This is a genomic window from Brucella oryzae, assembly GCF_041929965.1.
Classification (GTDB): domain Bacteria; phylum Pseudomonadota; class Alphaproteobacteria; order Rhizobiales; family Rhizobiaceae; genus Brucella; species Brucella oryzae.
The window spans coordinates 170,099-227,769 of sequence record NZ_JBHEEO010000001.1 but is presented as its reverse complement, the minus strand read 5'-3'; the positions used below and the strand labels follow the sequence as shown (position 1 = coordinate 227,769).

The window sequence follows — 57,671 nt, the reverse complement described above, 5'->3', positions numbered from 1 at the left end:
GCGTTGATCGTGGCGACGAACTTCTTTGTACGTTCGCGCGAAGGTCGCGTGAAAATCTCGTGTGCAGTACCGGTTTCGACGATATTGCCTGACTCGAGAAAGACGACATTTTTTGCAATCTTGGATGCAAGCCGCAGATCATGCGTAGCGATCACCATGGTCGTGCCTTCCTTGGCAAGCTTGCTCAGAACATCAACGACTTCGGATGCAAGTTCGGGATCAAGTGCCGAGGTGGGCTCGTCGCACAAGAGTACGCGCGGTGACGGGGCCAGTGCACGTGCAATTGCGATACGTTGTTGCTGACCGCCTGACAACGTTGAAGGCCAAGCATCCGCTTTATGCACCATACCCACTTTTGTGAGCAGTTCCATAGCACGTTCTTTCGCCCTGTTCTTCGGCCATTTCAGAACCGTAACAAGACCTTCCATCACATTCTGGATTGCGGTCTGGTGTGGAAAGAGCTGGAAGTTCTGAAACACCATGCCTGTTTGACGGCGGATTGACTGGATCGCTTGCCAGCTGGGCTTACGGTCAGGCTCGAAGCTGAGGCTCTGGCCACCTAGAACAAGAGTGCCCGACGTCGGAATCTCGAGTAAGTTTATACAACGCAGCAACGTACTCTTGCCACCACCGGACGGGCCGACCAGTGCTGTTACCGTACCCTCCGCTATCGCAACGTTGATATCGTTGAGAATAACCGCGTCATCGAAACGTTTTACGATGTGTTGCAGCTCAATCATGCATTTGTCTCCAGCGTGCCGCCATAACGTCCGAAGCGCCTTTCAAGTCGCACTTGCAGCGCCGAGAGCACCGAACTCATCACGAGATAAATCAAGGCTGCTTCGATATAGAGGATGAGAGGCTCATAAGTGGTTGCAACGATACGTTGGGCGGATTGGAAAAGCTCCGGCACCGTGATTGCTGCAGCAAGCGATGTGTCCTTGACCAGAGAAATGAAGGAATTTGAGAGTGGTGGCACCGCGGTTCGGGTTGCCTGAGGCAGGATAGTACGCGCAAGAGCCTGCCGCCAGCTCATACCGATGGAGTAAGCTGCTTCCCATTGACCTTTGGGAACGGCGGATATGACAGCGCGGATGATCTCAGAACTATAGGCACCGACACTAAGTGTGAAGCCTATTACCGCTGCGGGAAATGCATCAAGATAAATGCCAGCGCTTGGCAGACCGTAAAAGATCACGAATAGCTGCACGAGTAGAGGCGTACCGCGGAATATCCAGACATAGAAACGGGCTATAGATGAAAGCCAGAGAGGAGCGAACAATCGCACGAGCGCAGTCAGGAGCCCCAATGTAAGGCCGAAAGCAAAGGACAAAAGGGTGAGTGGAATGGTAAAAATCAATCCAGCCCACAAAAGGGTGGGCAGGGATTCTGCCATCAGTTGAAGCCAATCGGGCACTTTTCGGCTCCTTAACAATGCACAAAGTCAGACTGAAATGAACTTGCGCTGATGAACCTGCGCGATGTTATCTTATACGGTCCGGCACTCATGTCTTGGGAATAGTTTTTACGATCACAATAAAACGAAGCCGAAATTAGTTTCCGGCTTCGTTGCATGAGCCTAGAAAAACGCTTACTTGGAAACGTCCTGACCGAAATATTTCTGTGCGATCTTGTCGTAGGTGCCGTCGGCCTTGATTTCGTCCAGCGCCTTGTTGATCGCTGCAACAAGATCGTCGTCGCCCTTGCGAACGATGATGCCCGAAGCGTCAGCATTTTCCTTCTCGGCCACGATCTTGACCGGAGCCTTCGGCTGATGCTTCTTGAAGTCGAGGAAGGATAGGCTGTCATTGAGCGTCGCATCGGCGCGGCCCGTTAGAACGAGCTGGATCGACTGGTCAAAACCGTCGGTAGCCACGAGTTCCGCACCGGCTTCCTTGGCGATTTTGCCATAGTTGCTGGTAAGCGACTGTGCCGACTTCTTGCCTTTCAGATCGGCAAAATCCTTGATCGTGTCGTTCTTGTCGTTGACGATCAGAACAACCTTGGAAACGATATAAGGATTGGAGAAGTTGAACTTCTTCTTGCGCTCTTCGGTGATGCCGACCTGATTGATAACGGCATCGTAACGGTTGACGTCGAGACCGGCGATTAGGCCGTCCCATTTGCCTTCGACGAATTCCGGCTTTACGCCGAGCTTGGCCGCCACGGCTTCACCAATTTCCACGTCGAAGCCGACGAGCTTGTTATCCTTGTCGTGATAGGTGAACGGCGCATAGGTGCCTTCGGTGCCGATCTTCAGAACGCCCGCCGACTTGATGGCGTCGAGATTTTCTCCGGCCATTGCGCCGGTGAAGAGGGCTGCCTGAATGATGCCTGCGGTAGCGATGATCTGAGCGAATTTCATTTTCGGTATCCGTGAACTGGTTGATGTTCTATTGATCGCAGAAATTTAATTCTAAAGATGCGTCCAAAACGACCGTTAAGGCACAATTATTAGGATGCGTTCCTAATTATCTGACGAATTTGAGTGAATAATTCTAACATTTTTCGGTGTGGATCGGAAGGGCGGAAAAAGCATTCGCGTGCCTCGTGCTACAGAATTGATTTTACCGATTACTCAGGCTTGCCGAAGCCGCCGCCGGTCGGCGTGATGATGGTGAAGGCTTCGCCCGCTTCGAGCACGGTCTGATCGCAATTGCCGAGTATGTCGATGGAACCGTCCTTACGGCGCACTTCGTTGCCGCCGGTCTGACCGGCTTCACCGCCTTCCAGACCAAAAGGCGCCACGCGGCGATGCCCGGAAAGAATGGCGAATTCAAGCGTCTTCAACGCACGGATTGTGCGCTTGGTGCCATCGCCCGCATGCCATTTTCCCTTTCCGCCGGAACCTTTGCGAATATGGAAGTCTTCCAGCAAGACGGGGAAACGGGTTTCCAGAATTTCCGGGTCGGTCAGGCGCGAATTGGTCATGTGGGTATGCACGGCGTCGGCGCCGTTGAAACCGGGACCGGCGGGCGCGCCGGAACAGATGGTTTCGTAATATTGATACTCGTCATTGCCAAAGGTCAGATTGTTCATAGTGCCCTGTGCTGCGGCCATGGCCTTGGTCGCGCCGAACAGACAGTTGGTGACGGCCTGACTGACCTCGACATTGCCTGCCACGACCGCCGCCGGATATTGCGGCGAGAGCATCGAGCCTTCCGGAACAACAATCCTGATCGGCCGCAGGCAGCCTGCATTCATCGGAATGTCGCCTTCGACCAGCACGCGGAAGACATAAAGCACAGCCGCGCGGGTCACGGGTTCCGGCGCGTTGAAATTGTCGTTACGCTGCTCCGAGGTGCCGGTGAAATCGACAGTCGCTTCGCGCTTTTCCCTATCGATGGTGACGCGCGCCTCGATCTGGCAGCCCTGATCCATCTCATAGATGAAATGGCCATCCGGCAGTTTATCGAGCACGCGGCGCACGCTTTCAGCGGCATTGTCCTGAACATGACCCATATAGGCTTTCACGACATCCTCGCCGAAAAGACCGATCATCTTTTTCAGTTCGGCAACACCCTTTTCGTTGGCGGCGATCTGCGCCTTCAGATCATTGACGTTCTGCGTCAGGTTGCGGACAGGGTAGGTCGCGCCAGTCAGCAGAGCGGCGAGCGCTTCCTCGCGGAAGGTGCCGCGATCCACAAGCTTGAAATTGTCGATATAGACGCCTTCCTGCTCGATACTGACGGCAAGCGGCGACATGGAGCCGGGGGCGATGCCGCCAATATCGGCATGATGGCCGCGGCTTGCCACCCAGAAACGGATTGCATGGCCCGCATCGTCGAAGACGGGGGTGCAGACAGTGAGGTCCGGCAGGTGGGTGCCGCCATTATAAGGCGCGTTGATAAGAAAGACGTCGCCTGGCTTGATGTCCCTGTTTTCGCGAATGGCGGTGGCGACGGAAGCGTCCATGGAACCAAGATGTACCGGCATGTGCGGTGCATTGGCGACGAGATTGCCTTCGGCATCGAAGACGGCGCAGGAGAAATCCAGACGCTCCTTGATATTGACCGAATAGGCGGTGTTTTGCAGCGTCACGCCCATCTGTTCGGCGATGGACATGAAGAGATTGTTGAAAATTTCCAGCATCACCGGATCGGCGTCAGTGCCGATGGCCGTGCGCGCGGGCAGGGCCTTGATGCGCGTCAGCACCACGTGGTCATGGGCGGTCAGGCGGGCCTGCCAGCCATCTTCGATGACGATGGTCTGGTTTTTCTCGATGATGATCGCCGGGCCGGTGACAGTCTGGCCGCGCTGCATCTGCTCGCGCAAGACGACGCCCGCATCGTGCCACGCGCCTTGCGAGAAGAATCGGGCCCGCTTGGCGGTCGCAGCTTCCAGATCGCTGTCGAGCGATTGGGCGCTTTCGGTTTCGCCTGCGCCGCCGCCCACGGCTTCGACTTCCACAGCGTCGATAACCAGAGCCTTGTTCTCTGCAATGAAGCCGAAACGGCGCTTATGGGCGGCCTCAAACTCGGCGCGAAGACGGTTCACATTGTCCTCTGTGGGGAAGGTGGCCTCAATGGAGAGCACCGTGTCGGTGCCCGCATAGCGAATATGCGCGCGCAGATGGCGCTGCACGGCGTTGGCCTCGATACCTTGGGTCAAAAGTTCAGCCACACATTCCTGCGCCAGTTCTTCACCGAGTTCTTTCAGAGCTGCGGGCGCTGCCGGATCGAGCGCAACGCCGAGCGCCTTTTGGCGGGTTGCGCGAATATCGGCCAGGCCCATGCCATAGGCCGAAAGCAGGCCGGACATTGGATGAAGGAGAATATTCTTCATGCCAAGCGCATCGGCCACGAGGCAGGCGTGCTGGCCGCCCGCGCCGCCAAAGCAGTTGAGCGCATAGCGCGTCACGTCATAGCCGCGCTGGACGGAAATCTTCTTGATCGCCTCCACCATATTGGCAACCGCAATGCGGATGAAGCCATCGGCAACCGCTTCCGGCGAGCGGCCGTCGCCGATATCGGCTGCGAGCGCGGTGAAGAGTTCACGTACCCGCTCCACGTCCAGCAGCTGGTTCTGCTCGGGGCCGAAAATCGCCGGGAAGAATTCCGGCAGCAGTTTCCCCAGCATGACATTGGCGTCGGTGACAGCGAGCGGTCCACCGTTGCGGTAGCAGGCCGGGCCGGGATTGGCGCCTGCCGAATCCGGGCCGACGCGGAAACGCCCGGCGTCATAATGCAGGATCGACCCGCCGCCTGCGGCAACAGTGTGGATCAGCATCATGGGCGCGCGAACGCGCACGCCAGCCACTTCCGTTTCAAAAGCGCGTTCATATTCGCCATCGAAATGCGCAACGTCCGTGGAAGTGCCTCCCATGTCGAAGCCGATGACTTTCGGGAAGCCAGCCGTTTCGCCGGTCCGGGCGAGGCCGACGACACCGCCGGCCGGGCCCGACAGGATTGCGTCCTTACCCTGAAACAGGTCGGCTGCCGTGAGACCGCCGGATGACATCATGAACATGACGCGCGCGCCGGTGCGCTCGACATCCAGCTCGTTGGATACCTGAGCGACATAACGGCGAAGGACCGGCGACAGATAGGCATCGACGACCGTGGTATCACCACGCCCGACCAGCTTGATCAGCGGCGAAACCTCGTGGCTGACGGAGACCTGCTCGAAGCCAAGACTGCGCGCTATGCGAGCAATTTCAGCCTCATGCGCGGGAAACTTATAAGCATGCATGAGGGCGATGGCGACGGATTTGTAGCCCTGTTCCTTCAGCGCAACCAGTAAGGCTTCCGCCTCGGCGGGATCGAGCGCCGTTTCAACAGTGCCGTCTGCCTGAACGCGTTCGTTCAGTTCCACAACCTTTTCGTAGAGCGCTTCCGGCTTGATGATTTCAGTCGCAAAAATCTTCTTGCGTTCCTGATAGCCGATGCGCAGCGCATCGCGAAAGCCCCTGGTGGTGACAAGGGCCAGCCGCTCGCCCTTGCGCTCCAGCAGCGCATTGGTGGCGACCGTCGTGCCCATGCGAACTTCGCCGATGATACCGGCGGGAATCGGTTCGCCGGTCCTGAGGCCAAGATGCAGGCGAATGCCGTGCACGGCGGCATCCCTATAGGCAGACGGATTTTCCGAGAGAACTTTGCGTGCATGGAGCTGGGCCTGCGGATCCCGCCCGATGATGTCGGTAAACGTACCGCCGCGGTCGATCCAGAAGTCCCATACGCCGCGTTCCGTTCCGCTCATTGCTGGCTCCCTTACACAAATTTCTAGCTGTTTGCGTGACGTGCTCTCACTATTTGTTTATACGCACATCCCGAAAACCGTTTCACCCTTTTCGGGTTATATTCCAAAATCTTCTTGGCGACTGGCTGTGTGACAGCCTCGTCCCCAATTCGATCCCATGGGCAGGACTTCCCGATGAGCGTGCTTTTTGAGAAAACCTATCCGCGCACCGTTCATGCGCTTGTCGAGCACTTTCTGAAACCGGAAATGCGCGGCGCGAAGGTGGAGGCCTGGCTGTTCGATGACCAGCCGAGCCGCTTCGCCGCGGAAACGAAGCTGCGCGAAGCGGGCGTCGAGGCGCGGCTCTATTCGGCTTACAAGCCGCTCCTGCATTTCTTTCTGGAAGAAGTGGAGGGCTCGGCCCTGAAGTCCGCTGCGATCCGCTATCCGCATTATGATGCCTGCATGCAGAACCGTTTCCTGCTCGAAACCTATCCTTTGTCGGCTTTGCTGCCGGGGGTGGACGTGACTTTCGCCGAGTCTGGCAAAGACGATTTTCATTATGACGTCGATCTGGTCTTTGCCGATGACCATATCGAGAGCCACCGGGTTTTCGCACCGAACCGCGTGCATGTGGATTTCATCGGCGAAACGCTGGTGTCGCCAACCGGCTGGTTGACCGTTACGCAGAACGGCAAGACCGAAAGCGCGCGCTATGAGACAGCCTATGAGAAGCTGTTTCAGGACACGGTCTCGACCATCGCGGCCCATGACTGGAAGCGTGGCGAACCTTATTTCAACGAACTGAACATCGCGGTCAGCCTGCCGATCACCGACCGTCGCCTGCCTTATGATGAGGAAACGCTGAGCCTCACCGAGGCAATGCATGAGGATATTTATTTCTCACTGCTCGAAGTTTTCCAGAAAAAGGCTGGTCGCCCTATCGGGGACCGTAGCTTGCAGCCGGGCCAGATTGTGCCGGAAGTCCGCTTCCGTGATGCTGAACCTTCGGTCAAAATGGAAACACGGCCGCTTTCAACCGATGATATGCTGACCGCGGAACAGATTCTGGAGATAGCGCAAGCACCGCTTTCCGCCGGTCAGATACGCCGTGAAATCGTCCGTCTGGGCGGTGAGCCTTTCGAGGCGAAAACCCGTTCGGGTAGGACGGTGCGCGCGACATATATCAAGGGCAGCGATGCCGCGATGATGATCAGTGCCGGACAGCATGCCAATGAGACGACGGGCGTTGTCGGCGCGTTGCGTGCGGCCAACCGGCTTGCGGCGCGCGAAGGCGCGCATTTCACAATCTCTCCGCAGGAAAATCCGGACGGTTACGAGCTACACAAGCGGCTTTGCGCGCTTCAGCCGCATCATATGCATCATGCGGCGCGCTATACGGCATTGGGTGACGATCTGGAATATCGCAGCGGCGAGCGACTTTACGAAAAGGCCATTCGCGTCGAGGCTGAAAAGCTGACGGATGCGAAACTGCACGTCAATCTGCACGGTTATCCGTCGCATGAATGGACGCGTCCGCTCTCTGGTTATGTGCCCCGTTCTTTTGCCATGTGGACGCTGCCGAAGGGTTTTTTCCTGATCATGCGCTACCATGCTTCCTGGGAGAAGGAAGCTGAAGAACTGATCGACCGCGTGACGAAACATCTGGCCGCGATTGACGGCTTGGTTGCCTATAACAACGCGCAGATCAGGCTTTTCGAGCAACATGCAGGCGAAACGGGCTTCCGCATCATCAATGGATTTCCGTGCCTTGTCGGTGTCGATGACCGGCACACCGTACCGCTGACGCTGATCACCGAATATCCGGACGAGACGGTCTATGGGGATGCCTTCGTCAAGGGACACACGACCCAAATGGAAACCGTGATGGCATCATATGATGCCTTGCAAGCGCTGTTTCCTTCGGACACGGTCGCTTAAAGATAATAGACGCCGATACGTTTGCCGCCGATGATCTCGACGGCAATCTCCATTTCATAAATGTCGCCAAGAATTTCCGGGTGAATGAGTTCATCCGGGTTTCCCTGATGCACAACCTTGCCGTGGCGCATGGCGACTATATGGTCGGAATAGCACGATGCGAAATTGATATCGTGCAGAACCAGAACAACAGTTTTTCCAAGTTCGTCTGCAGCTCGCCGCAACAGCTTCATCATTGAAGCGGAATGCTTCATATCGAGATTGTTGAGCGGTTCGTCCAGCAGTACATAATCTGTATCCTGGCATAGCACCATCGCCACGAATGCGCGCTGGCGCTGTCCGCCTGAAAGCTCATCCAGAAAGCGTCCGCTCAGATCGTCAAGGCCGAGATAGCCGATGGCCTGTTCGACATGTTTGCGATCCTCATCGTTTGGTCGGCCTTTGGAATAGGGGTAACGACCAAAGGTTACGAGGTCGCGCACGGTCAGACGGGAGTTGATTGCATTTTCTTGCCGCAGAATCGAAAGGCGCTTTGCCAGTATGTCACCGGATGTGGTTGAAACGTCGAGCCCGTCTATGGTGACGCCCCCTTTGTCCATCGGCAGGAGACGGCTCACCATCGAGAGCAACGTGGACTTTCCCGCCCCATTCGGTCCGATGATCGAGGTTATACCGCAAGCAGGCAGTTTCAGGGTTACATCATCGACGACAAGCGCGCCGTTGTAGGATTTGCTTACCTGGCTGATTTCTATCAACGCGCGTGCCCCCTGACGAGAAGGATGATGAAGACGAGGCCGCCCAGAAACTCGATGATGACACTGAGTGCGGTGTTGAACGAGAAGACGCGTTCAAGAATGGTTTGTCCGCTGACAATGCAGAGGATTGCAAGCAAGACGGCTACCGGCAAGATAAACCTGTGTTTTGCCGAACCGGCAAGCATGTAAGCCAGATTGGCGACCAGAAGACCAAAAAAAGTAATGGGACCAACCAGCGCGGTGGAAACGGAAACCAACACCGTGACCATGAACAGGATTTTGCGCACGATCCGCCGATGATCGACGCCCAGATTGATTGCCGGATCCCTGCCGAGTGACAGGACATCAAAAACATATACGAAGCGCAGACCATAGAGCGAAACTGCAGCAACGATGACGGCTGACATAATCAGAATATCGCTGTTGATGGTATTAAAGCTGGCGAAGAAACGGTCTTGTAGAACAGCGAAAAGATTTGGATCAAGCATCCGTTGCATCAGGTTGGAAATGCTGCGAAAAAAGACTCCGCATACAATGCCGACCAGCATAACGAGATGCAGGCTGCGGGTCGCTCCCGAAAAGAGCCAGTAATAGAGCGTACCGGCGAAAACCACCATTATAAAGGTTTCAGCCAGAAACCGAACATTCGGGCCAACCCAGTCGATCTGAACGGCACCGAAGAAGAAGACCACCAACGTCTGGATCAGTATATAGAGCGCATCAAACCCCATGATCGAAGGGGTCAGGATGCGGTTGTTCGTGACGGTCTGGAATAAAACCGTTGAAACCGCAATCGAGTATGCGACCAGTATCATGGCAGCAAGCTTGGTGCCGCGGAAGGTCAGGATGAATGACCAGCTTCCCTTTGCACCGATTGTCATGAATGCTGCCACCGCAAGCAGAGTAAGGGTGCAAAGCAGCAAGAGAATTATACGAGGACGCTTAAGCAAGGCGTGAACCCCGCCGCAACAGCAGGTAAAGAAAGATGGCACTTCCTACGACGCCCATCATTGTGCCTATCGGGATTTCGTAAGGGAAGCGGACCAGTCGCCCAACGATGTCACAGGCAAGAACGAGCCCGGCCCCGAGAACCGCTACCCACGGCACTGCGCGCCGCATATTGTCGCCAATGAACATGCTGACAACGTTCGGGACGATAAGACCGAGGAAAGGTATCATGCCAACAGTCACAACGACCGATGCGCTGACCATCGAAACAATAATGAGGCCAAGTGTAACCACGCGCCGGTAATTGAGGCCAAGATTAGTGGTGAAATCCTCACCCAGGCCCGCCACCGTGAAGCGGTCGGCGGCAATGTAGGCGATAACGGTCAGGAAGAATGCAAGCCACAAGAGTTCGTAACGGCCACGGAGGACACCGGAAAAATCTCCAGTTGTCCAAGAATTGAGCGATTGCAGGAGATCGAAACGGTAAGCAATGAAAGTGGTTATCGCACTGACGACGCCACCGAGCATGATGCCGACCAATGGCACCACAAGAACAGACCGCAATGGAATTGCGCGAAGAATACGAAGAAACAGAGCGGTTCCGGCAAGAGCTGTAACAGAAGCAACCAGCATTTTGCCGATTACAGGCGTTTCCGGTGCAAACAATATGACTAGAAGAATACCGAAGCTGGCAGATTCCACTGTGCCAGCCGTTGATGGTTCAACGAAACGGTTGCGTGTAAGCATTTGCATGATCATGCCTGAAACAGCCATGGACATGCCCGCCAGAATGATTGCAAGGGTGCGTGGAATGCGGCTGATGAGGAGAACTTCGGTTGCGCGATCGGTGCTTCCAGCCCCGAAAAGTGCGCCCAGCGACACATCGCTGACGCCGATAAACAGGCTGATTACAGCCAATACGGCAACAACGGCTATGGCTGCTGCAAGTCCCTTCACACTCATTTCCTGTTCTGTTGCCTGATCACGATTCCGGGCCACCTGCTGTAATGGGTGGCCCGACCGGATTGGGTTTGGGAGCCCGTCACTTTGCCTTGTCGAAAGCCTGGGAAAGTTGATCGATGGTGCTGTGAAGCGCGCTGAGACCGCCGCCGATCAGATACCAGTTCTGAGCGTTCAGATAGACAAGCTGATCCTTTTGCCAGGCATTGGTCTGGCGCACGAGCTCGTTGTCGAGAACCTGCTTGGCTGAATTGCCTTCACGACCAATAGCAGCATCACGGTCGATGACGAAAAGCCAATCGGGATTGGTTTCAAGAATGAATTCCGAACTGACAGGCTGGCCATGATTGCCGATTGAAAGGTCCGGCGCAGCAGGTTTAACCCCGAAGCTGTCGTGCAGGACGCCGAAACGCGAACCGGGACCATAAGCACTGATCTTGCCGCCGGAAGTGAGGATCAGAAGGCCGGTGCCCTTGTTGGCGGCCTTTTCTTTCAATGCAGTAAGTGCCGCGTCAAACTTCTCGGCTTCTGCCTTCGCTTCTGCTTCCTTCCCGAAAATCTGGCCAAGTTTCTCGACATTGTCTTCCGTATCGGCGATGAAATTCTTCGCATTGGTCGTCAGATCAATGGTAGGAGCAATTTTCGAAAGCTCACCGTATTTAGCGGCGGAGCGACCTGCCACGATGATCAGGTCCGGTTCTGCCGCATTAACGGCTTCATAGTCTGGTTCAAATAATGTGCCGATTTTCGCATAATCGTCGCTCTGATATTTCTTCAGATATTCAGGGAAGGATATGCCGCTTGGAACACCCGTCACCTTGACACCAAGGCGGTCCAGATTGTCGAGAGTGCCTAGATCGAAAACCAGAACCTTTGCCGGTGAGGCTGGAACTGTCGTCTCACCCTGCGCATGCTTGATGGTTAGATCAGCAGCATTTGCAGTTGCAGTTGCAGCAATGCCCAGCGCCACGATGGCGGCACCACACAAGCGTGTAACCTGTTGAGCGATATTCAGCATGGTGTTCGATCCTTTCATCAATCCTGTGCTTTATAGTCAAGTATCTTCCTCGTCAAAGACCGAAAGATACAATTCAGTTGTTTTTTGTCTGTGGCGCTTGTTTGAGCAGGAAAAAATTGAGGCTGTCTTCCACCGTTAACGGTATCATCGAGCCGTGGCTCTCATCCTCGAAACGGTGAAAGATTGCGTCGATTTGCGGAAGTTCGGAAAGCTCTTTGAATACATCTGAACCGGAAGGTCCGCCGCGCAGCTTTTTCAGTCGTTCACTATCCTGCTTCGTCTGGCCTGGGCGGCTACCGCGTTTACCGGAGGTCTCTATGAGCAAGCGGATCGGGTGAGGTGCATTTTTGAAGGCGAAGATGAATTGATCTTTGTCTTTCAAAATTGATCGGTCGTTCCACCAGATTGACGGGTCAGCAGCGCTGTAACTCTGGAAAGAATCTCTATGGTTGAACAAGGCATAGAGTGTGAACAATCCACCTAATGAATGCCCAAACAAGGCTTGTTGTTTTTTATCGATGTCGAAACGCTTTTCGATTTCAGACTTTACCTGATTGTCGATGAATTCGAAGAAAGCATCCCGTCCTCCAGTCTTTGGCACATCGAAGTGAACCGGGATCAAGTCGGCAGGCGTCGAAGGTGTAAGGTCAAAATATCTCAGGCGAATAATTTCGTCCTGATTATCGGTCGGATAGCCGACACCGACAAGAACAGCTTTCAGGGCGTCATTTTCTGCCATGAGTTTTGCTGCAATCGGCGACATGCGATTGCCGTCGACCATGTATATAACTGGATAGCCGCCTTCGGGTGCCGCTGCATCGGGGACTGCGGTGAATATGCGATAGGCGAGGCCGTTAACTTCCATGTCAAAGGACGAAGTGAGGGGTTCAGCAGCTTGCACAGTGGAAACCATTAGTATCCCTACCGTTACCTGGCACACCTTTTTTACGGTATTCGTCAGTATGCTCATATGAGCTTCCCACTCATGGAAAAGACGCCGACCGTTGCAGGCTGGCGTCCTGTTGTTGCGATCTTAGAAGCGGGAGGTCATGCCGACCCAAAGCCGGCGGCCGTCGACAACTGTATTGAAATCGTCCACGTCGATCTTCTTGTCGAAGATGTTATAGACGGCAGCATTCAGGGTGACGTTCTCGCTGAAGTCGTATGAACCACCGATGTCGAAAGTGGCATAAGGCTTGTATTTGGCCGCGATAATTTTGCCGTCGCGATAGATTGGTGTTCCAGCTGGTGTCGTACCGAGCCGTGCGCTAGCGTTGATTTCTTCCCCATGATAGTTGCCCGCCGCCCAAGCTTTGAGACCATCAACAGGAGTAATCCAATCGGCGCGCAGGCTTGCCATATGCTTTGGGGTGCGGGCGAGCGGCAGACCTGCAAAGTCACCGGTCTTTTGCTCCGAATCCGTATATGTATAGTTGCCACGAACGGTGATGCTGTCTGTTGCTTCCCAGTTAAAGGTCAATTCGACACCCTGCATGACCGCATTGTCGATATTGAAAGCATACCATAGGCGATAATTTGGATCTTCACTCCAACGAAGCGGGTTGCCGTTGGCATCGGTAACTAATGCATTAGAAATCTTATCCTTGAAATCGGTATAAAAATAGGTTGCACCGAGACGTAGGCCCATCTGGTTGTCCCACAGCGCGCTGGCTTCATAGCTGGTGCTCTTCTCCGGCTGCAGATTTGGATCGCCGATAATGACGCCACAGGTGCCGTTCGGGCCATAAGAACAACCGCCGCCTCCAGTCGTATAGGCATAGCCCGGAGCAATGGTACGGATTTCCGGAGCGCGGAAGCCGGTCGAGATGCCGCCCTTGAGGGTTAATTGCTCGGTAGCGTGCCAGACTGCATATCCGCGCGGGCTGAAATGTGAGCCGTAAATTTCATGGTCGTCCATCCGGAGACCGCCGGTGAGAGCGAAATCTGGGGTGATCCACCATTCGTCTTCTGCGAAGAGCGCCCACTGGCGTACGCTGAACTCCTCGTCCAAGCCGGTACGGCGTCCTGGGTTCTGGTCGGTTAGCACCGATTGTGTGAACTGCCCGCCGGTTACGAGTGTGTGATTGCCGTAGAATTCGAATGGTGTTGTGAACTTGCCATCGAGTACTGAATTGCGGATATGCGGCGAGCGCAGATTCTCGACGTAGCTCTTGGCCTTGTTGTCCCAATTGAAATTGGTGCGTTCGGCCCATTCCTGCATGAATGAGAATTCCGATGTGGTAGGCCCCCAACGGCCAGTGTGGCTGATCGACCAGTGATCGCGATCATTGTAATTGTAAGCGTCAACGGGATTTCTGCCGCTGGCGTCGATCGTGTTGCCCACGGTCATGTCACGGCGAAGGCGTGTCTTGCCGAGTTCGAGCATGATATCGTGATCTTCATTCGGTGTCAGCGTAATGCGACCGGTAATGTCGACATCCTTCTGCTCAGGCGTGCCACCGATAACACTGTCTTCTTGACGTTTCAGACCCCGTCCCCATACCTGAACACCGACAAGGTTCGGAACGAGCGGCCCCGTCATGTAATAGGAACCTTGCAGGGAATTGCCGAATTTAGAGTGCTGTTGCACCGTGCCATCGACCGTAAAAGATCCGCTCCATGTGTCGGATACTTTTTTGGTGATTATATTGATGACGCCGCCCATGGCGTCCGATCCGTAAAGCGACGACATGGGGCCGCGAATGACTTCGATCCGTTCGATGGCATTTGCAGGTGGCAGGAAGCTCTGTTCGAAGCCGGAGTTACCATTGGTACGGGCATCACGGGTGCTCTGGCGTTTTCCATCAACCAGCAGCAATGTATAGGAACCGGGAAGACCGCGAATGAAGATGTCTTTCTCAGCGGACGGACCTGTCACCGCAACGCCCTGAACATCCTTCAGAGCGTCGGTCAGGTCGCGGTAGGCCCCCTTTTCGAGTTCTTCGCCGGAAACGACAGTGATGCTCGCCGGAGCGTCAGTGATATTCTGTTCGAAACCTGTCGCTGTCACGACGATTTGGTTAAGCTTAACAGCGCCATCCGCGGTCGTTTCGATGCCTGCATCCGTTGCAGGTGCCTTCTTTTTAGCGCTTGGTTCGTCTGACGTTGCTTCTTCCGCGGCGTTCGTGCTCGTTTGCGCAATTGCAATTGTTTCGCTCAGAAGTAGTGCTGTGGAAAGACAGGTCCCCGCAAGGATCGCCCGATAAATGAGCGATTTGTTGGCCAAACGCCTGTTTTGTGTACCGTCGGCCCACAATCCCCGAAACAAGCTGGTCATTTTCGTCACCGTTTTAAAGTTGAGTTTTCAACTCTCCTTATGTATGGCAGTGAGGTGACGTCAATCGTCATGTTTTATAAGCATTCTAAGTTTCAAAAACCGCAAATGAGCGAGCAACAAAGCGATGTCAGGCAAGCAGGTGAAAACGCAGCAACAAACGGGGAAAGGCGAGAACGAAAGCCTTCGTTTGGGGCAATTGCGCTTGCTGATCGCTCTTGATGCACTTCTTGTGGAAGGTAGCGTTGGCGGTGCTGCCAAGCAGATGGGGTTAAGTATTGCGGCTATGAGCCGACTGCTCGGACAGATTCGCGAAAAGTTCAACGATCCGATACTGGTTCGTTCTGGCCGAAACATGGTGGCCACACCGAAAGCCGAAGCGCTGCGTGGGCGTCTGCGGCGGTTGGCGAATGAAGCCGAAACACTGTTGAGTTTAGACCTTACTGAATTACCGAAATCGAGCTGCACCGGGCATCGCGGGTGGAAGCGAAGCGCGATCGTAGCACCGCCGCCGCTTGGTATCCGTAAGGTCGTTGAGCTCGAAAACCATCCGACGCCGGAACAACTTGCAGCACAGTTCTCCAACATTCAAGACGAAAACGATCCAGTCAGGCGACTTGCGAAATATATTGCTGTGGTAGGGCGAAAAGCCGGGCACACCCGTCCATTAGAGATGTCTGAAGCCGATGATGCATTCACGACGATCTTTACGGGTAACGCCGATCCGATGCAGATCAGTGCATTGCTCCGGCTCATTCACTATCGTGGGGAAACTGCACCGGAACTTGCTGGCATGGCGCGAGCAGCGAGACGAATTTATTCCGTGGATGCGGGCTTGAACATGCCTGCGCTGGACTGGCCAGCTTATCTATCGCCGAATTCTGTGCAGTCACCGTGGTTCATGCTTTCAGCCTTGCTGGTCGCGCGGGCTGGTTATCCTGTTGCCTTACACGGTAATTGTGGCACAGGTGAAATCTCGGGCAAGCTTGAGATCGCGGCTGAAGCCATCAATCTCCCGATCGCGACATCACATTCGCTCGCGGAAGGTGCATTGAGCGCGCATGGCATCTGTTTTATGCCGTTGGCCGGTTTTGCCCCTCAGATTCATGCGCTGATGGCACTTTACCCACTGTTCGAGTCGCGCTCATCAATGAATAGTCTTGTTCATCTACTCAATCCGATGAATCTCAAGGCGTCGTTTTTGGGTGTGACACAGCCCACATATCGTGAGTTACACCGCGATGCGGGTGTACTTCTTGATGTCCCTTCTATTTCGGTAGTTTCGACCAGCCGGGACGTCGCCGAGCTAGTTCCGCATCGAACGCACACGATCCATAGGCTTCTTAATGGTCGTGAAACGGATTTGTTGCTTCCGACGCTTTCCAAGGAAAGTGGTGACAAGCATTCGAGCTTCAGTTCATTCGAATATTGGTATGGCATCTGGTCTGGCGCGGCAAACGACAAACGTGCAGAAAATACAATCATTGCGACGGCTGCCTTGGCGATGATGACGGCCACCGCCGCAGACAACGAAAGTCATGCGCAATTTTTCGAGAAAGCCGAAGAACTCTGGCGAAATCGCCACAGTCGAGCGGCGTCCTGATTCAGGTGTAGCCATTTAAACCGGCTTGCCGCTCGGCGTTGTTCCGGTTGTTACCACCTGAGCCAGTTTCTCGAGCGGCTAGTCTTCAATCATATGATGGGCACGGTCGCCAATCTGGATCGGTCCACATCATTCAACACTCTGATGATGCGATCATTCCATTAATTCGCCTGATCGCGGGACCGACTTTTGTCAGCTCTTTGGCCATAGTGCTGTTCACTGTGGCAATTACGTCTCTATGCGCGCTGAGAATTTTCAGGAGTTTTCAATGGTTGTATACATCACTTCAATCAATCTACATTTGCTTGACTTTCCGTTTCAACGGAAACGCTGAGGAGCGTAGCAATTTCATTGAGGAGTTGCGCCAAGCACTACAAGACCATGGCCTTTTCTTTTTTGCGGGTACAGCTGGATCCGAAACTCGTGGAAAATGTGGTTACCACGGCAAAGAAGTTTTCCGTGCTTCCAGCAGACAACACTAGCCCAGCTTTGCAAAAATTTCGGCAAATTGACCGTTTGGTTGTCATTTTGAACAATTTTCTCCCTCTAAATTTAACAAATCCACGGCTTGATCGGTCAAAGCATCGATGGAAATCTCCCTTACCTTATATAAGCGTGACGTAGGGAGGGGATCGCTGAAATGCCTGTAATGCCCGAATTGTGTGCCGATACCATAGTTTATAACGGTACGATCTGGTGTGGATATGAAGAGGGCACAGTCGAAGCCCTGGCCATCTGGCAAGGCAAGGTGCTTGCGACGGGTACGAAGGGCCAGATCTGGTCTCTGAAGGGCGATAATACACGTTTGATCGATCTCAAAGGACGCTTTGCTACGCCCGGGCTGAACGATTCTCATCTGCATCTCATTTCCGTGGGACTGACACTCAAGTGGATTGATGCGACGCCGCAAGCGGCACCGACGTTGCAAAGCTTGCTTGATGCCATTCGGGAGCAGGCGGCTTCCGCACCTCCAGGGGCATGGATCAGGGCGCGCGGCTATGACCAGACCAAACTCGATGTCGGTCGCCATCCGCATAAGTCGGAGCTTGATGCTGTTGCTCCAAACAATCCCGTTATGGTGGTGCGTGCATGTGGCCACGTTTCGATCTTCAATTCCAAGGCATTTGAACTGGCAGGTATTGACGAAAATTCGCCGGTACCGGAAGGCGGGCTGATCGAGCAGAAAAATGGTACTCTGACAGGTATGGTTGCCGAAAATGCTCAAGGGGCTGTCCGCAAGGCCATCCCCAAGGCAACGACGGAAGAGATGATCGAGGCCATTGAGGCTGCGGGAAATCTGCTTCTTTCCTATGGCATAACCAGCGTTATGGATGCTGCTGTCGGTCAGGTCGCAGGGTTCGATGAAATCCGCGCCTATAACCTCGCCAAGTTGGATAAGCGCTTGCCGGTGCGTACCTGGCTCGTACTGCTCGGTGACCCAGGGCCGTCTATTGTTGAGGAATGCTACAAAGCAGGACTTGTTTCCGGCGTCGGGGACGACATGCTGACGATAGGAGCTGTCAAGATTTTCCTCGACGGCTCTGCAGGCGGGCGAACTGCATGGATGAACAAGCCGTATCTCGGCGACGATAACAATATTGGCGTTCAGATATTGCCGGATGCGGAACTGGAAGCGTTGGTGCTGGATACCCATAAAAAGGGCTATCAACTGGCATGTCATGCTATCGGCGACGCAGCCATCGGCCAGTTGATCACGGCGTATGAAAAGGCGCTCGCTGTTTATCCCGATCCAGATCGCCGCCATCGTATCGAACATTGCGGGTTCTCTACGCCGGAACAGCATGATCGGATGAAAAAGGCTGGCATTTATCCATGTCCGCAGCAGGTTTTCATCTACGACTTTGGTGATGCCTACATTTCTGTTCTTGGCGAAGAGCGCGCAATTTCAAGCTACCCGCTGAAAACCTGGAAAGATCTGGGCTTCAAGCCTGCGACTGGCAGTGATTCACCGGTTTGTCATCCGAATCCCTATCCGAACATCTATTCGATGCTGACGCGCGAAACGGGCAAGGGAACGGTGATGGATGCCCGCGAATGTGTGACCATCGAAGAGGCTCTGCAGGTCTACACGGAGTTCGGTGCGTTTTCTCAGAAGCTGGAGAATGTGAAGGGGAAGCTTGTACCTGGACAGGTTGCTGATATTGCGGTCTTTTCACGCAATATGCTCACCGCGAAGCCGGAAGAGATTCTCAACGACACGCATTGTGTTCTGACCATGCGTGACGGTGAGGTCGTATTCGAACGGTCGTGAAAAAATGCCCTCGTTTTCCGGGGGCAATGAAAAGAATTGAAGCGTAAACGCTTCGGGGCAATTTCGGGCAGCGAGGTTTCGGCGTAGCCGCCTGAACGAACGGTTCATCTGAACCGCAAGAATGACACTTATGAAGGGGAACAATATGAGAAAATTTGCATTGCTGGCGGCGTTGTCCGCAGTTCTGTTGGCCGGAACGGCGGCATATGCTGCGGACGAGCCGCGTTCGGGTGGCGTCATCAATTTCGTCGCACCTTATGGCGATAGCTTCTCGACGCTCGACATTCAGGCTTCGCCTGCCACGCAGGACGAGTTCTACGCCAAGGCCATTCATCGTACGCTCTATGATTGGGATGCTGATCTCAACAAGCCTGTACTCGGACTTGCGACTGATGTGGCCGTGTCAGACGACAGACTCGTCTATACCTACAAGCTTCGTCAGGATGCATTTTTCCACAATGGCAAACCTTTGACGGCAGATGACATTATCTGGAGCTACACTCGGATAATGGATCCGAAAAAGGCTTTCCCACCAGCACGCTACATCGCTGAAATTAAGGGTGCTGAAGAGTATACGCAGGGCAAGGCCAAGGAAATTTCCGGCCTGAAGAAGATCGATGATCATACGCTCGAGATCACACTGGAGCAGCCAATTGATCCCGGCTTCCAGTTCATGCGCAATAACACTGCCATTTATCCGTCAGGTGAGGGCGATAGCGAAGAGTTTCAGCGTCATCCGATCGGTCTCGGACCATATAAGTTTGCGGAATATGTTCCCGGCTCCCGCCTGACGGTTGAGAAGTGGGACAAATATTATGAGAAGGGCAAGCCTTACGCCGACAAGATCAACATCATGATCATGGGTGACGCGGCCGCGCGTGACGTTGCGTTCCGCAACAAGGAAATTGACGTAGCGGTGCTCGGGCCAGCGCAGTATACAGCCTATCTCGCCGATCCCGAACTGGCGAAGAACATGGTTGAGGTGGCCGAGGTTTACACACGCGCCGTCGGCTTTAATCCGGATTTCAAGCCGTTCCAGGACAAGCGTGTTCGTCAGGCAATCAACTACGCTATCGATAGCGATCTCATCATCAAGCGCCTTGTCAAAGATAAGGCTTATCGTGCTGTTGGTTGGCTTCCGAACTCATCGCCAGCCTTCGACAAGGATGCGAAGCCTTATCCGTATGATCCTGAAAAAGCAAAAGCTTTGCTTGCTGAAGCTGGGTATCCTGACGGCTTCGAGTTTGAGTTGACGGCAACACAGAACGAGAGCTGGGGCTTGACCATCGTTCAGGCAATCATTCCGATGCTCGCCAAAGTCGGTATCAAGGTGAAGGCAAAGCCAGTCGAGGCGTCGGTACTTGCGGATGTGGTTCCGGCAGGCAATTTCCAAGCCTATATGTGGTCGCTCGAAAGCGGCCCGGACGCACTGACCGCGATGCAGTGCTTCTATTCCACGACTCCACAATCTGCGTGTAACTATCAGAAGTTCTCCAATGCGGAATTCGACAAGATTGTCGATGAGGCAAAGGTGGCGAAAACCGAAGAAGAGAAGAACGAACTTCTGAAGAAGGCCAACAATTTGCTGCAGGAAGAAGCGCCGGTGTGGTTCTTCAACTACAACAAAGCCGTCATGGCACATCAGCCGTGGCTGCATGGCCTGCAGCCGAACTCGGCAGAGCTCGCAGTTCAGTCCTATGAAAAGCTGTGGGTTGATGACACGGTTCCATCCGGTCGCTAATTCCGGCTGATCTGGATCGGCCCGCTCGTCATCGGGCGGGCCATTGATCCCCTTTGCTCCAGCGTCTTTTGCGCTGATCCGAAAGGAGGACCATGTGCTCTATTTTATTATTCGGCGCGTCTTGCAGATGATACCGACTGTTGTTGCGGTGTCGCTGCTGATCTTCATCATTTTCAGTGTTGTTCCGGGCAGTATCGCTTCTGGCCTTATTGCCAATGGCAAGGGCATGAACGATCCGAAGATGGTCGAAAAAATTACACAGGAATTTGGGCTCGATAAACCTGTTCACGTGCGCTTTGGCAGCTATCTGGTTCAGTTGGCTCAGTTCGATCTCGGGACTTCGTATCGTTCGAGACAACCGGTTGTTTCGCTTATTCAGGAGCGTATGTGGCCAACGCTGAAGCTTGCTTTCGCGGCCATGGGCTTTGCGATCCTGATCGGCGTGCCATTTGGATTTATAGCAGCACTGAAGCCTGGAAGCATTCTCGACAGCGTGACCATGATAGGAGCGGTCTCGGGTCTTTCACTACCACAGTTCTGGCTGGGCCTGCTGGCCATGTATCTATTTGCACTGACGCTCGGATGGTTGCCGAGTTTCGGTTATGGCGATGGCGGTATCCGAAACATTATCCTACCAGCGCTGACCTTGGGTGTTGCGCCATTGGCGTTGCTGGCAAGAACAACACGTGCAGCCGTGCTGGAAGTTATGGGGGCTGACTTCATTCGTACCGCCCGCTCTAAAGGCATGAGCAGCTTTCGATTGGTGAAATGGCATGTCATGCGCAATGCGCTGGTGCTGATTATCACGACCATCGGCCTACAGTTCGGATCGATGATGGGACAGGCCGTGGTGGTGGAGAAACTATTCTCGTGGCCGGGTCTTGGCTCCTTGCTGATCGATAGCGTTTCTTTGCGCGACATTCCTGTCGTACAGGGGGCAATTCTCGTAATCGTATTGTGGTTTCTGGTCATCAATACGATCGTTGACATTCTCTATGCGGTTATCGATCCGCGCATAAGCCACGAGTAAGCCCATGAAGCTGCGTTTCAATCTCGTATTCGGTGGGTTCGTGTGCATTGTCATTGTGGCTGCGGCTGTCTTCGCGCCGTTGCTGGCACACTATAACCCGGTTCTCGATGCCGACCTGATGAATGCCGAACTTCCGCCTGATGCACAGTTCTGGTTCGGCACGGATGCACAAGGCCGCGATGTTTATTCGCGCATTCTCTATGGCGCGCAGGTGTCTTTGACCGTTGGCGTGGTCTCACAGTGCATCAACACTGTTATCGGTCTGTGTTTTGGCATTTCGGCCGGTTATTTCGGCGGCTGGTGGGACGATTTCGTCAACGGCCTCACCAATCTGATGCTCGCAATTCCGTCACTGATCTTCGCGCTGGCAATCATGGCTGTCCTTGGCCCTGGCTTGCCGAGCCTTCTGCTTGCACTTGGTCTGACGAACTGGTCCTGGACTTGCCGCATTGCGCGAAGTTCTACTCTGTCGCTCAAAAAGCAGGGCTATATTCAGGCTGCCAAAATGCTTGGTTATAGCGACGTGCGTATCATGATCACGCAGATCGTGCCCAACATGATCGGACCTGTTCTAGTGATAGGCACGCTCGGAATGGGGGATGCAATTCTCGCCGAGGCAGCACTTTCCTATCTTGGTCTCGGTATCAGTCCGCCAGACCCAAGCTGGGGCAACATGCTTACTGATGCGCGTGAGTTGATCGTGAATGCGCCTTGGGCTGCAGTGTTTCCCGGCCTCGCCATCTTCTTCACAGTACTTGGGCTCAATCTGTTCGGCGACGGTCTTCGCGACTGGCTCGACCCGCATATGAGGACCCGTAAGATATGAGCGAACAAGCACTTCTTGAGGTAGAAAACCTTCGGATCGATATCGTCTCCGGTTCGAGCAAACATAATGTGGTCGAGGATGTATCGTTCACTATTGGAGCTGGCGAGACATTCGGTCTGGTCGGAGAGTCTGGCTGCGGAAAAAGCATCACCGCGCTGTCGATGATCGGGCTTCTGCGCAAGCCGCTGTCGATAACCGGAGGAGCGATCCGCTTTAAAGGGCAGGACTTGCGGTCCATCTCGTCGCGCGAAATGCGCAAGCTGCGTGGCAATCGTATAGCGATGATCTTTCAGGAGCCGATGACTGCTCTCAATCCGTTGTCGCCAGTAGGTCGGCAGATTGCGGAAATGTTCGTGCTGCACCAAGGTGTCACTTGGCACGAGGCTGAGCGCAAGGCGGTCGAAGCGCTTGCCAGCGTTCAGGTGCCTGCGCCAGAGCAACGTGTGAAGAACTATCCGCATCAGATGTCGGGTGGTATGCGCCAGCGTGTGATGATTGCTATTGCACTTGCATGCAATCCTGATCTGCTGATCGCTGATGAACCCACGACTGCGCTCGATGTGACGGTTCAGGCGGAAATTTTGCGTCTGATGCAAGAACTTTGCACAGCGCGAGGGACTTCCGTTCTGATGATCAGTCACGATCTGGGTGTCATTGCGAAAATGTGCCGTCGCGTGGGTGTGATGTACGCAGGACATCTGGTCGAAGAACGCATAACAGCGGGCTTGTTTCACCATGCTGCGCACCCTTATGCGCATGGTCTTCTGGCTTCGCTCCCGCAGCTTGGTTCTCGCCAGAAAGAAGGCCAGTTGCGGCTGCAGGAGATCGAAGGTGTCGTGCCGTCGATTTCCGCTTTTCCAAAAGGCTGCAGGTTTGAGCCGCGTTGCACGCGCGCGACCGATGTTTGTCGTGCGCAAAAACCGGGCTGGACGCCACTTGAGGATGCCGGTGTGGTGAGGTGTTTCCATCATGAATGACATACATTCAACCAAACTGGTAGAACCATTGGTCCGCATCGACGATGTCTGCGTTTACTTCCCGGTGAGCGGTGGCATTTTCAGTTCTTCCAAGCAAATGTTGCGCGCCGTTAATAATCTCAGCCTGACTCTTAACAAGGGTGAGTGCCTTTCGATTGTGGGAGAATCTGGTTGCGGTAAGTCTACACTTGCACTGTCCATCGTCGGTTTACAGAAGCCCACAAGTGGGCAGATTTATTTCGAAGGACGTCCGATCACCGGAAAGAACGAACCATCCCGGTTGGAACGAGCCAAGATGGCGCAGATGGTCTTTCAGGACCCATTTGCTTCACTCAATCCGCGGCAGACAGTCTACACGTCGCTAGCTGCACCTCTGCGACTTCACGGTGTGACGTCGCGTGGTGAAGTGGATGGACGTATCGAAGAAATTCTGCGTCTGGTCGGTTTGAAGCCCGAGCAGGCAAAGCGTTTTCCGCACGAGTTTTCTGGTGGCCAACGCCAGCGCATAGGAATTGCCCGCGCATTACTCCTCAATCCGAAAGTTATCGTGCTTGATGAACCCGTGTCGGCGCTTGATGTTTCAATCCGGGCACAAATCATCAATCTGCTGCTGGAGTTGAAAGAGCGACTTGGCCTTTCCTATATCATGATCAGCCATGATTTGAGTGTCGTGGAGCATATGAGCGATCGGGTGGCGGTGATGTATTTTGGCCAGATTGTCGAGAGTGGGTCATGGGACCGGATATTCTCAAATCCGATGCATCCTTACACCCGGCGGTTGATTTCGGCCATCCCTGATCCTGTGACGGAATTAACAGGCGGTCGTCTGATTGATGACACGAACCCGCCTCAGGCACCGGAAGGTTTTGCGTTTTATCCTGAAAGCTTCGGCACGCATGACGTGCATGAAGTCCCGCCGCCAACGCAATTTATTGATATTGGCGGTAATCAGCGTATTCGCGTTATCGAGAAAATTGGTCTCAAATAAAGGTTAAAAAGCGCCGCTAAACGGCGCTTCAGACTGCTGACAAACCTCCGGCAGGGTCAAAATGACCTCAGATTCACGGAACGTCCCAGATTCAGAACGTGAACAAATCGGAATCAAAACCCCTCGTTTTTGACTGCTTCCAAAAATCGAGGGGTTTGTAATCAATCTGAAGCGCCGCTAAACGGCGCTTTTTATTGTCATCTTGTTGGTTAGCCGCTGATCAGCTTTACTTCCATAAAATCTTCCAGGCCCCATTTGCCACCCTCGCGACCATTGCCTGATTGCTTATAGCCACCAAATGGGCTGCCCGGCGCGCGTGACGTGCCATTGATCTGTACCATGCCAGCGCGCAATTTGCGGGCCACGCGTTTTGCGCGTTCCGGACTTCCTGTCTGGATATAGGCGGCAAGCCCGTAAGGCGTGTCATTGGCAATGGCGATGGCCTCTTGCTCCGTTTCGAACGGGATCATCGCAAGCACCGGTCCGAAGATTTCTTCGCGGGCAATCGTCATGTCATTGTTCACATCGGCAAAGACAGTCGGCTTGACGAAATCACCTTCGGAGAAGCCATCAGGACGCCCTGTACCACCCGCAACGAGCCGTGCACCTTCATCAATGCCTTTCTGAATCAGCTTTTGAACCTTTTCAAACTGGATCGAAGAGGAAAGTGGACCGATATGATCGCCTTCCTTTGCCGGGTCGCCAATCTTAGTTTCTGTGGTAAGTTTCTTCGCGATTTCCACGGCCTTGTCGTAAACGGAGCGCTCCACCAGCATGCGTGTCGGTGCATTGCAGGACTGTCCGGTATTCTCGAAGCAATGCGCAAGGCTGCGTGCCATTGCTTTTTCCAGATCGGTATCGGCAAAAACGATGTTTGGTGACTTGCCGCCAAGTTCCAGCGAAACCCGTTTTACCGTCGCTGCGGCAGCCCTTGAAACTGCCGTTCCTGCGCGGGTTGAACCGGTGAACGACATCATGTCGACATCTGGATGTTGCGACAATGCTTCGCCAACAACAGGGCCTTCTCCGTTGACGAGATTAAATACACCTTTTGGGAAGCCTGCCTGATCGACAAACTCGGCGAAGAGCATTGCCGACATCGGCGCAATTTCTGAAGGCTTGAGTACGACCGTGCAGCCAACCGCCAATGCAGGTATAACTTTCAGCGCGATCTGGTTCATCGGCCAGTTCCACGGTGTAATGAGGCCGCAAACACCAATGGGCTCGTGAAGCACGGTCTGGTTCGGATATTTGGGGGAAAGAATTTCTTCAAACTCGAAATTCTCGAATGCGGCAATGAAAGCTTTTGTATGCGAGAGGCCAGCCGCTGCCTGCGATTCCCTTGCGAGCGTGATTGGTGCGCCCATTTCAAGTGAAATGGTCTTGGCCATTTCGTCCAGACGCGCTTCGTAGATTTCAACCAGACGCCGTATATAGCCGATGCGTTCTTCTGCTGGCGTTTCGCTCCAGGACGGAAAAGCCCTGCGTGCGGCTGCGACCGCCAGATCAATGTCTTTCGCAGAACCCGCAGAAATTACGGCATAAGGCTTTTCATTGGCGGGATTGATGACCTCAATGGTCTTGGCTTCTATTGGAGCGCGCCACGTTCCGTCGATATAGAAGTCCGTTTTCTGGTCGAGGTTTTTCTGAAGCATCGTGCCGTCCTCCGTCGTGCTTAATGTTCAGGGCCAGCACAAGCCAACCGATTTTCGTTCGACACTAATGCGCGGATATGTCGGCGTCAAAACAGAAGGGCCATGGAAACATCAATTTTTCTTATTCATTGTCGTAGGCTTCGACATCGAAGCCCAGGGCGACCAGTCCTTCCTCCAGATAATCTCCCAGAAGTGGTGTACCGATGAGATACTTGGCTTCGCGACCATTGTCGCGATCAGCGGCTGTCGAGAGGGCGTCGCCCCATTCATCAGCGCTGAAATCCCCGCGGCCTACCCACATAAGCGCCAGCAATTCCTGTCGCTCATCGATGTTCAAGGAGCGGATAGCCGCGAAAAGTTCCTTGCGGGTGGGGTTTGCCAGCGAGGCATCGAGAATATCAACTTCATTGTCGTCACTAGCGTTAGAACCGGATTCTTCATCGATCACAGGAACCTGAACATCATATTCCCGTGCCTTGGCAATTATAAATTCCAGATTCTCGATATTATTAACCAGCTCGACCACGCTTGCCTCCGTCACCTTGGTTATTTGGCAAACAACGCTTTCGCAAAGGCTTGGTTCCGGCTTTCTCAGGGAGCTGGATCAGCTTCGCGCAGCCTGTAGCCGACGCCTGTTTCGGTTAGAATATAATGCGGCTGATCAGGAGATTTTTCAATCTTCTGTCGTAGCTGACGGACATAGATGCGAAGATATTGAACGTCAGCTGCGGGTCCCCAAACCTGGTTGAGAATGAAATGGTGTGTCAGCACTTTCCCGGAATGCTGTACGAGGAGTCGAAGGATGTCATATTCCTTCGGCGACAATTTAACTTCTTCACCGTTGAGCTTCACAATGCGGCGAACAAGATCGACCGTAAGGCCGTCGCTTTGGAAAAGCGGCTTTTCTCCCTGTTGTTGCAGCCTGTGTCGCAGTGCGACCCGTAAACGCGCAGTAAGTTCTTTCATACCGAAAGGTTTTGGAACGTAATCATCAGCTCCTTCTTCAAGGGCACGGACGATTCCCGCTTCGTCGGTCCGGCTTGAGAGGATAAGAACCGGCAAAGTCATGCCGGTTTCTCTCCAGCGTTGCAGTAGAGCGTGCCCGTCAGTATCTGGAAGTCCCAGATCGAGAAGCACGATATCGGGCTTTTCCGTTGCAATGTGCGCGTCAGCTTCGCCGCCGTTCACCGCCTCTATAACAGTATAGCCTTCCGTGGTCAGCCCAACCCGCAATAACTTCCGGATAGCTGGTTCATCGTCGACAACGAGAATTTTTAATTTAGGATCGTTCATACGCTTCTATCAACTTCATCTGCAAGGACGGGTAAAGTAATTATAAAAACGGCACCGGTGCCTTCATGCCGATTGCTTGCCCGAATAGTACCGCCCATTGCTTCGATGAAACCGCGAGCGATTGAGAGCCCTAGTCCTGTACCGGCCTGCACATGATCGCCTTTACGCACGCGATAGAACGTATCGAACACGCGCTCCAGATCATCCGGAGGAATACCTGGACCCCGATCACTAATTTCCAGTGTTATACGAGACGGTTCAGCATTGGCTTTAATCGTAATCGGTGTGTTTTCAGGGGCATATTTCGCTGCATTGTCAAACAAATTGAACAGGACTTGCTCGAACAGAACGGCATCGAGCTGAACCATAGGCAAATCAGCCGGAACGGCAATATCGACCTGATGATGGACCAGAATCTTGGCTGCACGATTCAGGGCCGCCCCAATGAGGTCACCAACATAATGAAGTGACAGATTGGGCTTCATCGCACCTGCTTCGATTCGTGTCATATCGAGAAGGTTGGCGATGAAACGGTTCAAGCGCTCCGATTGGTCCACCATGGTTGCGACCAGATCGGACCGGACGGCATCTGGCAGAGAGTTGGAATAATCACGCAAGGTTGTGGCGGTACCAAGAATTGCTGCCAGTGGGGTCTTCAGATCGTGCGAGATTGAGGTGAGCAGTGCTGAACGCAGCTTGTCGGCTTCCGCTGCAAGCTTGGCCCGCTCGACATCACCGACAAGCTGAACGCGCTCGATGGCAATTGCGGCCTGATCGGCCAAGGCTTCGAAGAGGCGTTGCTGTTCAGGCGTGAGGATAGGCCCCATGCGATCATTGTCTAATCCGATGACGCCCACAGATGTTCGTGCGGTTTTGAGAGGCAGATAGAGCCGTTTGGCACCCGGCAGTGTATTGGCCCCGCGCCCGGCGGGCAGGTCGTGTTCCCATGTCCAGTGTGCGGCAGCGATATCAGCGTCGCCCAGAGTGTCATCGGGCGGATATGCGCCCCTGACAGTAATGCTGTTTCCATCAGGAAGGAGGATCACAACGCTGACCTTGAGCATCGATGCGATTTGGAATGCGGTTGCCCAAAGCACGTCATCAAGTGAGCCTGTTCCGGCTAGTTTTTTGCTAAAAAGATACAGATCTTCCGTCATGCGCGCACGCTGGCGCGCCGCTGCGGCCTGGCGCTGCACGCGGCTTGCCAGATTGCTGGCTATGAAACTCACAAACAGAAAGAAAACCAGTGCTACGACGCTCTCGGGATCGGCGATAGACAATGTGTAGAGTGGTGAAAGAAAGAAGAAATTATAGGCAAATGCGCTAAGGACTGATGAAAAAAGAGCTGGCCAGAGGCCAAGGGTAACCGCAACACCGAGGACGCCGACAACAAATACAAGAGCTATGCTGCGCACATCCAGAAACTGGTCGAGCAGCAATCCTGCGATCAGCGCTATGCCAGTTATGGCAATACCGATCAAATACGGTCGGATATCGAGCGTTGTTTTCTGCCTGGCGGTGCTGACCTTGCGGTTGGCTCCGCCGTTTTCGTGCTCGATACCTGCCGTTATATGAATATCGATGGCGCCGGAAAGCCGGACAAGCTCGCGTGCAATGGAGCCGTCAATCATCTCACGCCAGCGCGACTTTATGGACTTTCCGGCGACGATCTGGGTGAAATTGTGGGCTGAAGCGTAGCGAACAATGTCTTCGGCTACGGATTGGCCCGGAATGGTGATTGTTTCCCCGCCAAGCTGTTCGGCAAGTTTCAATGTTGTCGCAAGCCTGTCCTTTGCTTCTTCAGTAAGCCCGGCAGAACGTGCGGTTTCGATATGAATGGCCGCCCACGGCGCACGCAGGCGGTCCGCCAGCCGACGTGCATAGCGAACCAGCGATACACTACGGGGACGATCATCGACTGCAACTAGTATGCGGTCGCCAGCTGCCCACGGCCCTTCAATAGCGTGGGCACGCATATGGCTGAGCAGCTGCTCGTCCACGCGCTGGGCCGTACGGCGCAGTGCCAATTCACGCAGCGCGGTTAGATTTCCCGGAGAAAAATAATTGCGTATTGCCCGCTTTGCAGTCTTCGGGAGATAAATCTTGCCTTCATTGAGGCGCTTGATGAGATCATTCGGCGTGAGATCGATCAATTCTATGTCGTCGGCACGGTCGATGATACTGTCGGGCACGGTTTCGCGTACCCGGATGCGGGTGATTTGCGCCACGACGTCGTTAAGGCTTTCGACGTGCTGGATATTGAGTGTTGTATAGACATCAATCCCACGCGCCAGAATTTCCTCGACATCCTGGTAGCGCTTGGGGTGCCTGCTGCCTGCTGCATTCGTGTGCGCCAGCTCGTCCACAAGAACCAGTTGTGGTCTGCGGGTCAGCACCGCATCGATATCCATTTCATCAAGTTGATGACCATGGTAGGACACTTGCGCACGAGGCACGATTTCAAGCCCCTCAGTCAGGGCTTCGGTTTCCGCTCGCCCATGTGTTTCCACAACGCCGATGACGACATCTATTCCGTCGGCTTTGCGTGCGCGGCCCGACATCAGCATTTCATAGGTCTTGCCGACGCCCGGCGCAGCACCGAGAAATATCTTCAGGCGGCCACGCGTTTCGCGTTCCGCCTGTTCAAGTAGAGCATCGGGAGAAGGTCTGTTCTCGCCGAAGCGACGCGGGTCCGATGTCAAACAAAACTCCTGAAAGGAAGGGGCGGCAAATCATGCCGCCGCCAGTTATTCTACTTGGTGTCGGTCCTGTCCAGAACAAGGTTCAGCTTCAAAACATTGACTACCGGTTCACCGAGGAAGCCAAGTTCACGAGCTTCAATCTGTTGCTCGACAATTCTACGCAAGGCGGCTTCATCAATACCGCGCGCTTTCGCAATGCGAGGCACCTGATAAAAAGCTGCCTCTGGCGAAATATGCGGATCGAGACCGCTTGCGGATGCTGTCACAAGGCCAATCGGTGGCGGCATAGAGCCTTCGCCTTGTGATAGGGTAGTTGCGTCAGCTTTAATCCGCTCAATCAGCTTTGGGTTGGTTGGGCCGAGATTAGAACCGCCGGAACTTGCGGCATCATAACCGTTTTGTCCTGCCGCAGATGGGCGACCGTGAAAATATCGATCACTGGTGAAACTTTGTCCGATCAACTCAGAGCCGATGATCGAACCGTCTTTTTCGATAAGGCTGCCACCAGCTTTGGCCGGAAAAATTGCGTGTGCGATACCAGTCATGCCGAGCGGGTAGAGCAAACCCATTATGACGGTAAGCGATACGATCATGGCAAGTGCTGGACGAAGTTGTTTTAGCATTTTTGCTAGTCCTTATGCGAGGCCAAGGGCAGTAATGGTCATATCGATGGCCTTGATGCCGATAAACGGCACGATAACGCCGCCGAGGCCGTAGATCAGTAGATTGCGCGAGAGGAGCGCTCCTGCACCGACCGGTTTGTAGGTCACGCCTTTCAATGAAAGCGGTATCAGAGCGACAATGATCAAGGCGTTGAAGATGATGGCTGACAAAATGGCGCTCTGTGGCGTAGCCAGACCCATGATATTGAGCGCCCCAAGCTGTGGATAAAAAGCCAGAAACATTGCCGGAATAATTGCAAAATACTTTGCGATATCGTTGGCGATGGAAAAGGTGGTCAGTGCTCCGCGCGTCATCAGCAATTGCTTGCCGATTTCAACGATTTCGATGAGTTTGGTAGGGTCGCTATCGAGATCGACCATATTGCCCGCTTCGCGCGCTGCAACCGTGCCAGTGTTCATGGCCACGCCGACGTCGGCCTGGGCAAGGGCAGGGGCGTCGTTGGTGCCGTCGCCGCACATCGCGACAAGCTTGCCCTTGGCCTGTTCCTCGCGGATCAGCGACAGCTTGTTTTCCGGTGTGGCCTGCGCAAGAAAGTCGTCCACACCGGCTTCGGCGGCAATGGCTGCTGCGGTCATTGGGTTGTCGCCGGTAATCATGACTGTGCGGATACCCATCCGGCGAAGTTCTGCAAAGCGTTCACGGATACCGCCTTTGACGATGTCCTTCAGGTGCACGACGCCGAGAAGATGTCCATCCTTGGCAACCGCAAGCGGAGTGCCGCCAGCTTTGGCGATTGTGTCAGCGATGGATTGCAGTTCCGACAGTGTTCTTTCATCGGCGCGGCTGCTCTGTCCCACATAGGCAAGCACCGCATCAACCGCACCTTTGCGAATGACGGAGCCTTCAATGTCGACCCCGCTCATACGGCTCTGTGCTGTGAATGGTACGAAATGTGCGTGAAGCCCTTGCATGTCGCGACCGCGCAAGCTGTATTCTTCCTTGGCCAGAACGACGATAGAGCGACCCTCCGGTGTTTCGTCGGCAAGCGAGGCCAATTGCGCTGCATCAGCAAGCGCCTGTTCGGTTACGCCGCTCACGGGGACAAAAGCGGTCGCCTGACGGTTGCCGAGTGTGATCGTGCCGGTTTTGTCGAGAAGAAGCGTGTCGACGTCACCTGCGGCTTCGACCGCCCGGCCGGACATGGCAAGCACGTTGAACCGAACGAGACGGTCCATGCCTGCAATACCAATGGCAGAGAGCAAGGCACCGATAGTGGTTGGGATCAGGGTGACGAAGAGTGCAACCAGCACTATTACTGGAATGTAACCGCCTGCATAGGTCGCAAAGCTCGGGATCGTTACGACGGCGAGAACGAATATCAGCGTCATGCCTGCAAGCAGAATATTGAGCGCGATCTCATTTGGCGTTTTCTGGCGTTCGGCGCCTTCCACGAGACTGATCATCTTGTCGATGAAGGTAGAACCTTGTGCGGCTGTGATACGAACCTTGATCCAATCGGACAGGACTTGTGTTCCGCCCGTAACGGCAGAGCGGTCGCCACCGGACTCGCGGATGACGGGTGCGGACTCGCCGGTAATGGCCGCTTCATTAACGGAGGCAACACCTTCGATGACTTCGCCATCTGAAGGGATGATGTCATTGGCTTCCACCAGAACGATGTCGCCGACTTTCAGGCTTGTTCCCGGCACGCTTTTCCAGTTTGATCCTTCCGGGTTGTCCAGAAGTTTGGCCTGCGTTTCCGTCCGTGTTCGGCGCAGTGAATCCGCTTGTGCCTTGCCCCGACCTTCGGCAACCGCTTCCACAAAATTCGCAAACAAGACGGTAAACCACAGCCACAGAACAATCTGGAACGAAAACCCGACATTCGGATTGCCGGCAGAAACGTCTTTCAGAAGCAATAGAGTTGTCAGCATTGAAACAACTGCAACCACGAACATTACGGGATTACGTGCAAGACTCTTTGGATTGAGCTTGCGAAATGCATCGCCAATGGCGGGTATAAGGATGCGGGCATCGAGAATGCTCGCGGATTTGGACTGGCTCATAACAAAGGCTCCAGTAAAATTACATTTCCGTTCGGAAAGCTCAGATCAACCCGGCAAGCTGAACCGCGAGAAGAAGCACGGTCGTTGCCAGAAGGATCGAGAGAATGCAGCTTGAAGGTTTGAGCATCAGAACATCTGCCCCTCAATCAGCGCGAAATGTTCAGCGACCGGGCCAAGCGCCAGCGCCGGAAAGAAGATCAGGCCGCCGACCACAAGGATGACGCCGATCAACAGGCCGACGAAAAGCGGGCCGGTTGTGGGGAACGTACCTGCCGATTGCGGCGCGGCCTTCTTGGCGACAAGCGAACCGGCGATAGCGAGCGCGGGAACGATCACGAGAAACCGCCCCATCAGCATGGAGAGACCGATGGTGATATTGTACCAGGGTGTATTGCCGGAGAGGCCTCCAAAGGCCGAACCGTTATTCGCTGTACCGGAAGTATAGGCGTAGAGGATTTCCGAGAAACCATGCGGCCCAGGATTGGCGACGGAGGCCAGGCCCGTCGGCAGAACCGAAGCGATGGCTGTAAACCCGAGAATGGACAGCGGAAGACAGAGAACGGCGAGCATCGCCATTTTCACTTCCTTGGCTTCGATTTTCTTGCCCAGATATTCAGGCGTGCGCCCAACCATCAGCCCCGCGACAAAAATGGTCACGACAACAAAGAGAACAATGCCGTAGAAGCCCGCACCGACACCGCCGATGATGATCTCGCCCAGCATCATATTGATCATGGGGATCATTCCGCCCAGCGCCATCATGCTGTCATGCATGGCAATCACCGCACCACATGACGCAGCCGTTGTCACCACGGCAAAAAGCGCGGACATTGCAATGCCGAAGCGTGTTTCTTTGCCTTCCATATTGCCGCCATCGATACCCAGCGCATGGATGAGGGGATTACCCGCCGCCTCCGCCCAGTAGCAGATTGCAACGCCAGCGACGAATAATATGCCCATGGCAGCAAAGATCGCCCACCCCTGTCTTTCGTTGCCGACCATTCGCCCGAAGACGTTGGTAAGCGACGCGCCGATGGCGAAAATCGCAACCATCTGGATCATGTTGGAGATGGCATCGGGGTTTTCGAAGGGATGCGCCGAATTGGCATTGAAGAAGCCACCGCCATTGGTGCCAAGCATCTTGATAGCAAGCTGCGAAGCCACCGGCCCGAGTGCGATCACCTGTCTCGCACCTTCCAGCGTCGTTGCTTCGGCATAAGCGCTGAGCGTCTGCGGTACGCCGAGGCTGACAAAAGCCAAAGTCAGGACAATGCACAACGGCAGAAGGACGTAGAGCGTGCAGCGTGTAAGATCGACCCAGAAATTTCCCAGTGTCTTCATGGATTTGCGCGAGAACGCTCTGATGAGCGCTATAGCGATGGCAATGCCTGTCGCAGCTGAAACGAAGTTCTGCACCGTTAGCCCTGCCATTTGGGTCAGGTAGGACATGGTGCTTTCGCCGCCATAGTTCTGCCAGTTGGTGTTGGTGACAAAACTGGCTGCAGTGTTGAAGGCAAGGTCTGCCGGGACGTTGCTCATACCCATTGGGTTGAAGGGCAGAAAGCCTTGAAACCGTTGCAGCGAGTAAAGCAGCAGAAAACCGGCCAGATTGAATAGCAGCAAGGAGACGGTGTAGGTCGTCCAATGCTGTTCTTCGCGTTCACTTGCGCCTGCGAGACGATAAAGCCCGCGCTCGACCGGAACGAGGATCGGTGAAAGGAATGTCCGTTCACCGCTGAAAACGCGCGTCAGGTAGCCGCCGAGCGGTCTGACGAGCAAAATGATGATCCCGCAGAAAACGAGAATCTGAATCCATCCATTGAGTGTCATGATCTTTTCCGAGGCCTGAAAGGCTGCCGATTACGCGGAATGAACCGGAAACCGGTCTAAAACCGCTCCGGTCGTATAAGCGCGTAAAGGAGATAGGCGGCTATGAAGGCCGCAACCAAAGCGCCAGCGATATACTCGATCAACATGGCGACACCTCAAAGTCTTTCACAGACGCGCAGATAGCCGAATAACAGCGCGAAAAAGCCGACACCGATCGCAAGGACGGCGAAATCCATAATCATGCCTGAATTGCCCGAAGGGCTCCCTGTTTCTTACAGGAGCATTATGGTGCCGCACGGCATAGGGTTTCGAGAGCGGGCCGGGGGCCAAAAAATAAAAATCTCATATATGGAATACGGATGAGGGGAGAACAGCCTGCATGTTGCACAGCAGGCTGTTCAGGAATTAGAGCGATGTTGCAGCCACAACCGCACGACCGGCTATGCGCCCGGAAAAGATGCAGCCGCCAAGAAATGTCCCTTCAAGCGCATTGTACCCGTGATAACCACCGCCGCCGAAGCCGGCGGCCTCACCTGCCGCATATAGGCCAGGGACCTTTTCGCCAGCTTCATTCAGCACTTGTGCGTCCAAATCGGTATGCAATCCGCCCAGTGTCTTGCGCGTAAGAATATGAAGTTTGACGGCGATGAGCGGCCCGTTGGCGGGCTCCAAAAGCGGATGCAGAGGCACGGCTCGCGTGAGACGATCACCGATATAGGCTCGGGCATTATGGATTGCCATCACCTGAGCATCCTTGGAGTAACGGTTGACGACCTGGCGATCTCGCGCTTCAATTTGACTGCGAATATGGTCAGGCTTCAGAAGTTTTTCTCCAGTCAGACCGTTCATTCTTGCAATGAGCTCATCCAGTGTTCCGGCTGTGATGAAATCTGCTCCGTTGTCGAGAAATGCTTTGACCGGCGGTGGTGGCGTTTTACCAAGACGGCTTTTAAGCAAAAGCTTCCAGTCTTTGCCAGTAAGATCCGGATTTTGTTCCGATCCAGACAAAGAGAACTCCTTACGGATGATTTTCTCGGTCAGGATGAACCACGAATAGTCGTAGCCGGTCGAAAGAATATGTTTGAGTGTGCCAAGTGTGTCGAAGCCAGGAAGATAGGGAGCGGGCAGACGATTGCCATTGGCATCGAACCACATGGACGAAGGCCCCGGCAGAATGCGAATGCCATGGTTTGGCCAGATCGGATTCCAGTTTCGCACGCCTTCCGTATAGTGCCACATGCGATCGGCATTGATGACATGCCCGCCCGCAGCCACGGCAATATCGATGCCGCGCCCGTCGACATGAGCCGGAACACCCAATACCATTTCTTTTGGAGGAATGCCGAGTCTGTCGCGTGGCCATACCCTTCGAATCTTGTCGGGGTCACCGCCTATGCCGCCAGATGTGACGATTACGCAGTCAGCAAAATAGGCAAATTCGCCAATAGTGTCGCGTGACGAAGATTGCCCGCGCTCCACAGTCGATGGTGCCAACACTTCTCCGTAGACACCACTGATCCGCCCTCCGGTCGTGGCGATGCTGTTAACCCTATGACGGCATTTTAGAATTATGAGTCCTTTGCTGATTGCTGTGTGCAGCGAGCGTTCGAACGGTGCCACGACAGCAGGTCCTGTTCCCCAGGTAACATGAAAGCGCGGCACTGAGTTACCGTGTCCATCCGCTTTTGCTCCGCCACGCTCCGCCCAGCCGACAACAGGAAACCAGCGCATGCCGAGACCATGAAGCCACGGCCGCATTTCTCCGGCAGCAAACTCCAGATAGGATTCAGCCCAGCGTTTTGGCCAATGGTCTTCGGGGCGGTCAAATTGCGCCGATCCGAACCAGTCCTGCCGCGCGAGATCGATATTGTCCTTTATCCCAAGGCGACGCTGTTCGGGGCTGTCAACCATGAAGAGCCCACCGAGAGACCAGAACGCTTGTCCACCGATGGAATTCTCACCTTCCTGTTCGAGAAGAATGACTTTGCGTCCAGCTGTTACCAGTTCATGAGCTGCGACAAGTCCGGCTAGTCCTGCTCCAATGATTATCGCATCAGCATCGGCCATCTCCGCTTCCTCTCTCCCAAAAGGCGCATGATGAAAGCATCGTGACTGAAGGGGTGAAGTGTTGCAAGCAGTGACCGAATGTATTCAACCGAAGAAATAAGGCACAATCCAATCGCCAATCAGCTTGATGGAAAGTCCAAACAAGGTCAGCTGCACGAGCAGGAAAAATGGGCCGTCGGGCATTATCCGGGTTAGTTTGGCTCCGACGAAGGTGCCGATGACTGCGGCAGGGACCAACCAAAGGCCGAGCGAGGTATCGAGATTGGAGAACTGCTGTAACTGCCAGTAGGGCACGAGTTTCACAGCATTGACGATGGCAAAAAGAATAGTCGAGGTGCCGGCGAAGATCAGTTTTGGAAGATGCTGCGGCAGCACGTACATCTGGAACGGTGGCGCTCCGGAATGAGAGACAAAGCTGGTCAGACCTGTGAGAATGCCCCAGAAGATACCGCCAGGAACATCCGCCTTTCGCGCGCTTTTGCGGTAACGCGCCCCGAACCAAGCATTAAAGCAGAAAAGGATACCGACCAAGCCGACCAGCATTCCGATGAAGGTAGGAGAAAGATGTGCGCTAAACATCCAGCCAACGCCAACGCCAAGAATTGCTGCTGGGGTCAGGATTGCAAGATTGCGTGCCGAGAAGTGATGGCGATAAAGATATAGGCCAAACATGTCGCTGATGACATAGATCGGAAGCAAAAGCGCGGCGGCCGTGACCGGCGATATGACCAGCGCCATCAAAGGAACCGCGAGCGTACCGACCGACGGCAAGCCACCTTTCGAAAGCCCGACAAGAAATGCCGCAATGACTGCGATTGCGAGAAAAAGGGGCGTGTGTTCGATCATGTGATGGGGGTAGCTTTGCGGTTGGGGGAAACATCTCCGACGTTGGGCCGGAGATGTAGTGATTGGATATCAGGCGTGAGCCCATTCCCAATAAAGAGTACGAGCGCGTTTGGTCAGCGGCCCATATTCCAGTTTGCGATCATCGAAACCGATAATCGGCACGACTTTGCTCATATTTCCGGAGGAGAAGATTTCGTCTGCCTGGCGGAAGTCTTCGATCTTTAGTGTCGTTTCATGAACGGTGATGCCCGCTGTGCGCAGCAAATTGATGACACGCTGGCGCGTGATACCGTTTAGGAATGTGCCATTGGGAACCGGTGTGAAAACCTCGCCGCCACGCACCATGAAAACATTCGAAGTGGCGGTTTCTGCGACGTTGCCAACAACGTCGGTCACCAATGCGTTGTTAAAACCTTTCGCCTTTGCTTCACGCAGCATGCGCGCATTGTTTGGATAGAGGCAGGCCGCCTTGGCGTTGACTGGCATGACTTCCAGATATGGTCGACGGAATGATGTTGTTGTGATGGTGAACCCCTTGGGCTCGACCATAGGGATCGCCTCAAGGCAGAGCGCAAAATCCGTTGACGAAGCGAGCGGAGCGACTGCGCTGGCGTCACCTTCTTCTGCCCAGTACATGGGGCGGATATAAACGTCCGTCCCCGGCGTGAATTTTTTCAGGCCCTCGCGCGCAAGTGCCTCGATATCATTGGCAGAGAGCGTCGGTTCCAATCCCAAAGCACGAGCTGAGTCGTTGGCACGTGCAGAGTGACGGTCGAGATCGGGTGTAACACCTTCAAACAAGCGTGCACCGTCAAATACCAGTGAACCAAGCCAGGTCGCTTGTGAAGCTGCGCCGAGAATGCGAACATCACCCTCACGCCATTCGCCCTTGTAATAGGTCCACATCGCCCGTTTATCGGTCATTTCCCTAGTCCTTTGCCAATATAATTCTTGTGTTTTAGCCCGTGCCAGAGCGCTTACAAGCAGAAATCGCTATCGAAAAAATGCTCGGAGCGTCTCTATATGGTTGAATCAGATTGATCTCCTAAGTACTTCTGTTTGAAGTATTATTTCATTGATCCGGTACGGGTCTCCGCATCGTAGGAGGAGGCAACGCCGTAGACAAGCGCGAACTTGTCAATGTCGCCGTCAGGATTGTTCCACTTTATCTTCAACGAGCGCTGGAGTTGGTTCCGATGTGACAACAGCCGGAGGTCCCTCAACTCCGCGTTGTTTTTCGCGGATGAAGGTAAAGAGACCGGAAATGGTGATGAGAACAATGCCGATGAGCATGGGCATGTCTATCTGATCATGGAAAACGAAGTATCCGAACAAGATCGCCCAGATCATCTGGCTATACTGTGGGGAGGCGATAGCACTCGCCGGCGCACGCTGGGCAGCAAGCATCAGCAGAATATTGGCGAGGGCAGCAAGAAGACCATAACCTGCTAGATAAATCCATTGCACGGTATCTGGCGTTTCGTAGGAGGGGACCATCAACGTTCCGCAGATGATGATGGGGCCGATTAGCCCGCTTGTATAAAGTGATATGCGCTTTTCGTGCTTGCCCATGACGCGGAAGATGATGATGTTCATCGCGCCCCCCATACCAGCGGCAAGCGCGCCGAGATGACCGATGGAGAGCTCCCTGAATCCGGGGCGAAGCACAATCAGAACACCGACAAAACCGATGAGAACAGCCGACCATCGCCGCCAGCCAACCTGTTCTTTCAAGAACACCACTGAAAGTATTGTCACATAGGCGGGAAGAAGGAAAATGAGTGCGAAAGCTTCTGCCATAGAGAGATGCGTGAATGCTGTAACGCTTCCTATCGTTCCCATCGCTGCCGTTACGGTTCGTAACAGCCACATCTTAACATTGGTGGTGCGGAACATATCGAGCCAGACATCGCCAGCTTTCTTTGTGAACGGGATGGCAAGCAGACCAAGTACGGCACCAAAGAATGCAGTTTCGTATGGCGATAGCGTGCCATCGAGAAATTTGACGCAGGCATCGCTGATTGCGAAAGCCGCATATGATGCAAACGCGAGAAAAATACCGTAAAGCATGACAATGTCCGAGGGGAACGGGAGGAAGAGTTCGTTCCTTCCGCTCACTTAATCGATTAGAGGCCTGTTGGCAAAAGACATTTCCGAAAATCGGGATTTAAGTCTATAGTTTAGCCGTTGCTTTGAAGAGAAGTAAATTTGGCCTTTTCAAGGTTTTGAGTTCAAGCAAAAACGCATGCCTCATTTGCAATCATATCCGTGGTGGAAATTTAGGCAAACGCCTATTTAGCAATCATCCAAACGAGGAGAAAGCAAATGAACATTCGTCAGAAAGTACAGCAGTTCGTATCCCGCCGCCGCGCTATTCGTGAACTCGGTGCGATGGACGACCACCTTCTTGCCGATATCGGTGTTTCGCGTTCGCAAATTCATAGCGCTGTTTTCGGTAAGTAATAACTTATGGCGCATCTCCCGAAAGATCGCTCCGTATGTAAAAATCGAATAAAGTAACAAAGCGTCGGTCTCCAGTCCCGGCGCTTTTGTTTTATGTATTGCTCATTTAATTGATTCTTTGACCTGAGATTTCAGCGTTGGCTCACCAACGGTATTTACACGCTGTTATCGGCGCGAATCCAACCTGCTTATTCTTCACCTATGCATTGCAAATGAGACGTAATCCGTATCATTTTGGGACAGATGGCAATTGCCACCCTCCTAATTTTCCGCCAATTTGTGTTCGTGGGGGCAAGCGATGAAGGTACGGCATTTCCGCAGTAGCTGCAGTTGATTTGCCGATCTTCATCGCCTCTTTTCCCATAGTGATGTTTATTGCAGCGTGGAATACAGGGGCGTAGGTAGACCTAGCTCTTGCATCATCGGGCGGTGTCGGGCTTATCTGGTTACCCGATGACGCATAGGCAGATACTTTATGGACATTATAGGACGCGGAATTCTCGTTGGGATCGGCGCAACGGTTGTAATGGATATATGGGCGCTTGTGCTGGCCGCGATGCCGGGGCAGGCACGTCCCAATTGGGGATTGGTCGGTCGCTGGTTCTGGCATCTTCGCCACGGACAAATTTTTCACGACGATATTTCCAATGCTGAGCCTTATGAACATGAAATAGCGCTCGGCTGGGTCGGGCATTATGCGGTCGGCATTCTTTACGGTGTCATCTTTGCTGCCTATGGTGGCGCGGAGTGGTTTTCATATCCCGTATTTCTGCCGGTTTGGATTTTTGGTATACTCACCGTGGCCGCAGGGTGGTTTCTGTTACAGCCCGGCTTGGGAATCGGCTGGGCGGCATCCAAATTGCCGAATGCACGCAACGTGCGTTTGCTCAATCTTATTGCACATACGTTTTTTGCTCTGGGCATGTACGGCACAGCTTTGCTGTTACAAAGTTCATTTCAAACAGTCAGTTAGAACTATCAAAGCCGCTCTCCCGAGCTGTCTTTTTTGAATCTGTTTCAAATATTTCCCCGCAAATGAGTGACTGGCGCGCGGCGAAATCTCAGTCCACACTAAATCATGTCAACAAACTGGCATTCACACGGCAGAACTGTGCTTTTGACCGCGATGGGTGTATGGGGAACATGTCCGACTGCAAATCTGTAGCGGCAACTAACATTATGGCAATCGCATAGGTTGCCTCAGCTCGACATATTACGAAGCGCAACAAGTTGCGCGTCGCAATTTAACGCGAACTGAGGGGCTCATTGACGGGCGATTGCCTTGGAGGGACGATGCTCGAAAAGCTGTTCAAATTACAGGAACACGGCACTACGGCGAGAACGGAAATTATTGCCGGCGTGACGACCTTCCTGACGATGTCTTACATCATCTTCGTAAATCCGGACATTCTGTCCACTACAGGTATGGATCGAAACGCCGTTTTCGTCGCCACCTGCCTTGCGGCAGCTCTCGGCTCGATCATCATGGCACTCGTCGCGAACTGGCCTATCGGCATGGCGCCGGGCATGGGCCTCAATGCCTTCTTCGCCTTCACCGTTGTCGGCGCGATGGGCTTTTCCTGGCAGCAGGCGCTTGGTGCCGTTTTCATTTCCGGCATTATCTTCCTGATTTTGACGGTGACAGGTATACGTCGCTGGTTGGTTGAAGGTATTCCGCATTCTCTGCGTAGCTCGATTGCCGCAGGTATCGGTATGTTTCTGGCTCTGATCGGCCTGAAGAGCGCTGGTGTGGTTGTCGGCAATCAGGCGACCTTGGTTGGTTTAGGCGACCTGACGAAGGCAGGACCGCTCCTGGCAATTGCGGGCTTCTTCATTATCGCTGTGCTGGACGCTTTGAAAGTGCGCGGTGCGATCCTCATCGGTATTCTTATCATAACTGTGGCATCGATCGCTCTTGGCATCAGCCAGTTCGGTGGCGTCTTCTCTGCACCGCCAAGCCTTGCACCGACCTTCCTTCAGCTAGATGTGATGGGCGCTCTGCATACTGGCATTCTGCACGTCATTCTAGTTTTCGTTCTGGTTGAAGTTTTCGACGCTACCGGCACGCTGATTGGTGTGGCGAAGCGTGGAGGGCTGATCGAACCGGGTAAGCCAAACCGTCTTGGACGCGCACTTTTTGCCGACAGTACTGCAATTCTTGGCGGTTCGCTGCTCGGCACGTCTTCCACGACGGCTTATGTCGAAAGCGCATCGGGTGTTCAGGCTGGCGGTCGCACAGGTCTGACAGCTCTGGTTGTCGCACTCCTGTTCCTCGCAGCCCTGTTCATTTCGCCGCTGGCTGGCTCTGTTCCTGCATATGCAACAGCACCGGCTCTGATCTACGTTGCCTGCTTGATGATGCGTGAGCTGACCGAGATCGAATGGCACGACGTAACAGAAGCTGCACCTGCCGCGCTGACGGCCTTGGCTATCCCGTTCACTTATTCCATCGCGAACGGTTTGGCCTTCGGCTTCATCAGCTATGTCGTGCTCAAGGCCTTCACCGGGAAGGCGCGTGACGTGCATTTGGCAACCTGGCTGGTTGCAGCACTCTTCGTCATCCGCTTCGCATTCTTTGCGGAGTGATAATAGAAGCGCCGAGCTTAAGACAGCCCGGCGCTTTTCTGCAACATCGGAGGAATAGAACTGTGCAGACAGATGAACTGAAACTGCTTGAAAAGCTGATCGACGTTATCGAGCAGAATGTCATTCCGCTGACCGAACGTGGCGTGGCAGAGGGCAACAAGGTTTTCGGTGCAGCTTTATTGCGCAAATCGGATCTATCTCTTGTTCTTGCGGAAACCAACAACGAGACTGAAAACCCACTCTGGCACGGTGAAGTGCATACCTTGAAGCGTTTCTACGAAATGCCGGAGAGTGGACGTCCGGATACGAAAGACATGGTCTTTCTTTCCACTCATGAGCCTTGTTCCATGTGCCTTTCGGCAATTACATGGAGTGGTTTTGACAATTTCTACTACCTGTTCAGCCATGAGGATTCACGAGATGCTTTCTCGATCCCTCACGATTTGAAGATCCTCAAGGAAGTCTTCACGCTGGAGCCGGGTGGGTATAACCGCGATAATGCCTTCTGGCACAGTCATTCAATTCCGAAGATGGTTGCGTCGCTACCAGACGCTGACCGCCAGCGTCTCGGCAAAAGGCTCGATGCCATTTTCGCCAAATATGACGAATTGTCCGGCACTTATCAGGCAAGCAAAGATGGAAACGCGATTCCTCTCAATTGAGGAGAAATCGTTTCATATGGTCATACGCCTGAAATAGGTGCATGTCAGACGGGATGCGCGATGTCGGATATTCGGCTCGCGCATTTTTTATGTCTGACAGGACGAGCATCATGACCTCTGACCACACAATATCAGCGATTGGCTTCTGCACCCCGACAGGTGACGGCAATTTCAGCACGCTTGAGGGCGCAATCCGCAACATCGTCGAACTTGGTTCGGAAGCTGTAGAATTGTCGCTATATGGCGAGGAAATAATCTCAGGCGGTCGCCTGATTCCGCACCGTGTGGACCATCTTGTCAATATCACCAGACAGTTTGATACGCGCTACAGTGTCCACGGGCAGATCGTTTCCAACTTCATGGACCGCGAGCATCTGGAGTATCAAAAGGCTGTTGTTCGAGCGATGCTCGAACTTTGCGACCGTGTCGGGGCGGAAATTCTGGTTCATCATTCTGGCCATGCTCCAATGCCAGCGCTTTCTCGTATTTCTGACCTCGACAAGATGGAACGAGACGCGCTCACCGAACTAGCGGAACTTGCAAAAACTTATGGTGTCCGGATCGCGCTGGAGAATATCTTCGCAATGAGCGATGCTGAATATCGCCAGACACCAGCCCAGGTCGCCGAAACGGTTGCTGCGGTCAATCATCCGTCCGTCTGCGGACTGATCGACTTCAGCCACGCCTATATTGAATGCACGCGCCTGGGTCTCGATTGGCGTCCGCAGATTCGCGCCATGGCGCCTGTGACGGGACATCTGCATATACACGACAGTTTTGGTCGCCCCTACACGATGGACAAGTTTTATCATCCTGCTGAAGCAACGGCACTCGGTATCGGCGATCTGCACCTGCCGATCGGATGGGGTGATATTCCGTGGGAAGAAATTTTCGATGAACTGACTTTCTTGCCCGATACGTTCATGATTATGGAAATCGGAGAAGATCGCTTCAGTACCGAACAAGCCGATAGTCTTGCACGTGCCCGCAAGCTGGCTGAACGGGTCAACAATGGTCCAAGGGGTGTTTGAATTAAATAGAATAGGCCGCGTAATCAGCGCGGCCTACATGTGTGGTTTCCGGGTTTCTCTACTTACGGATTTCACTAAGCTGCTTTTGTACCGCGTCGATAATATCCTCGCCGATCTGAGACTTATACTTGTCGTAGATCGGCTGGGACTTCTCTAGCATACGAGCATGTTCTTCCGGAGAAAGCGTGTTTACCTCCAGACCCGCTTCCTTGATCTTCTCAAGCGACTTCTGGTTCAGTTCGCGAATGACCTTGCGTTCAACGTCCCGGCCGACAACTGCACATTCACGCAAGGCCGCTTGTTCTTCCTGTGAATATGTGTCGAAGATTGGCTTGGAGTACAGAAACAGAAACGGCGTATAGGCATGTTTCGTTTCCGTTACGTATTTCTGCACTTCGTAGAACTTTGATGTATCGATCGTAACGTAAGGGTTTTCCTGCGCGTCGATAGCTTTTGTTTCCAGCGCCGAGAAAATTTCACCGAAAGCCATTGGCGTCGCGTTGGCACCGAAATTCTGGAATGTGTCGAGGAAGATGTTGTTCTGCATCACGCGGACTTTCATGCCGCTGAAATCTTCCCACTTGTTGACCGGACGTTTTGAATTTGAAAGGTTTCGGAAGCCGTTTTCCCAATAAGCAAGATTGACGAGCCCGACAGAAGCTAGCTTTTCGTCCATCATCTTGCCGAAGGGGCCGTCGACGACGGCATCTGCCTCTTCATCGTTGGCAAAGAGAAATGGCAGGTCGAAAACGCCAAGCGCGGGAACGATGCCGACGAGTGGTGATGACGATGTGACAACGCCTTCCTGTACACCGGAACGCAGGGCCTGTGTTGCCTGCAAGTCGCCTCCCAATGCTCCGCCCCAGAACGCGGTTATCTTCATCTTGCCGCCGGACTTTTCAGCAAGGCATTCATTCATCGCCTTGATGCCGTTGCCGACCGGATGATCCTCGTTAATGCCATTCGAAACACGGATGTTGCGATCCTGGAACTCGGCAAATGCAGGTACGGTCAGCGCTCCTGCCATGAGAGCAGTCGTTGCCAGCATAATCAGTTGTTTCATTGAACTCTCCTCCCAGAGTTGATGTTAAACCTAATGAAGCCAGTTCATAGGTACGAGTACCAGACTTGGAAACAGAACCAGCAACAACAATACGATCACTTGCGAAATCAGGAACGGATTTACGCCTGCGACAACTTTTCCGAGCGGTACCTTTGATACGCCGCTGACTACATTCAGCACGACGCCGACCGGCGGAGTGATAAGTCCGATACTAGTATTCATGATGAACAGGACACCGAAATAGGCCGGATCGATACCTGCCTGTTTCACGATAGGCATCAGAACTGGTGTCAGGATGAGAATTGTCGGCGTGAGATCCAATGCCGTTCCGACCACGAGCACCAGGATCATGATTGCAAACATCAACAGTTTTGGGCTGTCGATTAGGGGGGCGATATATCCGCTGATTTCCGCCGGAATGTTTGCCGCCGTTATCAGCCATGACGAAACCAGTGCCGAGGCGACAAGAAACATAATGATGGACGTTGTCTTGGCGGCTCGCAGAAAGACGCCGTAGAGATCGATAAATCTCAGTTCGCGGTAGACGAACATACCGACAAGGAGGGCATAGGCTGCTGCTACTACGGCCGCTTCCGTCGGTGTCATGACGCCCATACGAATGCCACCGAGAATGATGATCGGCATACCCAGCGCCCATAGCGCGCGTCCAGTTGCTCGCAGCCTATCTTTGCCGGATTGCTTGGGCAGTACTTTGAGGTTGTCTTTTCTGACGACGATCTGCCAGGTGAAGAGCAGGGCGATACCCATCAACAGACCTGGCACGATGCCAGCCATGAAAAGCTGCGTTATGGATACATTTGCAGCGACACCGAATACGATCATTGCCATGGATGGTGGGATGACCGGTGCGATAATGCCGCCGGCAGCCATCAGTCCGGCTGAACGCGGGATGTTATAGCCTGCTTTCGCCATCATAGGGACGAGAATGGTTGCAAGCGCCGCGGTGTCAGCCGCAGCTGAACCCGATACGCTGGCCATGATGATGGCTGCAAGAATGGCAACGATACCGAGGCCGCCGCGAATATGGCCGACGCAAGCTATGGCGAAATCAATGATGCGGCGGGACAAGCCGCCCGAATTCATCAGTTCACCGGCCAGAATGAAGAAAGGGATTGCCAGAAGGGTGAAGGAGTCGACCCCGGCAATCATGTTTTGCGCGATGATTTGCGTATTGAACATCCCCATGTACAACATGAGAACGACACCGCAGAACATAAGCGAGAAGGCAATCGGAACACCAATGGCCATAGCGCTGAGGAGCGAGCCGACAAATACCACAAGCGTCATGTCGTCTACTCCATCAGATGGTCGAGCGAATGTTCGCCCGCAAAGGTGGCAATTTCCTCATCGGTCAGACGACCGGTAACGGCACGAAGGAAACGTTCAGCTGCAATGATGAACATTGCGCCGCCGGTAAATAATCCGACGCCGTAGACCCAGATCATCGAGAGCCCGGTAACAGGTGCGACCATGCTGGCGTTGATGTCGAATTGCTTCCATGTGCCCCAGAAGAAAATTCCCGAGCACAACAGGACAATCAGATAGCTGACTGCCATGCATATAATGCGGCCTTGTCGCCCAAAACGGGCAACCAGTGACTCGATGCCCAAATGGCTGTTCTCTCTAAATGTGAGAACAGCACCGAGAAATGCTACCCAGACAAAGAAATAGCGTGAAAGCTCTTCTGATACGGTCAGTCCGGAATTTGCGGCGTAGCGCAAAATCACGTTGACGAAGACCATTATAGCCATGCCGGCAAGGAGAAAGACGAGAAGTGCACCAAGTATCTTGTAGAAGAAGTCTATGGCTTTCGTCATCTAGTCGCCCTCAGACTTTATCGAGCAGATCGCGGGCCTGCAGATTCTTAATCAAGGCTCTGATGCCGAATATCCATTCCGGGCAATTGTCGGTTCGGTCGACCCAATTGACGAGGCGGCCGAGCTTGGGAGTTGATATCTCCACACGGTCGCCGACTTCGTGGGTGAAACCTTGTCCGGCACCGCGACGGTCCTTGACGGGCGCGAACATTGTACCGAGGAACAATACTGCGCCATCCGGATACTGATGATTGCGGTTCATCATCTGCGATGCGAGATTTTCAGGATCACGGCTGATTGCTTCCATCGGGCTTTCGCCGGTCATCTCGAAGCCATCAGCTCCGTGGACAGTCAGCGACAGCTTGAGCTTGCGCAACACATCCATGGTGAATTCGCTATCGAAGAGGCGAATGAACGGGCCGATAGCACAGGAAGCATTGTTATCCTTGGCTTTGCCAAGCAGGAGAGCCGAACGTCCTTCGATGTCCCTGAGATTGACGTCATTACCCAAAGTTGCGCCGACAATGCGTCCGTCCGAAGCGACAACCAGTACGACTTCAGGTTCGGGATTGTTCCATTGTGAAATCGGAAGAATGCCGACGGTTGCGCCGCAGCCAACCGCAGACATGGGCTGAGATTTGGTGAAGATTTCCGCATCAGGGCCAATGCCCACCTCAAGATATTGGGACCAGAGCCCCATTTCCTGCAGGAGTGCTTTGACGCCCGCCGCTTTCTCTGACCCCGCCACGACACCCCGCAAATTGTCGCCGATGACAGGGGCGAGACGTTCGCGAATTTCGCGGGCGCGGGAAGGGTCACCTTTTGCCTGTTCTTCGATCACACGTTCAAGCATGCTGTCAGCAAAGGTGACGCCTGCCGCTTTGATGGACTGCAAATCGATAGGAGCAAGCAACTCTCCGCGTTCACCGGAAAGGAAATCGTCCACAGAGCCGAGATTTGGAAAGCTTTCTGTAGCTTTCAATTCGTTTATCAGCGAACTGCGCTCCAGAAGGCCAGAAACCGTAGCGGACAAGCTGGATAGATCATGCACATGACCGTTTTTCACCAATACTGGGCAGGGGCCGTTTTCGGCCTTTGACCACACACGGCCGATCAGAACCGCTGAATGGCTGTCGTCAGGCAAAATTGTCGTTGCTTTCAGTTCACGCTTGTCTTGCACAGATATCCTCCCAATGCATGACCGTTTCCCACAGGCCATATGTTGTCAGGATGTCTGACAACAATAGTGCTATTGTTATTAGCAGTCTGGAGTTGAGTCCAGCCTTCAGTCCGTACCGCCTCAAAAATTAGATCGATCTGTTTTTCTGCGGCTGACACTGTAAGCCTTGTCCATTTCTGGATTGAGTTCCATGCCGAGCCCGGAGCCGGGCGGCACGGTAATCATACCGTTCTTGACCTCGGGCAAAGCCGTTACAAGATCGCGATACCAGGTTTTGTAGAATGCCCGAACGCTTTCCTGAATAAGTGCGTTCGGAGCATTCAGTGACAGGTGCGTCGAAGCACACAAAACGACAGGACCGGTGCAATCATGCGGAGCGACCGGTAGATGCCAGGCTTCTGCCATAGCTGCGATCTTACGCGCTTCTGACAGGCCGCCACACCAGCTCAAATCGAGCATGACAACGCCAGCAACACCCGTTTCGAGCAGATCGCGAAACGCCCAGCGGCTTCCTAAAGTCTCCGAGGCACAGATCGGCGCAGTGCTTGCTTCCGCATAACGCCTGAGACTGCCAAGACTGTCCATCTTGATCGGGTCTTCATGCCAGAAGGTCTTGAAAGGCCCAAGTTCACGGGCGATCTGCATAGCGGGCAAGAGCTGCCACATTGAATGGAATTCAACCATGATATCCATGCGGTCACCGACAGCTGCACGGATTTTCTCAAAAGGTTGCAATGCCGCCTTCAGATCAGGTTGGGAAATATACTGTCCACGTGTTTTCTCTGCGGCCATGTCGAACGGCCAGATTTTCATTGCCGTTATGCCCTCGTCCAGTAACGAAAGTGCAAGTTCGTCTGCCCGGTGCAGGAAGCTATTAAGATCGTCATAATCAGCTCCTGCACCAGCCAGGCCATAATTGGCGGATTGCTGGCCCGTTGCCTTCTTGATGTATTCCGTTCCGGCGCAGGTATTATACGTGCGGATGGATTGACGGCTGAAGCCGCCGAGAAGTTGGGCGATCGGGAGGTTGGTAGCCTTGCCGTATAAATCCCACAGGGCGATATCGAAAGCGGAGTTGCCACGCACTTCCGCGCCAGTTGAACGGAAACCGAGATACCCCACAAGGTCAGAAGCCAGCAGATCGATCTGCAGTGGATCGCGACCGAGAACGCGTGGCGCAACATATTCGTGCAGATAAGCCTCAACAGTCTCAGACATGAAAAAGGTTTCACCGAGTCCGGTAATTCCTCCGTCCGTGTGAACTTCCACCCACAACAGGTTTGGCCGTTCGGCGATGCGAATGGTTTCGATTGCGGTGATCTTCATTGCACCTCCCAAATGCAATTGGATTGTCTGCGTGCTAGCCTCTATGGCTCTCGTTGAGCTTTTCGAGATGCAGGAGCAGGGCGCTGTGATCCTTCTCGCCACCGCCTTCCTCCACGAAAGCTGCGAAGGCTTCGCGTACAGTCTCGGTCAATGGCAAGCTTAACGACAGGTCGCCTGCGGTCTTGAGGATCGAATTGAGGTCTTTAAGCTGAATGCGCGATGTGCCGCCCGGTTCGAAATTACGGTCAATCATCCGCTTGCCATGCAGTTCGAGAATGCGGCTTTCACAGAAACCACCGCGGATAGCATCTCGGAATGCGGCGCGCGATCCTCCGCCCTTTTCGACCAGAACCATTGCCTCTGCAATCGCTCCGATGGTTACGGCAACAATCTGCTGATTGGCAAGTTTTGCGAGCTGACCGGCACCTGACGGACCGACGCGGGTGAGGCGACCCATTGGTTTGAACACATCGGCGAGGCCGGAGATGATCGCTTCGTCTCCTCCGGCCATGATGGCAAGCGTGCCTTCATGGGCGCCCACTACACCTCCGGAAACCGGGGCATCGATATGATTAACGCCTTTTGCCTCCAGACGCTTGGCATGCTCGCGCGCGAAGTCTGGCGAAGTTGAACTCATGTCAATGACGGTACTGCTTTTTTTCAAGGCGGCAGCGACCCCTTGGTTGAAAAGAACGTCGCGTACTGCCGGGCCATCAGTCAACATCATGATGATTACGTCCGCGGTCTCCACCGCTTCGGTGGCAGATTGAGCGAGTTTGGCACCTTTTTCTGCAAGAGAGGCAGACTTGACGCTGTTCCGGTTCCAGGCTGCTACATCAAAGCCCGCATCCAGAAGCCGACTGGCCATTGGTACGCCCATCAGGCCGGTTCCAAGAAAAGCGATCTTGCGTGTCAAAGTTTGCCTGCCATTTCATCTTCAATGTGAACGCGAATGATCTCATCAAATGATGTTTCTGCGGTGAAGCCAAGAGCCTGTGCGCGTTTTGCCTCAAAACCGGGTGCCCATCCTGCGACCATACGCATGATCATTTCGTTTGGTTCACGTCGGATCAGAGCGACGGCTTTTTCCCCGGCAATCCGACGCAATGCCTCAATCTGTTCGCCTATAGTGGCACTGAGACCTGGCATGGAAAGATTGCGGCGCGCTCCAACCGCTTCCGTATCGATGGTAGCTCCATGGATCAGAAAGCCGACCGCTGATCGCGGCGAAGCATGCCAATGCCGGACACCCTCAGGAACAGGCAAGACGGCTTCCTGTCCAGCGAGCGGTTCGCGCAGGATGTTCGAGAAAAAGCCGGATGCGGCCTTATTTGGTTTGCCCGGTCGTATGCAGATCGTCGGCAGGCGAATGCCGATGCCGTCGAAGAAACCGCGCCGCGTGTAGTCTGACAACAGAAGTTCGCTGATTGCCTTCTGCGTACCGTAACTCGTCAACGGGGTGGTGTGAAATTCGTCGGGGATCGGATAGGGGAGCGGGGCGCCGAAAACGGCGATGGACGACGTGAAAACCACACGAGGTTTATAGCCATCGGCAATGTGCGCAAGCCTGATTGCGTCGAACAGATGCCGCGTGCCATCCAGATTGATTCGATATCCTTTATCGAAGTCGACCTCTGCTTCACCGGACACGATTGCCGCGAGGTGAAAGATAACGTCAGGGCGTCCTGACACGATCTTCTGAGCGGTTTCCATGGTGGATATATCCGCAGCTAGAGTATCGGCCGATCCTGCAAAACCGATTGGAGGTTCTGCTGCTATGATATCGATAAGGGTAAGCTTTTCAACGGGCTTTTCCCCAAGATGACCATCGTTTGAAAGGCGCTGGGTCAGCTTGCGCCCGACCATACCAGCAGCGCCGATAATTGCGACATGCATTTAGAAAGCCTCCTCCCAGCTTTGCAGCTGACTCCTATTCGAAAACCTGATGTTGGCTGCCATCACGACACTTATCCAGTCTCCCACCAGATTTGTGTTGTAGGGTTGTCTGATAACCTTATATGTAGGCGTTGAAAACAGTTTTTCCATCTTGCTACAGGAATGAAACGGAAAAGCCTGTCGCATTTCAAAAACTGTCATACACCCGCGACAGCACATTGCGCATCGGTAAAGCCAAGAGGATATCATGTACGGTTCGGGGCACATGACCGGAAACAAGCAAACTGATCTCGTTGCTCTTTTGGGCGATGATTTGGTTATGACCGGGCAAAACGACATGTTTGGCTATTGTCGCGACTGGCCGGGAGATGTGGCAAATACGGCGGTTGCCGTCATCCGTCCGCGTTCGACAGAGGATGTTTCTGCTGCGGTTAAAGCCTGCGCTTCACTGGGATTGTCCATCATTCCGCAAGGCGGAAACACCGGTCTTGTGCAAGGCGGCGTGCCGGACGGTCAAGATAATCTTGTTGTTCTAAGCCTTGAGCGCATGAACCGTATTCGGAAGGTCGATCCGGATGATTTTTCTGCGGTTGTGGATGCCGGTTGCATTCTCTCCGAACTGAAAGACAAACTGGCAGCCGAAGGGATGTTCTTTCCATTAGCACTTGGTGCGCAGGGAAGCTGCCGCGTCGGGGGAAATGTCAGCACCAATGCCGGCGGCATCAACGTGTTGCGATACGGCATGACCCGCGAGCTGGTGCTGGGACTGGAAGTCGTCCTGCCCGACGGTACGATATTCAATGGGCTTTCGACACTGAGGAAAGACAATCGCGGCATTGACCTGAAACAGCTATTTATAGGGGCAGAAGGCATTCTGGGAGTGGTGACCGGTGTGGCAATCAAACTTATGCCTTTGCCAGACAAGGTGGAAACAGCCCTGCTGGGGCTCAATTCGCTCGGTGATGCGATTGCACTTTATAGGCGCGCGCGTGTGCAATGCTGTGATTTGATGTCTGCTTTTGAATTCATGCCGCCGGCGGCATTTACATTGGCGCAAGAGGCGATGCCAGAGCTTGCCATGCCGCTTGGACAGTACCCCGCCTATGTCTTGATGGAGATTTCAGGTTCGGGGCTGGTCGATATACTATCCTTGATGGAACAGTTTCTTGCAGGAGCAATGGAAGATGGCATCGTTCTTGACGGGACCATCGCGTCCTCTCGTGCACAAGGTCAAAATCTCTGGATGTTTCGCGAGGCCATGAACGAGGGCCAGGCGTTGCGGGGCAAACATCTGCGCACCGACATATCAGTCCAGCTTTCAAAACTGGCGTCATTCGTCGCCGAAGCTGAGCGGGAACTGCTGAAGATTCTCCCAGATTGCCTCGCTGTTTCTTACGGACATGTCGGCGATGGCAATGTGCATCTCAATGTCATTCCAGAAAGCAATCTTGATGCCGCGTCGAAAGACGAGAAGATCAAGCTTGCCAAGGAGACAATCAATGCCGTTCTGGATCGTTACGCAGGCAGCATCAGCGCTGAGCACGGTATCGGTCGCCTGAAGAGGGAAGATTTCGAGAAGCGCATTGACCCCGTGCGGCGAAAACTGCTTGAAGGCCTCAAGCAAGTCATCGATCCGGACAATATCATGAATCCCGGCTGTCAGCTTTCGCTTGACTCTTCAAAAGGCTGACGACACACCAATCGCACGGGCAATCAGGGAGACATTATCATTTTGTTTGGTGAAATCAGGCGCAATGAACAGCTTCCCGGACGCATTGCTTCCGAAATTACGCGGCAGATCGGTGAAGGCAGTCTTTTGCCAGGGCAAAAGTTGCCGACAGAACATAATCTCGCGCAGAGCTTTGGTGTCAGCCGCTCAGTTGTGCGCGAAGCGATAGCCCAGTTGCGCAACGAGGGCTTGGTTGAAACTCGACAAGGTGTTGGTGCTTTTGTAACGGAACCCGATCGGCGGCATGCCCTCCGCATAGAACCTGAAACGCTTGCCAATCGAGACAGTTTCCGCAGCCTGTTCCAGTTGCGAATGGCGTTGGAGATAGAAGCTGCCGGACTTGCAGCAGTGCATCACGATGAACACGACATGATGCAACTTAATGAAGCACTCGCAGAAATGAGCGGTTCGAAAAAATGGACAGATACAGGTATAGCTGCCGATCTCGCATTTCACCGCGCACTCGCTTCCGCAACACATAATGAGTATTTTCCATTGGTTCTCGGTTTCATTGCCGAAAGGATCAATCAGGCAATCAATGCCGCGCGTGCACGAGCGGTGCTTGAACAGATTGTCGAAATCACAATTGATGAGCACACCGCAATCAGAGATGCCATCCATTCACGTGATCCCTTGCGAGCGCGCGAAGTGATGCGCCACCACATTGTGCAGGCAGCAAGCCGTGTCGGCCTCAAGCTGGAAACTTTCTGATGGCTTCTTCTTTTGAGCTTTTTAGTCTGGAGGGGCGTATAGCCCTGATCACCGGTTCCAGCCAGGGTATCGGTTTTGCATTGGCGCGAGGGCTCGCAGAACATGGGGCAACGGTAATCATCAATGGTCGTGATCGAAGCAAGGTGGATGCGGCGGTCACACTGCTAGAAGACGAAGGCCATACCGTTTTTGCTACCGTGTTCGATGTGACCGACGCAGAAGGAGTTCGTGCAGCCATCGATGTAATTGAAGAGGAAATCGGGGCGCTCGATATTCTGGTCAATAACGCGGGGATGCAGCATCGCGCACCGCTCGAAGATTTCCCGATCGAGAAATGGCGGCAGCTCTTGGAAACTAATATTTCCAGCGCTTTTTATGCCGGACAGGCAGTTGCAAGTCATATGATCCCGCGAGGACGTGGCAAGATAATCAACATTGCTTCAGTTCAAAGCGAATTGGCGCGACCTTCTATTGCACCCTATACGGCGACAAAGGGAGCTATACGTAATCTGACGCGCGGCATGGCCACCGATTGGGCGCGACATGGTTTGCAGATCAACGCGATTGCACCGGGCTATTTCAAGACGCCACTGAATCAGGCATTGGTTGACAATCCCGAATTCACGGCGTGGCTGGAAAAAAGAACGCCGGCCGGTCGTTGGGGAGAGGTGGAAGAGTTGGTCGGTGCTGCAGTTTTCCTGAGCAGCGATGCTTCCACTTTCGTCAATGGACAGGTTCTGCACGTCGACGGCGGCATGACCGCGAGCGTATGAGGAATTGATGCTGCGTATTATCGTGATGGGTGTTTCCGGTTCTGGGAAGTCGACTGTGGGCGAGAAGATTGCCGATGCACTGGCGCTGCCGTTTCTTGAAGGCGACTCTCTGCACCCGAAATCCAATGTCGATAAGATGTCGGCAGGCATACCTTTGCAGGATGAGGATCGTTGGCCTTGGCTCGATAAAATCGGTGAACGACTTGCGGCCTCGACCGACGGAATTGTCGTTTCCTGTTCTGCACTAAAGAAAAGCTATCGTGATCGTCTTCGCTCCGCTGCCGGTACGCCGGTGCTGTTCGTCTTCCTGGATGGCAGTTTTGAAGTTTTGCATGAGCACATGGGGCATCGAACCGGGCATTTTATGCCGGTAACGATGCTGGAAAGCCAGATCGCTACGCTAGAAAGCCCCGTCGGGGAACCGCTGGTATTTCGTGCAGATATTGCCGAGACCGTAGAAAAGATCGTTTCCGACAGCCTTAAATGGATACGCTCAGTCGAGCTTTAGCGCTATTTCAACGGCCAGAAGAACATCAATGTTGGAACCGTTACAATCGCTATAATGACTGATAGTGGTAATCCCAGACGCGGATAGTCGCTGAATTTGTAACCTCCTGGTCCCATGACGAGCGTATTGCATTGATGGCCAATCGGCGTGAGAAAATCACATCCAGCGCCTATCGCCACTGCCATCAAAAAGGCTTCCGGTTTGAAACCAAGTCCGGAAGCAAAACTTGTTGCGATGGGAGCCATGACGAGCACCGTCGCGGCATTGTTGAGAAATGGTGTCACCATCATCGCGGCTACAAGAATTAATGCCAAAGCACCTGCTGGCGGTAATTGATGACCGATGGTGGCAAGCCCTTCGGCTATGATATCCGTGCCGCCGGTCGTTCTCAGCGCGTCCGAAACAGGGATAAGTGCAGCAAGCATGACCAAAATTGGGCCATCGATTTCATCATAGACCTCGTTGAGTGGGATCACTTTGAACAGCAGCATAGCGACGGCAGCCGCGAAGAAAGCGACTGCCACAGGGACAAGGCTTAAAGCGGTTGCTCCGATGGCAGCAATCAGGATAGCGAGCGGGATCAATCCACGCCTAACGCTGCCGAGCATCAACTTGCGACGAGCAAGCGGTAGCAATTCGAACTCCGGCAGAAAAGTGGATAGATTTGCCTGTCTGCCTTGCAGCACGATGACATCGCCGAAGCGCAGAATGACTTCGCTAAGACGTTCGGTAATACGTTCACCCGGTCGGCTCACTGCTAGTAAGTTCAGATCATAGCGTGCAAAAAGGGCTAGTCTTTGGGCGGTTAGACCGATAAGGCGCGAGTTCTTGCCAATAACAGCCTCAACGGCCTCAATGTCGGTGGAGCCGCTGGTCTCTGAAGGATTGCGGTTTTCAGATAGAGTGAGTTTTCCGGCGCTTATGATTGCATCGAGCGCTTTGGGGTCGCCTTCCAGAAGGACCACGTCCCCTTCGTTCAGAATTGTGTCGGGAAGCGGCGTCAGTCGCTGGTTGTTACGTATGACGGAAGTCACCATCGCTTCGCCTTCCGCCGCCTTGATAAGATCGGTCACGCGTTTGCCGGTCATCGTCGAAGTTTTGGTGATACGTGCTTCGGAAGCATAATTCTTGATCTTGATTGCTTCATCCAGCGAAACATTTTCGCGAGTGCGCTGCGGAACGAGCCAATAAAAAAGTACCAGATAGACGAGCCCCACGGCTGAAAGTACCGCCCCGACAGGTGTGAAGTCGAACATGGTGAACGGCTCTCCGACCATTTCACCACGGATGCGGGAAACGACGATATTGGGCGAAGTACCCACCTGGGTCATCAATCCGCCGAGCAGCGCGCCGAATGCCATTGGCATGAGAAAGGTCGACGGGGAAACGTTGGAACGGCGCGCGAACTGAAAAGCAACTGGAATCATGATTGCCAACGCACCGACATTTTTTACAAATGCGGAGAGAACAGTTACCACCGCGACGAGAACAGCGAGCTGCAGTCGTACGCTATTCATTTCCGGCAAAAAACGCTGAACTGCCGCCTGCATAAGGCCGGAGCGCGCCACTCCGGCGCTGACCACTAAAGCGCTGCCAACAATAATGACAATGTCGTCGCTGAAACCTGAAAAAGCCTGATCGAAGGGGACAACGCCGACTGCAATGCCTAGAAGAAGTGCACAGAGGGCGACCACATCATAGCGGAACTTGCCCCAGATAAACGCTCCCATCATGAGTATGATTACCGCGAAGGAGAGTATCTGCTGATGCGTCATCTATCGGAATTTCCTCACAGGCGGAAAAATATTCCACTTCTGTGTAGCCGATAAATTCTAAAACAGAAATCGATTATTATAGCCGGTTGCGTCCTTTTGAAGAACGCAACCGGCTATAATGTCAATCATTTATGCGCTGACCGTCACTGCCGAAAATATGCATATTTCCTGCGAGTGCACCGACTCTGACAGTCTCGTCGATATTATGTGCAGAGCGTCCGGCAATACGGAAAATAAGCGGCTTACCGTCCGGCAAGGCGGCGTGAATGTAGCTTTCAGCGCCGACCAGTTCGACAGCTTCAATACGGACGGTCGTATTGAATCCGTCGGTATCCGGCTCTCCGTCTTTCAGAATATGGATATCTTCAGGACGGACACCGATGGTGAATTTTCCCGCAGGTGTTCTCACAGCGTTGCCGGTTGTCCAGCCGGTGGAATCGCTTTGCAGCAGATTCATTGATGGGGAGCCGATAAACGTTGCAACGAATGTGGAGGCTGGCTTTTCATAAAGCTCGATCGGCGTGCCGACCTGTTCAA

The 57,671-nt window shown here is 53.7% G+C and carries 48 protein-coding genes (2 of these 48 running past the window's edge); 17 read left to right on the top strand and 31 right to left on the bottom strand.

From position 1 onward, the window contains the following. The 4 genes from JNC70_RS01070 to JNC70_RS01055 form a co-directional block, all read right to left on the bottom strand. Window positions 1-740: the 5' portion of an amino acid ABC transporter ATP-binding protein gene (locus JNC70_RS01070; RefSeq protein ID WP_104754849.1), read on the bottom strand. Its footprint begins 22 nt before the window's first position; only the first 740 of its 762 coding nucleotides appear in the window; the start codon lies at window positions 738-740; its stop codon lies beyond the left edge, outside the window. Continuing rightward, a complete protein-coding gene (locus JNC70_RS01065; RefSeq protein WP_104754850.1) occupies window positions 737-1,417 on the bottom strand; it encodes an ABC transporter permease subunit in 681 nt (226 codons plus the stop codon). Before JNC70_RS01065 ends, JNC70_RS01070 begins: the two co-directional genes overlap by 4 nt. A gap of 174 nt (window positions 1,418-1,591) precedes the next feature. Further along, complete coding sequence (locus JNC70_RS01060; RefSeq protein ID WP_104754851.1) at window positions 1,592-2,365, bottom strand: amino acid ABC transporter substrate-binding protein; 774 nt, start codon at window positions 2,363-2,365, stop codon at window positions 1,592-1,594. Window positions 2,366-2,574: 209 nt separating this feature from the next. After that, entirely contained in the window at window positions 2,575-6,198 is a 3,624-nt protein-coding gene (locus tag JNC70_RS01055; protein WP_104754852.1) for a hydantoinase B/oxoprolinase family protein, read from the bottom strand. 174 nt (window positions 6,199-6,372) lie between these two features. Here JNC70_RS01055 and JNC70_RS01050 point away from each other — a divergent pair, with 174 nt between their 5' ends. Continuing rightward, entirely contained in the window at window positions 6,373-8,118 is a 1,746-nt protein-coding gene (locus tag JNC70_RS01050) for a M14 family metallopeptidase (RefSeq protein WP_104754853.1), read from the top strand. On the opposite strand, the gene JNC70_RS01045 is transcribed toward JNC70_RS01050, so the two are convergent. The 6 genes from JNC70_RS01045 to JNC70_RS01020 all read right to left on the bottom strand — a co-directional run bounded on the left by JNC70_RS01045 (window position 8,115) and on the right by JNC70_RS01020 (window position 15,076). Further along, complete coding sequence (locus JNC70_RS01045) at window positions 8,115-8,873, bottom strand: iron ABC transporter ATP-binding protein (RefSeq protein ID WP_104754854.1); 759 nt, start codon at window positions 8,871-8,873, stop codon at window positions 8,115-8,117. The genes JNC70_RS01050 and JNC70_RS01045 overlap by 4 nt on opposite strands. Next, complete coding sequence (locus tag JNC70_RS01040) at window positions 8,870-9,823, bottom strand: iron chelate uptake ABC transporter family permease subunit (RefSeq protein WP_104754855.1); 954 nt, start codon at window positions 9,821-9,823, stop codon at window positions 8,870-8,872. Before JNC70_RS01040 ends, JNC70_RS01045 begins: the two co-directional genes overlap by 4 nt. Continuing rightward, on the bottom strand, window positions 9,816-10,778 hold the full coding sequence (locus JNC70_RS01035; RefSeq protein WP_104754856.1) for an ABC transporter permease: 963 nt from the start codon (window positions 10,776-10,778) through the stop codon (window positions 9,816-9,818). The genes JNC70_RS01040 and JNC70_RS01035 overlap by 8 nt, the downstream gene beginning before the upstream one ends. Window positions 10,779-10,863: 85 nt before the next feature. Continuing rightward, a complete protein-coding gene (locus tag JNC70_RS01030; protein WP_104754857.1) occupies window positions 10,864-11,817 on the bottom strand; it encodes a siderophore ABC transporter substrate-binding protein in 954 nt (317 codons plus the stop codon). A 55-nt stretch (window positions 11,818-11,872) separates the two neighbouring features. Further along, window positions 11,873-12,769 carry an alpha/beta hydrolase gene (locus JNC70_RS01025; RefSeq protein ID WP_104754858.1) on the bottom strand — a complete coding sequence of 299 codons (897 nt, stop codon included), beginning with the start codon at window positions 12,767-12,769 and terminating at the stop codon, window positions 11,873-11,875. Window positions 12,770-12,832: 63 nt separating this feature from the next. Beyond that, window positions 12,833-15,076: a TonB-dependent receptor domain-containing protein gene (locus tag JNC70_RS01020; protein ID WP_104754859.1), complete on the bottom strand. Its 2,244-nt coding sequence runs from the start codon at window positions 15,074-15,076 to the stop codon at window positions 12,833-12,835. Window positions 15,077-15,200: 124 nt separating this feature from the next. On the opposite strand from JNC70_RS01020, the gene JNC70_RS01015 reads away from it, so the two are divergent. The 7 genes from JNC70_RS01015 (at window position 15,201) to JNC70_RS00985 (ending at window position 24,510) form a co-directional block, all read left to right on the top strand. Next, window positions 15,201-16,676, top strand: a complete 1,476-nt coding sequence (locus JNC70_RS01015) for a glycosyl transferase family protein (RefSeq protein WP_104754860.1) — start codon at window positions 15,201-15,203, stop codon at window positions 16,674-16,676. Window positions 16,677-17,325: 649 nt separating this feature from the next. After that, window positions 17,326-18,948: an amidohydrolase gene (locus JNC70_RS01010; protein WP_374788536.1), complete on the top strand. Its 1,623-nt coding sequence runs from the start codon at window positions 17,326-17,328 to the stop codon at window positions 18,946-18,948. A gap of 145 nt (window positions 18,949-19,093) precedes the next feature. Then, window positions 19,094-20,689 carry an ABC transporter substrate-binding protein gene (locus JNC70_RS01005; protein ID WP_104754862.1) on the top strand — a complete coding sequence of 532 codons (1,596 nt, stop codon included), beginning with the start codon at window positions 19,094-19,096 and terminating at the stop codon, window positions 20,687-20,689. A gap of 94 nt (window positions 20,690-20,783) precedes the next feature. Continuing rightward, window positions 20,784-21,719, top strand: coding sequence for an ABC transporter permease (locus tag JNC70_RS01000; RefSeq protein ID WP_104754863.1), 936 nt, complete (start codon window positions 20,784-20,786; stop codon window positions 21,717-21,719). Between the two features lie 4 nt (window positions 21,720-21,723). Next, the gene (locus JNC70_RS00995; RefSeq protein WP_104754864.1) at window positions 21,724-22,545 is read left to right on the top strand and encodes an ABC transporter permease; all 822 of its coding nucleotides are present in this window, start codon (window positions 21,724-21,726) and stop codon (window positions 22,543-22,545) included. Then, a complete protein-coding gene (locus tag JNC70_RS00990) occupies window positions 22,542-23,522 on the top strand; it encodes an ABC transporter ATP-binding protein (RefSeq protein WP_104754865.1) in 981 nt (326 codons plus the stop codon). The genes JNC70_RS00995 and JNC70_RS00990 overlap by 4 nt, the downstream gene beginning before the upstream one ends. Further along, window positions 23,515-24,510 carry an ABC transporter ATP-binding protein gene (locus JNC70_RS00985; protein ID WP_104754866.1) on the top strand — a complete coding sequence of 332 codons (996 nt, stop codon included), beginning with the start codon at window positions 23,515-23,517 and terminating at the stop codon, window positions 24,508-24,510. The genes JNC70_RS00990 and JNC70_RS00985 overlap by 8 nt, the downstream gene beginning before the upstream one ends. Window positions 24,511-24,719: 209 nt before the next feature. On the opposite strand, the gene JNC70_RS00980 is transcribed toward JNC70_RS00985, so the two are convergent. The 12 genes from JNC70_RS00980 to JNC70_RS00925 form a co-directional block, all read right to left on the bottom strand. Then, window positions 24,720-26,165 (bottom strand): aldehyde dehydrogenase family protein, encoded by a 1,446-nt coding sequence (locus tag JNC70_RS00980; protein WP_104754867.1) that lies wholly within the window; start codon window positions 26,163-26,165, stop codon window positions 24,720-24,722. A gap of 121 nt (window positions 26,166-26,286) precedes the next feature. Further along, the gene (locus tag JNC70_RS00975) at window positions 26,287-26,691 is read right to left on the bottom strand and encodes a DUF3775 domain-containing protein (protein ID WP_104754868.1); all 405 of its coding nucleotides are present in this window, start codon (window positions 26,689-26,691) and stop codon (window positions 26,287-26,289) included. Window positions 26,692-26,756: 65 nt separating this feature from the next. Then, a complete protein-coding gene (locus JNC70_RS00970; RefSeq protein WP_104754869.1) occupies window positions 26,757-27,458 on the bottom strand; it encodes a response regulator in 702 nt (233 codons plus the stop codon). Then, window positions 27,455-30,160: a DUF4118 domain-containing protein gene (locus tag JNC70_RS00965; protein ID WP_374788519.1), complete on the bottom strand. Its 2,706-nt coding sequence runs from the start codon at window positions 30,158-30,160 to the stop codon at window positions 27,455-27,457. The genes JNC70_RS00970 and JNC70_RS00965 overlap by 4 nt, the downstream gene beginning before the upstream one ends. 50 nt (window positions 30,161-30,210) lie before the next feature. After that, window positions 30,211-30,783: a potassium-transporting ATPase subunit KdpC gene (gene kdpC, locus JNC70_RS00960; protein ID WP_104754871.1), complete on the bottom strand. Its 573-nt coding sequence runs from the start codon at window positions 30,781-30,783 to the stop codon at window positions 30,211-30,213. Between the two features lie 12 nt (window positions 30,784-30,795). Next, complete coding sequence (gene kdpB / locus JNC70_RS00955; RefSeq protein WP_104754872.1) at window positions 30,796-32,850, bottom strand: potassium-transporting ATPase subunit KdpB; 2,055 nt, start codon at window positions 32,848-32,850, stop codon at window positions 30,796-30,798. Between the two features lie 126 nt (window positions 32,851-32,976). Continuing rightward, the gene (kdpA, locus tag JNC70_RS00950) at window positions 32,977-34,680 is read right to left on the bottom strand and encodes a potassium-transporting ATPase subunit KdpA (RefSeq protein WP_104754873.1); all 1,704 of its coding nucleotides are present in this window, start codon (window positions 34,678-34,680) and stop codon (window positions 32,977-32,979) included. 56 nt (window positions 34,681-34,736) lie between these two features. Continuing rightward, on the bottom strand, window positions 34,737-34,826 hold the full coding sequence (kdpF, locus tag JNC70_RS00945) for a K(+)-transporting ATPase subunit F (protein WP_104754874.1): 90 nt from the start codon (window positions 34,824-34,826) through the stop codon (window positions 34,737-34,739). A gap of 259 nt (window positions 34,827-35,085) precedes the next feature. Then, on the bottom strand, window positions 35,086-36,747 hold the full coding sequence (locus JNC70_RS00940) for an FAD-binding dehydrogenase (RefSeq protein WP_104754875.1): 1,662 nt from the start codon (window positions 36,745-36,747) through the stop codon (window positions 35,086-35,088). An 84-nt stretch (window positions 36,748-36,831) separates the two neighbouring features. Beyond that, a complete protein-coding gene (locus JNC70_RS00935) occupies window positions 36,832-37,593 on the bottom strand; it encodes a sulfite exporter TauE/SafE family protein (RefSeq protein WP_104754876.1) in 762 nt (253 codons plus the stop codon). A gap of 69 nt (window positions 37,594-37,662) precedes the next feature. Further along, the gene (locus JNC70_RS00930) at window positions 37,663-38,517 is read right to left on the bottom strand and encodes a branched-chain amino acid aminotransferase (protein ID WP_104754877.1); all 855 of its coding nucleotides are present in this window, start codon (window positions 38,515-38,517) and stop codon (window positions 37,663-37,665) included. 225 nt (window positions 38,518-38,742) lie between these two features. Then, on the bottom strand, window positions 38,743-39,663 hold the full coding sequence (locus tag JNC70_RS00925) for a DMT family transporter (RefSeq protein WP_374788518.1): 921 nt from the start codon (window positions 39,661-39,663) through the stop codon (window positions 38,743-38,745). Between the two features lie 255 nt (window positions 39,664-39,918). Between JNC70_RS00925 and JNC70_RS00920 the strand changes: the two genes are divergently transcribed. The 5 genes from JNC70_RS00920 (at window position 39,919) to JNC70_RS00900 (ending at window position 44,335) form a co-directional block, all read left to right on the top strand. Then, window positions 39,919-40,056, top strand: a complete 138-nt coding sequence (locus JNC70_RS00920; RefSeq protein ID WP_010658957.1) for a DUF1127 domain-containing protein — start codon at window positions 39,919-39,921, stop codon at window positions 40,054-40,056. A gap of 475 nt (window positions 40,057-40,531) precedes the next feature. Next, window positions 40,532-41,029 (top strand): DUF2938 domain-containing protein, encoded by a 498-nt coding sequence (locus tag JNC70_RS00915; RefSeq protein WP_104754879.1) that lies wholly within the window; start codon window positions 40,532-40,534, stop codon window positions 41,027-41,029. Window positions 41,030-41,349: 320 nt separating this feature from the next. After that, on the top strand, window positions 41,350-42,642 hold the full coding sequence (locus JNC70_RS00910) for an NCS2 family permease (protein ID WP_104754880.1): 1,293 nt from the start codon (window positions 41,350-41,352) through the stop codon (window positions 42,640-42,642). Between the two features lie 62 nt (window positions 42,643-42,704). Continuing rightward, a complete protein-coding gene (locus JNC70_RS00905; RefSeq protein WP_104754881.1) occupies window positions 42,705-43,304 on the top strand; it encodes a nucleoside deaminase in 600 nt (199 codons plus the stop codon). A gap of 110 nt (window positions 43,305-43,414) precedes the next feature. Then, window positions 43,415-44,335, top strand: a complete 921-nt coding sequence (locus JNC70_RS00900; protein WP_104754945.1) for a sugar phosphate isomerase/epimerase family protein — start codon at window positions 43,415-43,417, stop codon at window positions 44,333-44,335. 58 nt (window positions 44,336-44,393) lie between these two features. Here JNC70_RS00900 and JNC70_RS00895 read toward each other — a convergent pair whose 3' ends face one another. From JNC70_RS00895 to denD, 7 genes are all read right to left on the bottom strand, one after another. Next, window positions 44,394-45,398, bottom strand: a complete 1,005-nt coding sequence (locus tag JNC70_RS00895; RefSeq protein ID WP_104754882.1) for a TRAP transporter substrate-binding protein — start codon at window positions 45,396-45,398, stop codon at window positions 44,394-44,396. A gap of 30 nt (window positions 45,399-45,428) precedes the next feature. Continuing rightward, window positions 45,429-46,706 carry a TRAP transporter large permease gene (locus tag JNC70_RS00890; protein ID WP_104754883.1) on the bottom strand — a complete coding sequence of 426 codons (1,278 nt, stop codon included), beginning with the start codon at window positions 46,704-46,706 and terminating at the stop codon, window positions 45,429-45,431. Between the two features lie 5 nt (window positions 46,707-46,711). Continuing rightward, the gene (locus tag JNC70_RS00885; RefSeq protein ID WP_104754884.1) at window positions 46,712-47,236 is read right to left on the bottom strand and encodes a TRAP transporter small permease; all 525 of its coding nucleotides are present in this window, start codon (window positions 47,234-47,236) and stop codon (window positions 46,712-46,714) included. A gap of 10 nt (window positions 47,237-47,246) precedes the next feature. Further along, the gene (locus JNC70_RS00880; RefSeq protein WP_104754885.1) at window positions 47,247-48,416 is read right to left on the bottom strand and encodes a fumarylacetoacetate hydrolase family protein; all 1,170 of its coding nucleotides are present in this window, start codon (window positions 48,414-48,416) and stop codon (window positions 47,247-47,249) included. A gap of 120 nt (window positions 48,417-48,536) precedes the next feature. Then, window positions 48,537-49,742 carry a mandelate racemase/muconate lactonizing enzyme family protein gene (locus JNC70_RS00875; protein ID WP_104754886.1) on the bottom strand — a complete coding sequence of 402 codons (1,206 nt, stop codon included), beginning with the start codon at window positions 49,740-49,742 and terminating at the stop codon, window positions 48,537-48,539. A gap of 34 nt (window positions 49,743-49,776) precedes the next feature. After that, window positions 49,777-50,658, bottom strand: a complete 882-nt coding sequence (locus JNC70_RS00870; RefSeq protein ID WP_104754887.1) for an NAD(P)-dependent oxidoreductase — start codon at window positions 50,656-50,658, stop codon at window positions 49,777-49,779. Further along, window positions 50,655-51,638 carry a D-erythronate dehydrogenase gene (denD, locus tag JNC70_RS00865; RefSeq protein ID WP_104754888.1) on the bottom strand — a complete coding sequence of 328 codons (984 nt, stop codon included), beginning with the start codon at window positions 51,636-51,638 and terminating at the stop codon, window positions 50,655-50,657. The genes JNC70_RS00870 and denD overlap by 4 nt, the downstream gene beginning before the upstream one ends. Window positions 51,639-51,885: 247 nt before the next feature. On the opposite strand from denD, the gene JNC70_RS00860 reads away from it, so the two are divergent. The 4 genes from JNC70_RS00860 to JNC70_RS00845 are packed head-to-tail and all read left to right on the top strand — an operon-like array spanning window position 51,886 to window position 55,359. Continuing rightward, the gene (locus JNC70_RS00860; protein ID WP_104754889.1) at window positions 51,886-53,328 is read left to right on the top strand and encodes an FAD-binding oxidoreductase; all 1,443 of its coding nucleotides are present in this window, start codon (window positions 51,886-51,888) and stop codon (window positions 53,326-53,328) included. Between the two features lie 42 nt (window positions 53,329-53,370). Then, a complete protein-coding gene (locus JNC70_RS00855) occupies window positions 53,371-54,078 on the top strand; it encodes a FadR/GntR family transcriptional regulator (RefSeq protein WP_104754890.1) in 708 nt (235 codons plus the stop codon). Further along, on the top strand, window positions 54,078-54,851 hold the full coding sequence (locus JNC70_RS00850; protein ID WP_104754891.1) for an SDR family oxidoreductase: 774 nt from the start codon (window positions 54,078-54,080) through the stop codon (window positions 54,849-54,851). The genes JNC70_RS00855 and JNC70_RS00850 overlap by 1 nt, the downstream gene beginning before the upstream one ends. 7 nt (window positions 54,852-54,858) lie before the next feature. Continuing rightward, complete coding sequence (locus tag JNC70_RS00845) at window positions 54,859-55,359, top strand: gluconokinase (protein WP_104754892.1); 501 nt, start codon at window positions 54,859-54,861, stop codon at window positions 55,357-55,359. 2 nt (window positions 55,360-55,361) lie between these two features. Here the strand turns inward: JNC70_RS00845 and JNC70_RS00840 are convergent, their stop codons facing one another. Beyond that, complete coding sequence (locus JNC70_RS00840; protein ID WP_104754893.1) at window positions 55,362-57,134, bottom strand: SLC13 family permease; 1,773 nt, start codon at window positions 57,132-57,134, stop codon at window positions 55,362-55,364. Between the two features lie 121 nt (window positions 57,135-57,255). Continuing rightward, window positions 57,256-57,671, bottom strand: partial view of a sn-glycerol-3-phosphate import ATP-binding protein UgpC gene (locus tag JNC70_RS00835; RefSeq protein WP_104754894.1) — the final stretch only. 637 nt of this gene lie beyond the right edge of the window; only the last 416 of its 1,053 coding nucleotides appear in the window; its start codon lies off the right edge, out of view; the stop codon is at window positions 57,256-57,258.

What these genes read in the sequence shown, in the direction of transcription:
- JNC70_RS00860 (WP_104754889.1), top strand. Translation starts at nt 51,886, where the DNA reads ATGTACGGTTCGGGGCACATGACCGGAAACAAGCAAACTGATCTCGTT.
- kdpA (WP_104754873.1), bottom strand. Translation starts at nt 34,680, where the DNA reads ATGACACTCAATGGATGGATTCAGATTCTCGTTTTCTGCGGGATCATC.
- JNC70_RS01005 (WP_104754862.1), top strand. Translation starts at nt 19,094, where the DNA reads ATGAGAAAATTTGCATTGCTGGCGGCGTTGTCCGCAGTTCTGTTGGCC.
- JNC70_RS01055 (WP_104754852.1), bottom strand. Translation starts at nt 6,198, where the DNA reads ATGAGCGGAACGGAACGCGGCGTATGGGACTTCTGGATCGACCGCGGC.
- JNC70_RS00900 (WP_104754945.1), top strand. Translation starts at nt 43,415, where the DNA reads ATGACCTCTGACCACACAATATCAGCGATTGGCTTCTGCACCCCGACA.
- JNC70_RS01020 (WP_104754859.1), bottom strand. Translation starts at nt 15,076, where the DNA reads ATGACCAGCTTGTTTCGGGGATTGTGGGCCGACGGTACACAAAACAGG.
- JNC70_RS00935 (WP_104754876.1), bottom strand. Translation starts at nt 37,593, where the DNA reads ATGATCGAACACACGCCCCTTTTTCTCGCAATCGCAGTCATTGCGGCA.
- kdpB (WP_104754872.1), bottom strand. Translation starts at nt 32,850, where the DNA reads ATGAGCCAGTCCAAATCCGCGAGCATTCTCGATGCCCGCATCCTTATA.
- JNC70_RS00930 (WP_104754877.1), bottom strand. Translation starts at nt 38,517, where the DNA reads ATGACCGATAAACGGGCGATGTGGACCTATTACAAGGGCGAATGGCGT.
- JNC70_RS00840 (WP_104754893.1), bottom strand. Translation starts at nt 57,134, where the DNA reads ATGACGCATCAGCAGATACTCTCCTTCGCGGTAATCATACTCATGATG.
- kdpC (WP_104754871.1), bottom strand. Translation starts at nt 30,783, where the DNA reads ATGCTAAAACAACTTCGTCCAGCACTTGCCATGATCGTATCGCTTACC.
- JNC70_RS00970 (WP_104754869.1), bottom strand. Translation starts at nt 27,458, where the DNA reads ATGAACGATCCTAAATTAAAAATTCTCGTTGTCGACGATGAACCAGCT.
- JNC70_RS00990 (WP_104754865.1), top strand. Translation starts at nt 22,542, where the DNA reads ATGAGCGAACAAGCACTTCTTGAGGTAGAAAACCTTCGGATCGATATC.
- JNC70_RS00845 (WP_104754892.1), top strand. Translation starts at nt 54,859, where the DNA reads ATGCTGCGTATTATCGTGATGGGTGTTTCCGGTTCTGGGAAGTCGACT.
- JNC70_RS00890 (WP_104754883.1), bottom strand. Translation starts at nt 46,706, where the DNA reads ATGACGCTTGTGGTATTTGTCGGCTCGCTCCTCAGCGCTATGGCCATT.
- JNC70_RS00875 (WP_104754886.1), bottom strand. Translation starts at nt 49,742, where the DNA reads ATGAAGATCACCGCAATCGAAACCATTCGCATCGCCGAACGGCCAAAC.
- JNC70_RS00995 (WP_104754864.1), top strand. Translation starts at nt 21,724, where the DNA reads ATGAAGCTGCGTTTCAATCTCGTATTCGGTGGGTTCGTGTGCATTGTC.
- JNC70_RS00885 (WP_104754884.1), bottom strand. Translation starts at nt 47,236, where the DNA reads ATGACGAAAGCCATAGACTTCTTCTACAAGATACTTGGTGCACTTCTC.
- denD (WP_104754888.1), bottom strand. Translation starts at nt 51,638, where the DNA reads ATGCATGTCGCAATTATCGGCGCTGCTGGTATGGTCGGGCGCAAGCTG.
- JNC70_RS00985 (WP_104754866.1), top strand. Translation starts at nt 23,515, where the DNA reads ATGAATGACATACATTCAACCAAACTGGTAGAACCATTGGTCCGCATC.
- kdpF (WP_104754874.1), bottom strand. Translation starts at nt 34,826, where the DNA reads ATGTTGATCGAGTATATCGCTGGCGCTTTGGTTGCGGCCTTCATAGCC.
- JNC70_RS00915 (WP_104754879.1), top strand. Translation starts at nt 40,532, where the DNA reads ATGGACATTATAGGACGCGGAATTCTCGTTGGGATCGGCGCAACGGTT.
- JNC70_RS00925 (WP_374788518.1), bottom strand. Translation starts at nt 39,663, where the DNA reads ATGCTTTACGGTATTTTTCTCGCGTTTGCATCATATGCGGCTTTCGCA.
- JNC70_RS00980 (WP_104754867.1), bottom strand. Translation starts at nt 26,165, where the DNA reads ATGCTTCAGAAAAACCTCGACCAGAAAACGGACTTCTATATCGACGGA.
- JNC70_RS01060 (WP_104754851.1), bottom strand. Translation starts at nt 2,365, where the DNA reads ATGAAATTCGCTCAGATCATCGCTACCGCAGGCATCATTCAGGCAGCC.
- JNC70_RS01025 (WP_104754858.1), bottom strand. Translation starts at nt 12,769, where the DNA reads ATGAGCATACTGACGAATACCGTAAAAAAGGTGTGCCAGGTAACGGTA.
- JNC70_RS01015 (WP_104754860.1), top strand. Translation starts at nt 15,201, where the DNA reads ATGTCAGGCAAGCAGGTGAAAACGCAGCAACAAACGGGGAAAGGCGAG.
- JNC70_RS00850 (WP_104754891.1), top strand. Translation starts at nt 54,078, where the DNA reads ATGGCTTCTTCTTTTGAGCTTTTTAGTCTGGAGGGGCGTATAGCCCTG.
- JNC70_RS00940 (WP_104754875.1), bottom strand. Translation starts at nt 36,747, where the DNA reads ATGGCCGATGCTGATGCGATAATCATTGGAGCAGGACTAGCCGGACTT.
- JNC70_RS01010 (WP_374788536.1), top strand. Translation starts at nt 17,326, where the DNA reads ATGCCCGAATTGTGTGCCGATACCATAGTTTATAACGGTACGATCTGG.
- JNC70_RS00920 (WP_010658957.1), top strand. Translation starts at nt 39,919, where the DNA reads ATGAACATTCGTCAGAAAGTACAGCAGTTCGTATCCCGCCGCCGCGCT.
- JNC70_RS00910 (WP_104754880.1), top strand. Translation starts at nt 41,350, where the DNA reads ATGCTCGAAAAGCTGTTCAAATTACAGGAACACGGCACTACGGCGAGA.
- JNC70_RS00895 (WP_104754882.1), bottom strand. Translation starts at nt 45,398, where the DNA reads ATGAAACAACTGATTATGCTGGCAACGACTGCTCTCATGGCAGGAGCG.
- JNC70_RS01030 (WP_104754857.1), bottom strand. Translation starts at nt 11,817, where the DNA reads ATGAAAGGATCGAACACCATGCTGAATATCGCTCAACAGGTTACACGC.
- JNC70_RS01050 (WP_104754853.1), top strand. Translation starts at nt 6,373, where the DNA reads ATGAGCGTGCTTTTTGAGAAAACCTATCCGCGCACCGTTCATGCGCTT.